This window comes from Streptococcus infantis ATCC 700779 (assembly GCF_000187465.1).
Classification (GTDB): Bacteria; Bacillota; Bacilli; order Lactobacillales; family Streptococcaceae; genus Streptococcus; species Streptococcus infantis.
Window position 1 is genome coordinate 495370 of record NZ_GL732439.1, and the last position, 45086, is coordinate 540455.

General features: G+C 38.8%; 33 protein-coding genes (1 of these 33 running past the window's edge). 22 read left to right on the forward strand and 11 right to left on the reverse strand.

The window, feature by feature from the left end:
- The 3 genes from HMPREF9423_RS04695 to HMPREF9423_RS04710 all read left to right on the forward strand — a co-directional run.
- Positions 1–570, forward strand: the 3' portion of a protein-coding gene (locus tag HMPREF9423_RS04695; protein WP_006148173.1) for an ABC transporter permease. It extends 216 nt beyond the left edge of the window; 570 of the gene's 786 nt are visible here — the last part of the coding sequence; its start codon lies off the left edge, out of view; its stop codon occupies positions 568–570.
- Positions 571–1033: 463 nt separating this feature from the next.
- A complete protein-coding gene (locus HMPREF9423_RS04705) occupies positions 1034–1903 on the forward strand; it encodes a DUF6287 domain-containing protein (RefSeq protein WP_006148174.1) in 870 nt (289 codons plus the stop codon).
- A gap of 210 nt (positions 1904–2113) precedes the next feature.
- Complete coding sequence (locus tag HMPREF9423_RS04710; RefSeq protein ID WP_006148175.1) at positions 2114–2428, forward strand: hypothetical protein; 315 nt, start codon at positions 2114–2116, stop codon at positions 2426–2428.
- 36 nt (positions 2429–2464) lie between these two features.
- On the opposite strand, the gene HMPREF9423_RS04715 is transcribed toward HMPREF9423_RS04710, so the two are convergent.
- Both HMPREF9423_RS04715 and HMPREF9423_RS04720 read right to left on the reverse strand, forming a co-directional pair.
- Positions 2465–4150, reverse strand: a complete 1686-nt coding sequence (locus HMPREF9423_RS04715) for an N-acetylmuramoyl-L-alanine amidase (RefSeq protein WP_006155585.1) — start codon at positions 4148–4150, stop codon at positions 2465–2467.
- A gap of 109 nt (positions 4151–4259) precedes the next feature.
- Positions 4260–4619 (reverse strand): DUF3397 domain-containing protein, encoded by a 360-nt coding sequence (locus tag HMPREF9423_RS04720; protein WP_025170162.1) that lies wholly within the window; start codon positions 4617–4619, stop codon positions 4260–4262.
- Between the two features lie 245 nt (positions 4620–4864).
- On the opposite strand from HMPREF9423_RS04720, the gene HMPREF9423_RS04725 reads away from it, so the two are divergent.
- Both HMPREF9423_RS04725 and HMPREF9423_RS04730 read left to right on the forward strand, forming a co-directional pair.
- A complete protein-coding gene (locus HMPREF9423_RS04725; RefSeq protein ID WP_006148178.1) occupies positions 4865–6115 on the forward strand; it encodes a dicarboxylate/amino acid:cation symporter in 1251 nt (416 codons plus the stop codon).
- Between the two features lie 13 nt (positions 6116–6128).
- Complete coding sequence (locus tag HMPREF9423_RS04730; protein ID WP_006148179.1) at positions 6129–7070, forward strand: ATP-grasp domain-containing protein; 942 nt, start codon at positions 6129–6131, stop codon at positions 7068–7070.
- Positions 7071–7297: 227 nt separating this feature from the next.
- Here the strand turns inward: HMPREF9423_RS04730 and HMPREF9423_RS04735 are convergent, their stop codons facing one another.
- Genes HMPREF9423_RS04735 through mnmL form a run of 5 tightly spaced genes read right to left on the reverse strand, consistent with a single transcriptional unit; the run spans position 7298 to position 12002 of the window.
- A complete protein-coding gene (locus HMPREF9423_RS04735) occupies positions 7298–8161 on the reverse strand; it encodes a YihY/virulence factor BrkB family protein (RefSeq protein ID WP_006148182.1) in 864 nt (287 codons plus the stop codon).
- Positions 8162–8200: 39 nt separating this feature from the next.
- Positions 8201–10255, reverse strand: a complete 2055-nt coding sequence (locus HMPREF9423_RS04740; protein ID WP_006148183.1) for a cation:proton antiporter — start codon at positions 10253–10255, stop codon at positions 8201–8203.
- An 11-nt stretch (positions 10256–10266) separates the two neighbouring features.
- On the reverse strand, positions 10267–10521 hold the full coding sequence (locus HMPREF9423_RS04745) for a hypothetical protein (RefSeq protein ID WP_006148185.1): 255 nt from the start codon (positions 10519–10521) through the stop codon (positions 10267–10269).
- Positions 10514–11071, reverse strand: a complete 558-nt coding sequence (mnmM, locus tag HMPREF9423_RS04750; RefSeq protein WP_006148186.1) for a tRNA 5-(aminomethyl)-2-thiouridylate-methyltransferase MnmM — start codon at positions 11069–11071, stop codon at positions 10514–10516. The genes HMPREF9423_RS04745 and mnmM overlap by 8 nt, the downstream gene beginning before the upstream one ends.
- Entirely contained in the window at positions 11055–12002 is a 948-nt protein-coding gene (mnmL, locus tag HMPREF9423_RS04755; RefSeq protein ID WP_006148187.1) for a tRNA modification radical SAM protein MnmL/YtqA, read from the reverse strand. Before mnmL ends, mnmM begins: the two co-directional genes overlap by 17 nt.
- Positions 12003–12193: 191 nt before the next feature.
- On the opposite strand from mnmL, the gene HMPREF9423_RS04760 reads away from it, so the two are divergent.
- From HMPREF9423_RS04760 to HMPREF9423_RS04785, 6 genes are all read left to right on the forward strand, one after another.
- On the forward strand, positions 12194–14380 hold the full coding sequence (locus tag HMPREF9423_RS04760; protein WP_006148188.1) for a PTS transporter subunit IIBC: 2187 nt from the start codon (positions 12194–12196) through the stop codon (positions 14378–14380).
- 53 nt (positions 14381–14433) lie between these two features.
- Positions 14434–15252 carry an endonuclease/exonuclease/phosphatase family protein gene (locus HMPREF9423_RS04765; protein ID WP_006148189.1) on the forward strand — a complete coding sequence of 273 codons (819 nt, stop codon included), beginning with the start codon at positions 14434–14436 and terminating at the stop codon, positions 15250–15252.
- 148 nt (positions 15253–15400) lie between these two features.
- The gene (locus HMPREF9423_RS04770) at positions 15401–16126 is read left to right on the forward strand and encodes a CppA N-terminal domain-containing protein (RefSeq protein ID WP_006148190.1); all 726 of its coding nucleotides are present in this window, start codon (positions 15401–15403) and stop codon (positions 16124–16126) included.
- Positions 16123–17055: a serine hydrolase domain-containing protein gene (locus HMPREF9423_RS04775; RefSeq protein ID WP_006148191.1), complete on the forward strand. Its 933-nt coding sequence runs from the start codon at positions 16123–16125 to the stop codon at positions 17053–17055. Before HMPREF9423_RS04770 ends, HMPREF9423_RS04775 begins: the two co-directional genes overlap by 4 nt.
- A gap of 9 nt (positions 17056–17064) precedes the next feature.
- A complete protein-coding gene (locus HMPREF9423_RS04780; protein WP_006148192.1) occupies positions 17065–17976 on the forward strand; it encodes a DMT family transporter in 912 nt (303 codons plus the stop codon).
- A gap of 113 nt (positions 17977–18089) precedes the next feature.
- Positions 18090–18848: a CPBP family intramembrane glutamic endopeptidase gene (locus tag HMPREF9423_RS04785; protein WP_006148193.1), complete on the forward strand. Its 759-nt coding sequence runs from the start codon at positions 18090–18092 to the stop codon at positions 18846–18848.
- Positions 18849–18890: 42 nt separating this feature from the next.
- On the opposite strand, the gene HMPREF9423_RS04790 is transcribed toward HMPREF9423_RS04785, so the two are convergent.
- On the reverse strand, positions 18891–20174 hold the full coding sequence (locus HMPREF9423_RS04790) for a uracil-xanthine permease family protein (RefSeq protein WP_004252492.1): 1284 nt from the start codon (positions 20172–20174) through the stop codon (positions 18891–18893).
- 465 nt (positions 20175–20639) lie between these two features.
- Positions 20640–21353 carry a 16S rRNA (guanine(527)-N(7))-methyltransferase RsmG gene (gene rsmG, locus HMPREF9423_RS04795; RefSeq protein WP_006155573.1) on the reverse strand — a complete coding sequence of 238 codons (714 nt, stop codon included), beginning with the start codon at positions 21351–21353 and terminating at the stop codon, positions 20640–20642.
- Positions 21354–21447: 94 nt separating this feature from the next.
- Between rsmG and HMPREF9423_RS04800 the strand changes: the two genes are divergently transcribed.
- Positions 21448–22008 carry a LemA family protein gene (locus HMPREF9423_RS04800; protein WP_025170164.1) on the forward strand — a complete coding sequence of 187 codons (561 nt, stop codon included), beginning with the start codon at positions 21448–21450 and terminating at the stop codon, positions 22006–22008.
- A gap of 1 nt (position 22009) precedes the next feature.
- Positions 22010–22909 carry a zinc metalloprotease HtpX gene (gene htpX, locus HMPREF9423_RS04805; protein WP_006155571.1) on the forward strand — a complete coding sequence of 300 codons (900 nt, stop codon included), beginning with the start codon at positions 22010–22012 and terminating at the stop codon, positions 22907–22909.
- A 41-nt stretch (positions 22910–22950) separates the two neighbouring features.
- Here htpX and HMPREF9423_RS04810 read toward each other — a convergent pair whose 3' ends face one another.
- Both HMPREF9423_RS04810 and HMPREF9423_RS04815 read right to left on the reverse strand, forming a co-directional pair.
- Positions 22951–24510, reverse strand: coding sequence for an ATP-binding cassette domain-containing protein (locus tag HMPREF9423_RS04810; protein ID WP_006148198.1), 1560 nt, complete (start codon positions 24508–24510; stop codon positions 22951–22953).
- A 243-nt stretch (positions 24511–24753) separates the two neighbouring features.
- Complete coding sequence (locus tag HMPREF9423_RS04815) at positions 24754–25083, reverse strand: hypothetical protein (RefSeq protein ID WP_006148199.1); 330 nt, start codon at positions 25081–25083, stop codon at positions 24754–24756.
- A gap of 169 nt (positions 25084–25252) precedes the next feature.
- Here HMPREF9423_RS04815 and HMPREF9423_RS04820 point away from each other — a divergent pair, with 169 nt between their 5' ends.
- The 9 genes from HMPREF9423_RS04820 to HMPREF9423_RS04860 all read left to right on the forward strand — a co-directional run.
- A complete protein-coding gene (locus HMPREF9423_RS04820) occupies positions 25253–25795 on the forward strand; it encodes a YceD family protein (protein WP_006148200.1) in 543 nt (180 codons plus the stop codon).
- Positions 25796–26425: an endonuclease III gene (gene nth, locus HMPREF9423_RS04825; RefSeq protein WP_006148201.1), complete on the forward strand. Its 630-nt coding sequence runs from the start codon at positions 25796–25798 to the stop codon at positions 26423–26425.
- A gap of 209 nt (positions 26426–26634) precedes the next feature.
- Entirely contained in the window at positions 26635–27156 is a 522-nt protein-coding gene (gene pyrR / locus HMPREF9423_RS04830) for a bifunctional pyr operon transcriptional regulator/uracil phosphoribosyltransferase PyrR (protein ID WP_004252509.1), read from the forward strand.
- 17 nt (positions 27157–27173) lie between these two features.
- Complete coding sequence (locus HMPREF9423_RS04835) at positions 27174–28097, forward strand: aspartate carbamoyltransferase catalytic subunit (RefSeq protein WP_006148202.1); 924 nt, start codon at positions 27174–27176, stop codon at positions 28095–28097.
- Positions 28098–28146: 49 nt separating this feature from the next.
- Positions 28147–29226: a carbamoyl phosphate synthase small subunit gene (locus tag HMPREF9423_RS04840; RefSeq protein ID WP_006148203.1), complete on the forward strand. Its 1080-nt coding sequence runs from the start codon at positions 28147–28149 to the stop codon at positions 29224–29226.
- Positions 29227–29673: 447 nt separating this feature from the next.
- Positions 29674–32850 carry a carbamoyl-phosphate synthase large subunit gene (gene carB, locus HMPREF9423_RS04845; RefSeq protein ID WP_006148204.1) on the forward strand — a complete coding sequence of 1059 codons (3177 nt, stop codon included), beginning with the start codon at positions 29674–29676 and terminating at the stop codon, positions 32848–32850.
- Positions 32851–33237: 387 nt separating this feature from the next.
- Positions 33238–41031: an SspB-related isopeptide-forming adhesin gene (locus HMPREF9423_RS04850; RefSeq protein WP_006148205.1), complete on the forward strand. Its 7794-nt coding sequence runs from the start codon at positions 33238–33240 to the stop codon at positions 41029–41031.
- Positions 41032–41242: 211 nt separating this feature from the next.
- The gene (locus tag HMPREF9423_RS04855; RefSeq protein ID WP_006148206.1) at positions 41243–41950 is read left to right on the forward strand and encodes a glucosamine-6-phosphate deaminase; all 708 of its coding nucleotides are present in this window, start codon (positions 41243–41245) and stop codon (positions 41948–41950) included.
- Between the two features lie 307 nt (positions 41951–42257).
- Positions 42258–45086: Spy0128 family protein (locus tag HMPREF9423_RS04860; RefSeq protein WP_006148207.1), on the forward strand; the 2829-nt coding region annotated here is incomplete at its 3' end.

The following is a 45086-nucleotide window of genomic DNA, read 5'->3' on the forward strand; positions in this document are numbered from 1 at the left end:
AAGGGATTAGATCATCTCTTTTTTGACAATCTCTGGGCTTTAGGTCAACGACTAGTTCGAAAAGGGGAGTTTGACAAGTATCTGACTCGTCCTATCAATCCTCTCTTTCACATCCTCGTTGAGACCTTTCAGATTGATGCCTTGGGTGAACTTTTGGTCGGTGGAATCTTACTAGCGACAACGGCGACTAGCATTACTTGGACTCTTCCAAAATTCCTGATTTTCCTAGTTTGTATTCCTTTTGCGACCTTGATTTATACTTCCTTGAAAATTGCGACAGCCAGCATCGCTTTTTGGACCAAGCAGTCAGGTGCCATGATTTACATTTTCTATATGTTTAATGACTTTGCCAAGTACCCGATTTCTATTTACAATTCGCTCCTTCGTTGGTTAATTAGTTTTATTGTGCCTTTCGCCTTTACGGCCTACTATCCTGCCAGCTATTTCTTGCAGGATAAGGATGTCTTCTTTAATATCGGTGGTTTGATTCTGATTTCCCTTGTTTTCTTTGTTATTTCCCTCAAACTTTGGGACAGGGGGTTGGATGCCTATGAAAGTGCTGGTTCTTAAAAATAAATAAAGCCTTGTCTCAGGACAGGCTTCTTTTAATGAAGATGAAAATTTCTTGACATCTATTCTCAGAGTGCCATACTAAAAGGGTAGCCGCCGATTTAGCTCAGTTGGTAGAGTAAGGCACTCGTAACGCGTATGTCATAGGTTCAAGCCCTGAAATCGGCAGAATCAAGAAGTCCAAATGGACTTCTTTTTTGTAAATATAGGAAAGGTGGAACATATGAGATAGGTTCTGTTTAACGTCTGTGATTCCTGTTTATAAGTAAAAACTAAAATTTATATTTTGTGGTATAATGTATTGTAATAAATACTTGTTTTGATACCAATCTAGGAACGGTTGAATCTGCAATTATTTTAGAAATTTTTGCTTAGATTTTTTTAAATAGTCATAAAAGTTCATAGATAGTAACGAATGAAGTATCGCAAGCTTGGCTGAATATAAATCAAAAAGGAGAAAATTATGAATAAGAAAGAACGGAAAAAACAATTTGAAGAGATCAATGGACGTAAGCGGTCTGAATCAAAGTTGACTCCAAATAAAAAAATAAAAATCTATATTGGCATAGCACTCGCTGTTTTAGTTACTCTCATCTTGGTTAGTATTTTCTTGTATCCTCTGATTGGAAAGAAAGAGTCAAATCAAGCATCGTCTTCAATTTCAACTACAGAGACAACAAATCAAGCGTCTACAAGCCAAGGAAAAACGGATGGGACTGATAAGGATAAACAAGAGGAAATTCAAAAACTCAAGAATCAACTGACTGATTTGGATACCAAGATTACTGAAGCAGAAGCACTTGTTAGCAAGCTAAAGAAAGAAACTGCTGTTCCAAAACTAGATATTGAAGCAATCAAGAACAATGATTTGTCTAGTTTAGAAGGTACTTGGCGTAGTCAATCTGGTAATGAATATATCATTAATGATTCTGGAGAAGTACGTGCGACTTGGTTTACAAATGATCAAAAGTACGAATCTGTAGTTGGATTAAAGGTATCAAAAGGACAAGATAGTCGTAACCCTGAGACAGCGTCTATCAGTGCATGGGTAAAAGATTCTGTTGCTGGAGGATTTGTAGTAGTAGCTGTGCCAAGTGGAGTCGTTATGCAACCTGCTGATGACGGAAAGATTACGGATAAAAGCAATCATGCTGAGGAAAGACTACTTTCAGGACAAGATTATGGGTCTATGTTAATGAAACCAGAAGATGTTTATTACCGTGTGAAACCAGATACTAGTAAACTTGAGGAAGAAGAAAAGAATTTAGCTCAACTGCAAGCTGATCGAGAAGCAATCAAATCTTCTCTAGAATATAAGGAAAAGAAAAACTAGATTGTATTTGTTCAAAAATACTGTTACAATCGGCAGTGTGAAAGAAGTCCTCTAGGACTTCTTTTTTCTTTTGATAAGATTTTTGACCACATAGTCTATTATGACTACCACATAGGCAAAACCTATTGTTTGCGATTTTTATTTCTGTTATAGTAGTAATTGTCAAGGGGAGATAAAGCTTCCTAACAAAATAGAAAATGAGGTTATATCATGAAAAAAGTAGTAGGTATCGGTTTTTTAGTCGTTGCAGCAACAGTCTTGTATTTTGGTTTAGTTAGATGGCCAAGTTTGGATGTTAACATCTGGGCACTATTTCCAGTAGGTCTATTTCTATTTTTCACTCTTGAAAATTTGGTGAAAAAAGATTACAAGGCCAGTCTCATGAGCTTGATCATTGCCTTTATCATTGCAAATGCCATTCTTGATATCTTGCCACTTTCAAGTGGTTTGGTTATCGGTGCAGGAGTGCTAGCTTGCGTGGGAATTGGATTTCTCTTTCCTGACGTTAATAAGAAAGAAGCATAATACAAAAAAGCCTCGAGATTTCTCGAGGCTTTTTCTTTATTTACCTGCGTAATATTTTTGAATACCTTTGACAATACCTGCCACCAATCTATTTTGGTAAGCATCGCTACGAATTTGTTGGTTTTCGTTGAAATTGTCAATGTAACCAAGCTCCAATAGAACTGCTGGTTTATCAGTTTCTCGAAGGACAGCAAAGCTACTTTGGAGGAGACCTGCATCCTTAGCACCTGTTTCAGCTAGGAGTGAAGAGTGGATATCAGCAGCAAGGCGATTACTTTCACTGATACGATCAGGATGGTTATGCCAGTAAGGATTTATCTTAGCGCGATAGCCCGAATCTTCTTCGTAAGAATAGGTCTGAATTCCAGAACGGTTAGAAGCAGGGTTGCCACTAGCATTGAAGTGGATACTAATGAAAATATCTGAGTTTGTACTATTCACCATTTTTGAACGTTCAGTGATAAAGTCGACATAGACATCACTATCTCTCGAAGAAAGAACGGTATAACCAAGCCCCTCGAGTTCCTTGCGAAGTTTCTTGTAAACTTGCATAGTGAGGTCTTTTTCATTCGTGTTATAGTAAACAGCACCAGGATCTCTACCACCGTGTCCTGGATCTAAGAAAACAGTCTTCGTGTATTTTCCTTTTTCAAATCCACGACTTACAGGAATTTCGCCAATCCATTTTCCATTACTTTGGAACTGATGTGCTTTTCCATCAATTTTACGAGTTCCTGTGACATAGACACCATTTTCATCTAGATAGTAACGGGCATTGTAGTAGCTGTCGTCAATCCATTCACTCTTAGCCATGTAACCACCTGACTTGAGGTAGTATGAGCCAATCCATTCACGCGCTGCATAAGCACCACCTGATTTTAAATAGAACCAACTATTGTAGTTTTTATCGAAAATCCATTCTTTCTCAGCCATAACTCCGTTAGCTTTTAGGTAGTAGCTACCTTGCCATTGGTTGTTTGCCATGCTGGCATCTTTATTAAAGTAGTACCAGCTACCACCAATTTTATCCCACTTATTTTTACTTAATTGTCCAGAAGCTTGGGCATAGTACCATTTACCATCTTGTTTTATCCAAGTACTCTCAGCCATAGCACCACTATTGGTAAAGATATAACCATCAAAAATGGTGTTGCTGAGCATGATACCGTCTTTGTCAAAGTAGTACCATACACCACCAACTTTTTCCCATTTTTGCTGAGAGATTTTACCAGATGGCTTTGCATAATACCATTTATCTTTGACTTTACCCCAGCCACTATCGACCATAGCACCGCTAGAAGTTAGAATGTATCCATCGAAAATAGTATTATCAAGCATGATTCCATTCTTATCGAAATAGTACCATTTGCCGTGAATTTTTTTCCAGTTTAGAGCAGGTTTGTTTGCTTCATAGAAGCGCCAGATATTTTCTTCAAATACCCAACCATTCTTTTTGACTTCTGGAGCTTTTGTCTCTTCTTTCTTGTCTGAACTTGTAGTTGTAGTTGTAGTAGATGTTGTAGGGAGGCTTGAACTTGTTTCAGTAGAAGGAGCAATTTCCTTGGTTGAAGGGGTGCTCTTTTTTTCTTTTTCTGTAGTTGTAGTTTCTTGTGTCGTTTCTGCTGTAGTAGTTTGTAGGTTATTTTCTTCAGCAAAAGCTGGATTTGTTGCGAATCCTAGAAAAGTAAGCGTGATGGCACTTGCCAAGAGCATTTTTTTCACTTGTTTGATCTCCTATTTTTTCAATAATCTCTTTTTAAAATGTCATTAGAAAAGCACCTCATGTGGAAGAACTAGTCGCCAACTGTTGAGGTGCTGGCATGATTTATTTTTATTTCATCATGAAGATTTGAACAATCATAACGATGTAGATGAGCAATGTGAGTAGAAATCCAGCTCTCCAAAAGAATTTAAGGAATTTTGGATAATAAAAGCTACGTTTTTTGCTCAGGAAGAAAAAAGCTAGAATAATGGCTAGCAAAGATAAGGCTGCCCCCAAAATGGGAAGTTGATTATGGGTAAAAACCTTTGCACTGATTAAATAGTATTCAAAAATCAGAAAAGGAAAAGCCAAATCTGCAAAGTTAATCCCCTTTTTCTTTAACTTAAAAAATCTACTAAAGATAATAGCCAAAGCCAAGGTTAGTACCAAAAGCAAGACGGAAGCGAGTTTCATTAAAATCATAACAATATTGTATCATAAAATTTGAATAAAAGGAAAGCATATTCCTTGATTTAACAGTGTTTTTCTAAAAATTCTTGTTTAGAAATTGATTTTTTATACTATATCAAACATCAATGTGATTTACTTTGTAAAGTTGGAGTAGTTTGAACCTTCATGATAAATCTTTTTTATGGTGACAATAAAAAATATATATTAGTCAGGAGAGAAGAATAGTAGTAGAATGAGTAGCAAATAAAACAAAGGAGTTTCTTATGAAATTAGTTACTTTATGGTCAAAACTCTCACTAGGCATTCAATTATTGGTGGCTTTGGTCTTGGGTGTTATCGCTGCCCTTATCTGGCCACAATTTGCAGGCTTTTATCAATTTTTAGGTCAAGCCTTTATTAAATTGATCAATATGGTTATCATTCCGCTAATCTTCCCAACTATCGTTGTTGCAGTAGCTGGAGTTATCGGAAAAAAATCTTTTGGAAAAATCTTGACCAAGAGTTTGGTTTACTTTTTTACCGTAACAACTGCCATTACTCTTTTGTTTGTATTTGCTAGTTACTATTTAGGATTTGGTCAAGGAGTGAACATCGGTCAAACTGGTGGAAACCTTGATGGGATTGCTAACAATGTCAAGTTCAGCGAATTTTTGCTTGGTTTCATTCCATCAAATATCGTTAAATCTCTTTCAGATGGCGCTCTATTGCCAATTATCGTTTTTGCAATCTTTCTTGGTTACGGAATTGGGAATCTTAAGTCTGATAAATCTCAGAAGATTATCGAAGGTTTCCAAATCTGGATTGAAGCCATTTACAAGATTGTTACAGTAATTATCAAACTATCACCGGTTGGAATTTTTGGATTTATCGCTAAAGATGTTGCAACTACGGGTATCGACAAGTTGATTGGGCTTGGTCAGTTTGTAATTGGAACTTATCTGGCTTATGCTGTATTGGTTCTCCTTATTTTCCCTTTGATCGCCGTCTTCTTTAAAGTGCCGTATTTATCAGCCTTTCGTGAAAATTGGAGTCTCTTGACCCTGGCTTTTGTTACAGGTAGTTCTAGTGTGGTCTTGCCATCCCTTCTTAAAGATTTGAAAAAACAGGGGCATGACGAACATACAATTGATTTAGTTGTTCCTTTAGGATATACTTTTAATTTAGAAGGAGCAGCAGTTTATTTCTCAGTAACGACAATTTTTATCGCCCACGCCTATGGTATTCAATTTTCTTTATCAAGTCTCTTGTTTACTGTTTTATTGTTGACCTTGATTGGAAAAACTGCGGCAACCGTACCATCAGGAGCTATTGTGGTTTTACTTGCTGCAGCACCTCAATTGGGCTTACCAGTTGAAGGAGTAGCCTTGATTTTTGCAGTTGATTTCTTTGTCAATGCTGGTCGTACAATGATCAATGTTTTGGGTCAAATCTTAACAGTCAGCGTTATCGAAAAAACAGAAGGATATATTTTAGAAGAAGAAAAAGAAAGCCAATTATCAGTCAGCTTTTCTTAAGGAGATATAAATAATGAGTGAAGCAAAAGTTTATGTGATTCATGAGAATCTAGAATGGACTCAACATTTAGTAAAATGGTTGGAAGAATTAGAAGTCCCTTATGAACTATGGGATTTGTCTAGTGGGATTTTAGATTTGCAAAGCCCACCGCCGCAAGGTATCTTTTACAATCGTATGTCTGCCTCTTCTCACACAAGAGGACATCGTTATGCGCCAGAATTTACAGAGCAAGTGATTACTTGGTTAGAAGCCCACGGACGCAAAGTTGTGAATGGTACCGGTGCTATCAACCTTGAAATTAGTAAAATCAAACAATATTTGAAGTTAAACGAATCTGGTATAGAGACTCCTGCAACAGTTGCAGTTTTAGGGCAAGAGAACATCATTGAAGCAGCAAGAAAATTGAACATTTATCCTTTAATTACTAAGCACAATCGAGCAGGTAAGGGATTAGGCGTTCAACTCTTCCAAAATGAAGAGGAACTTGAAGCTTATGTCAATAGTCCCCTCTTTGAACCTTCAGTGGACGGGATTACCTTGTTACAAGCCTACATCAAACCAAGTGATGGACGTATCCGTCGTTCAGAGTTTATCAATCAAAAGTTTCTCTATACTGTTTCGATTGATTCTTCAGATGGATTCCAACTGTGTCCAGCAGATGGTTGCCAAATCGGCAAGAGACCGGAGCAACTAGAAACGTCTGAAAAATTCCAGATTACAGAACCTCTACCAGATGACCGGAGAGAAGCTTATGAGAATTTCTTGAAAAATGCTCAGATTGAAGTTGCGGCGATTGAATGGGTTCAATCCGAGAGTGGAGACATTTATGTCTATGATGTAAATACCAACACCAACTACAATCCTACCGCAGAAAAGAATGCCACTATTTTTGCTCACCAACACTTGGCTCAGTATCTAAAAACAGAATTGCAAGCCGTCACTAGTGGACAATAAAGTAGGAAATTCAAAAATCCCCCAGTATCAAATGACTGGGGGATTGATTTGTTTATACTCTTCGAAAATCTCTTCAAACCACGTCAGCTTCCATCTTCAACCTCAAAATAGTATTTTGAGCTGCCTTCGTCAGTTCTATCCACAACCTCAAAACGGTGTTTTGAGCAACCTGCGGCTCGCTTCCTAGTTTGCTCTTTGATTTTCATTGAGTATTAATCGATAAAAAATTATTGATTTGCTTTAAAGTCTGGATCCTTCAAACTTTGAACGCTAGCATTGAGGACAGCGCCGATAATTAATATTTTGGCAATGATAATGAACCAGAACATCATGACAACGACGACGATTGAACTGAAAAATCTGACGTCAACGAGATAGTTGACATAATTGTTGAAATAAGCTGCAAAGATGTTTAATAATGCAATAGTGGTAACTAGTACAAAGAGACTACCAGGTATGACGTAGCGAATCTTACTTACTTTAACATTTGGTAGGAAATAATAGAGCATAATCACGGTAGCAAAAAGAAAGGCATAAATCAGGGGACCTGTAAAATCTTGTAGATAAGAAAACAGAGCACTCTCGGATTTCCAGTAGTTTTTAAGCAAGTCCAATAACATATGGCCGAACATACTGAGGAATAAGGCAAGGGCAAAGAGAATTTGAAGGCCAAAGCTAACCAAGAGACTCATCAGCTGGTGTGAGATAATTCCTCTATTTTTTGCAACTCCATAGGCTTTATTAAAGGCCTTCTGAAGAAAATCCATGGATTTGGAGAAAGTCCAAAGAGCTGATAAGATAGCAAAACTTAGTAAACCTGTTGATGGTTGAGTCAGAACTTCTCTGACAATTTTTGCAACAACTTCATAAATTGTATCTGGTAAAAATTCCTTGATTGTTAAAAGAAAGTTGGAGATGGGAATTTGAAAGTAGGGTAAGATGTTGACCACTATCATGAGTAAGGGGAAGATAGAAATCAACCAATAGTAGGCAACAGCAACGCTAGTTAACTCACTATCGGAGGCTTGATAGTAGTGCAAAAAAGCTTTTAATAAGGGTCTATCAGTCAGCTGTTTCCACAACTTTTTCATGTTACAATCCTCCAGTTTTTCTCTTGTTTTCTATAGACTTTAATTTCTTCGAACTAATTCCATCATATCATAAGGTAAGGTATTAGCAGATTCTTTTAAGGAATAAGTTTCTAAATTATTGACATTTTGTCGTAGCTTTTTGGCATATTGAGCTGAGATGAGTTTTTGAGCTTCGTATTCAAAGATACACTTACGTTCAAGGTAATAACCTCTAAGCATTTCATCAATGTTATTGGGTTTGATACGATTGATAACCCGTTCCACAAAGGCACCACTCGTAATATGACTGGTTTCGCGAAGACGAGATTCCTGCATGAAGCTGATCAGAGAACTCTTATAAATCCCTTTAAGGTTTTCTAAACTCTCGATAATAATTTCCGTATTAGCTAGGTAGAGTTCTGCAATTTGGTCATAATCAATGGCAAGAAGTCGCTGTTTTTCCTTGTCTTTCCACGAACGGAATGTTTTCCCAAATGTGAGCAATTCATGAAGTAGAAAACGAAGAATGCGTATGGAGACAAGGAAGTAGTAGGTTAGTCGAGAAGCAAAGTTTCGCTTAATATTTTTCTCCATGTTTTTCAAGTAGCGTTGGTAGACACGATAAGCACGATCTCCAATCTTTCCTTCTTCATAGGCTTGTTCCAAGCCATCGCTTTCAACACTGAGAATCAAGAGTTTCAGAGCTTCCCAGTCCTCTTGAATTTCTTTGTTTTCTTGACTAAGAATAAGATTTTCAATACGTCCATGATAATTGTCAATAGCCGCATAGAGTGGAACCTTGTTTTTTGTGTTCTCTAAATCCTTCTCTAATTCCATGGCGACATCGTTTAAGATAGCGATGTGCATGAGTTGATCCTTAGATGGTTCTTTCTCTTCAGAAAGGTGCGGGAGTACTAGTAATCCCGTCAGGAAACTTACCAGGGTTACGCCAGCTACGAGGAAGAGAAGAAGAGGGTATTCTTGCTCCAGATTAGACGGTATCAAAAGGATAGTGGCAATGGATACAGTTCCCTTCACACCAGAAAAGGTAAGGAGGAGCATGTCTTTGACATATTTGTCTAAACTTTTATGAAGCTTCTTAATCCGAAATGCGTAAAATCCATAGATCATGACAAAGCGGATAACAAAAAGCAGGAAGGTCAAGAGGAAAACACTGAGTAAGAGAAGCACTTTGTTGTAGAAAGCACTCTTAAGAATTGGTTCCGCGATCATTTCAAGTTCCATCCCAAGAATGACAAAGACTGAACCATTGAGCATAAAGGTTACAGTCTGCCAAACAGTCTCAGTAACTGTATCAACTTGTGCTTCAAGCAGATTTATTTTCTTGAAACGACTGGCTTTCAGAATCCCAGCAACAACAACGGCGATGATGCCTGAAACATGAATTTCTTCGGCTATGAAAAAAGTCAAGAGAGGTAAACTAAGTTCCAATAAGAGCTCACTTGCGATATCTGTTGCTCGGACACTGAGTAGAAAAGTATGGAGGAAGCGATTGATTAGGGCTGTTATCAAGCCGACTGCAAATCCTCCAACGATGGAAATGGCTAATGAAGATCCGGCTTGGGTAAGGGAGAATGTTCCTGTTGTCCAAGCGATGAGAGCCATACGAAAGGCTACTAGTCCAGAAGCATCATTCAGAAGACCTTCCCCTTTTAGGATATTAGAGACCCGCTTTGGGAAGGAAAAGCGTTGAGAAAGGGATGCGAAGGCGACTAGGTCAGTAGGACCTAAAGCAGCACCAACTGCTACACAGGCGGCTAATGGTAGGCTAGCCCAAAGGACATGAGCGAGTCCCCCCATGCTCAGCGCTGATATAAAGATAACTGGAAAAATCAAGTAGAGGACAATCCGCCAGTGTTTTAGGATAGAAGTAATGTCTGCTTCTTGAGCTTCGCGAAAGAGTAGTGGACCAATGACTAAAGCTAAGAATAACTCAGTATCTAAATGATATTGGTTGTTGGGTAAGCAAAGCCCAATTCCAATCCCTAACAAAATTTGAATCAGAGGCATGGGTAAAAAGGGCAGAAGCTTATTGGTCGTACTAGAAACAATAAGAACTAGTAAAAATACCAAGAGATAAAAAAGTAAATTCATTTTCCACCTCCCTATTTTTGTTTACGACAATTTTCAAAAAGTTCCTTTTGTTCTTGGATTTTTTGATCAATCTTTGAGCAGTCCTTATGTTCTATTTTTTTCTGACAACGCTCCATTTCAAGTGAAATCATTTTCTTCTTGATTTTCAGCATTTTTTTACTCATATGTGCTTCATCCAAAATACCAACTGCCCGTTCATGTTGGGTTGACTCGACAAAGTTGTGACGAAGAGCTTCGATTTTATCTTTTAGGTATTGTTTATCCATGTCGATACCTTTCTAATTTTTCAATCATCACTAAAAATGGTGGATTGTTAATTTGGTTGAGAGTTCGATAAATTGTAGCAGTATATTCTTGTTGCGGTAACTGACTGACATAATCCAGGACTGCATCTCGTTCTATATCTCCACCTTCATGCCCGTAGTATATCATGATGGCTATCCGTCCGCCCTTAACGAGCATCAGACAGAGTTTTTCTAGTGCCTCAAGGGTTGTCTGAGGTTGAGTGATAATGCTTTTATCAGCAGAAGGTAGATAACCTAGATTGAAGATGGCGGCCTTGACTTCTGTCACAAATTGATCCACAGTTTCGTGGCCTTGCAGGATTAAGTCTACATTGGTCAAACCTGCTTCTTGGATACGTTTACTTGTTTTTTGAAGAGCTTGTTCTTGTATATCAAAAGCGTAGACTTGTTTAGCCAACTTGGCAAGGAAAAGCGTATCATGTCCATTTCCCATGGTCGCATCTACAACAACATCATCTTTTGTGATGACTTGGGCAAGAAAATCATGCGCCATTTCAAGTGGTTTTTTCATTCATAAACTCCTGTTTTACAGCCTTGCATCCTTGGACACTACCTCGTTGTCTCATTTCAGCTTCTATGCTATTTAGAACTTCCCATTTATTGAGACTCCACATAGGACCAATCAGCATATCTCTAGGCGCATCACCCGTAATCCTATGGATGACTATATGTTTGGGAATAATTTCTAGTTGGTCACAGATAACTTTCACATAGTCGTCTTGACACATAAGCTGCAGTCTACCCTCGTGATAATCACGTTGCATCCGAGTATTTGTCATAAGGTGAAGTAGGTGAAGTTTAATCCCTTGAATATCATTATCAGTCACACAGCGACGAACATTTTCCACCATCATGTCATGAGTTTCACCTGGCAAGCCGTTAATCAAATGGGCAACAATCTCAATCTTTGGATATTTCCTCAAGCGTTTAACTGTCTCCACATAAAGTTCATAGGAGTGGGCACGGTTAATCAACTCAGAAGTTTCTTCATAGGTTGTTTGTAAACCTAACTCTACAGTAACATGCATTCGTTCTGACAGTTCTGCCAAGTATTCGATAGTCTCATCAGGAAGGCAATCTGGTCGTGTCCCGATATTGATTCCAACAACACCAGGTTCATTAATAGCTTGTTCATAGCGTTCGCGAATGACTTCGAGCTTTTCATGAGTATTAGTAAAGTTTTGGAAATAAACCAGATATTTTCTGACATCTGGCCATTTGCGGTGCATAAAGTCAATTTCCTTGTAAAATTGCTCACGAATAGGAGCATCAGGCGCAACAATAGCATCTCCAGATCCAGAAACAGTACAGAAAGTACAACCTCCATGAGCTACCGTACCATCACGATTGGGACAATCGAATCCGGCATCGATAGGAACTTTGAAAGTTTTTTCTCCGAATAAATTTCGATAATAATCATTCAAGGTATTATAGGATTTCATAGCTAATATTATATCAGAAAACCCCAGTAAACTCAAAGTTAGTAAACAATTGAAGAGAAGTAAGAAATTTTTAAAATCAAAAAATCTTATATAAATCCTTTACAAAAAAAATTAAAGTGGTATAATAGAGGTGTTGATGGTGCAAACGTTTTCGTAAATCGTTTGCACTAAAATAAAATAAGGAGATTTGAATGATGAAAGATACATTCAAAAATGTTTTGTCTTTCGAGTTTTGGCAAAAATTCGGTAAGGCTCTAATGGTGGTTATCGCTGTTATGCCAGCGGCTGGATTGATGATTTCAATCGGTAAGTCACTTGCAATGATTAACCCTAACTTTGCGCCACTTGTTGTTACAGGTGGAATCCTTGAGCAAATTGGTTGGGGAGTTATCGGTAACCTACATATCTTGTTTGCTCTTGCTATCGGTGGTAGCTGGGCTAAAGAACGTGCTGGTGGTGCTTTTGCTGCCGGTCTAGCATTTATCTTAATTAACCGTATCACTGGTGCTATCTTTAGTGTTAGTGGTGATATGTTGAAAGATCCTAATGCTATGGTTTCAACAATCTTTGGTAACTCTATCAAAGTTTCTGATTACTTTATCAGCGTGTTTGAATCTCCAGCACTTAACATGGGTGTGTTTGTAGGGATTATTTCTGGTTTTGTAGGGGCAACTGCCTTTAACAAATACTACAATTTCCGTAAACTTCCTGATGCACTTTCATTCTTTAACGGAAAACGTTTTGTACCGTTTGTAGTTATTCTTCGTTCAGCAATTGCTGCAATCCTTCTTGCAATTTTCTGGCCACTTGTTCAAACAGGTATTAACAGCTTTGGTATCTGGATTGCTAACTCTCAAGAAACAGCTCCAGTTCTAGCACCATTCTTGTATGGTACTTTGGAACGCTTACTCTTGCCATTTGGACTTCACCACATGTTGACTATCCCAATGAACTATACAGCTCTTGGTGGTACTTATGATGTCATGACTGGTGCAGCAAAAGGTACTCAAGTATTTGGTCAAGATCCACTTTGGCTTGCATGGGTAACTGACCTTGTAAACCTTAAAGGTACTGACGCGGCTCAATACCAACACTTGTTAGATACAGTACATCCAGCTCGTTTCAAAGTTGGACAAATGATTGGTTCGTTTGGTATCTTGATGGGTGTAATTGTGGCTATCTACCGTAACGTTGATCCAGATAAGAAACACCAATACAAAGGTATGATGATCGCAACTGCTCTTGCAACATTCTTGACAGGGGTAACTGAACCAATTGAGTACATGTTCATGTTCATCGCAACACCTCTTTACCTTGTTTACGCTCTTGTTCAAGGTGCTGCCTTTGCAATGGCTGATGTTGTGAACCTTCGTGTGCACTCATTCGGTTCAATCGAATTCTTGACTCGTACTCCGCTAGCTATCAATGCTGGTATTGGTATGGATATTGTTAACTTTATCTGGGTGACAGTACTCTTTGGATTTATCATGTACTTTATCGCTAACTTCATGATTAAGAAATTCAACTATGCAACTCCAGGACGTAACGGTAACTACGAAAATGCAGATGGTTCTTCTGAATCTTCAGCTGCTGGTGAAACTAAAGTTGCAGAAGCTTCTCAAGCAGTTAACATCATCAACCTTCTTGGTGGACGTGCGAACATCGTTGATGTAGATGCATGTATGACTCGTCTTCGCGTTACTGTAAAAGATGCAGAAAAAGTTGGAACAGAAGAACAATGGAAAGCTGAAGGAGCTATGGGACTTGTCATGAAAGGACAAGGTGTCCAAGCTATCTACGGACCTAAAGCTGACGTTTTGAAATCAGATATCCAAGATATTCTTGATTCTGGAGAAGTGATTCCTGAAACCCTTCCAAGTCAAATGGCAGCAGCTCAAAAAGATACTGTTGTCTACAAAGGTGTAACTGAAGAAGTTTATTCAGTTGCTGACGGTCAAGTCATTGAATTGGAACAAGTTAAGGATCCAGTCTTTTCACAAAAAATGATGGGTGATGGATTTGCAGTAGAACCAGCAAACGGAAACATTGTATCTCCAGTTTCTGGTACTGTATCAAGTGTATTCCCAACTAAACATGCTCTTGGCCTTGTAACTGAAGCAGGTCTTGAAGTTCTTGTTCATATTGGTCTTGATACTGTAAGTCTTGAAGGAAAACCATTTGAAGTGTTAGTTTCAGAAGGTCAAACAGTAGCTGCTGGTGATCTCTTGGTCAAAGCTGACCTCGGAGCAATTCAGGCTGCTGAGCGTGAAACTACAACAGTAGTAGTCTTTACAAATGGAGATGCCATCAAGTCAGTTAAATTAGAACAAACCGGTTCTCTTGCAGCTAAAACAGCAGTTGCAAAAGTAGAATTGTAATACACTAAGGGGTTGGAAGCTGTTTTCCAACCTCTTGTTTATAGGAGAAAAACATGAAGTTTTTAACACTCAATACTCATAGTTGGATGGAAAAAAATCCTGAAGAAAAATTTCAGCTCTTGTTACAAGATATACTTGAAAACAGCTATGATTTGATTTGTTTTCAAGAGATTAACCAAGAAATTACATCAACTCAAGTAGAGTCTGGACCACTTTACAATCCGTTACCTTCAGCAGAACCCATTCACCAAGACCACTATGTTCGTCTTTTGGTAGAGAAGTTGTCTGAAAAAGGACTGGACTATTATTGGACATGGGCTTATAATCATATCGGATATGACCGTTATCATGAGGGAGTTTCAATTCTATCTAAAACACCGATTAAGGCGCGTGAGATTTTGGTTTCAGATGTAGATGATCCAACTGATTATCACACTCGTCGAGTTGCACTAGTAGAAACAGTAGTAGAAGGTAAAGAGCTTGCAGTTGCGAGTGTGCATCTCTCTTGGTGGGATAAAGGATTCCAAGAGGAATGGGCAAGATTTGAAGCAGTTCTAAAAGAGTTGAATAAACCTCTATTACTAGCAGGAGATTTTAATAATCCTGCAGGTCAAGAAGGTTACCAAGCTATTCTATCTAGTCCACTAGACTTACAAGATGCATTTGAAGTTGCAAAAGAAAGAAGTGGAAGCTACACTGTTCCTCCAGAAATTGATGGTTGGAAGGGAAATACAGAACCTCTTCGAATTGATTACGTCTTTATGACAAAAGATCTTCAGGTAGAAAAGTTACAGGTAGTTTTTGATGGCCAAGCAAGTCCGCAGGTCAGTGATCACTTTGGTCTTCAAGCAGAACTTTCTTGGAAGAACTAACAAAGAATTTTACTAAAATAAAACGAGTCCCCCTTCGGATATGCGAAGGGGGTTCCTTATTCAAGGGGTTAATATAGTTAAAGTTTTTAGTTGAATAACTTGTAAAATGAAAAAAAATCCTTTAAAATAAAATGTGTTGGAGGAATTTATGAATGTAAATCAAATTGTGCGTATGATCCCGACGCTAAAGATAAATAATAGAAGATTAAATGAATTGTTTTATATCCAAACCTTGGGTATGAAACCCTTGCTTGAAGAGTCGGCTTTCTTATCGCTAGGAGACCAATCAGGCATTGAAAAATTGGTTTTAGAAGAATCACCAAGTATGAGAAGCCGTAAGGTTGAAGGGATCAAAAAATTAGCTAGATTGATTGTAAAAGTAGCGAATCCATCCGAGGTTGAAGCACTGCTAGCTAGAATGGAACAACTTCCTCAACTCTATAAAGGAAACAAGGGATATGCTTTTGAAATCCTTTCACCAGAAGGGGATCTTGTCCTAATCCATTCAGAAGATGACGTCAAAGATTTGAGAAAGTTTGATGAAACTGTTACTTTCCCAAAAGATGAGAAACTGCAATATTTAACAGCATTTGATATTTCAGCAGAAATTAACTTGCCTGCTGAAACGACGAGCCTGCTTGAAAAAGAGGAAATCGAAACTAGCATAACTTTTAAACAAGCTCAAGGTAGTGATTTGCTTGTTGAAAATAATGTAACTTGGGATTTGTCTATGTTGAAATTCCAAGTAAAAGAACTTGAATTGGCTAGTCTGCGTCAACGTTTTGAAACTGCAGGTTACTTTATTCCTAAGTCTGAGAAGTTTTTCCTAACCAAGGATGCCAACAATATCGAATTGTGGTTTGAAGAAGTATGAAACAAGAAATCATTCAAAAAATAAAGCAACAAATTGAGGCAGGGATTTATCCTGGTGCCTCTTTTGCGTATTATCGGGATGGTGAATGGTCTGATTGCTACCTCGGAGAAGCAAATCCTGAAATTGGAGAGCAGACTTGTCAAGGTTTGGTCTATGATTTGGCAAGTGTGAGCAAGGTCGTCGGAGTTGGGACTGTCTTAACTTTTTTGTGGAAGCAAGGCAAGATTGAGCTCGATCAATCCATAAAGACCTATCTTCCAGAGGCGGATTATCCAGATATCACCATTCGACAATTGCTAACGCATGCGACGGATTTAGATCCTTATATACCCAACAGAGATCAGCTCTCAGAGGACCAGCTAAGAGAAGCTATGTTTCATTTGAATCGACGAGAGAAGAGGGCTTTTCTATACTCGGATGTGCACTTTCTCTTGCTCGGTTTTCTCCTAGAGAATTACTTTGAGAAAGACTTAGACCAGATTTTACAAGAGCAAGTTTTGGATCCATGGAAGATGAAGGAAACTCAGTTTGGACCAGTTAGCAGTGCTGTTCCTACAGTTCGGGGACAGAAAGCAGGAGTGGTGCATGATCCTAAGGCACGTTTACTAGGTAAACATGCTGGAAGTGCAGGCTTGTTTTCAACTGTGAAAGATTTAAAAATCTTCCTTGAGCATTATTTACAGGATGATTTTGCTGACGGATTAAGTCAGAATTTTTCAGATTTGAGTGATAAGGAACGCTCCTTGGCCTGGAATCTTGAAGGTGATTGGCTAGACCATACAGGCTATACCGGAACCTTTATCATGTGGAATCGTAAGAAGCAGGAAGCTGCGATTTTCTTGTCCAATAGAACCTACGAAAAAGACCAGCGCGCGCAGTGGATCATAGACCGTAATCAGGTCATGGACCTAATTCGTGAAGCAGACTAGGGAGGAAGTATGACAAAAACTCTTAAAGGAACTCTTTTTACAGTGATTGCTGGTATTGCTTGGGGATTGTCTGGGACCAGTGGTCAGTACCTAATGGTTCATGGGATATCGGCTCTAGTCCTAACCAATATTCGTTTAATTGTTGCAGGTTTGCTCTTAGTTCTCTTGTCCTATATAAAGTCTAAGGAACAATTTTTGGCTTTTCTAAAAGATAAATCAAGTCTGTTTTCTCTCTTACTATTTTCTTTATTTGGCCTCTTTCTGAATCAATTGGCTTATTTATCGGCTATTCAGGAGACAAATGCAGGTACAGCTACAGTGCTTCAGTATGTCTGTCCTGTTGGAATCTTGGCTTACACATGTATAAAGGATAAGGTAGCACCTACTATAGCCGAAATCCTTTCTATGATTTTAGCAATAGGTGGAACCTTTTTAATTGCGACTCACGGTCAAATGGATCAGCTCTCTATGACACCAGCAGGTCTCTTTTGGGGCTTGTTCTCTGCTTTAACCTATGCTCTTTATATCATTTTACCCATTAAGCTCATTCAAAAATGGGGGAGCATTCTGGTTATTGGTGTCGGTATGACCATTTCAGGTTTTGTAGCAGTGCCATTTACTGGGATTATCGGTGCTAGTCTACTTATGTCTTTTGATATTTTCTTAGCATTTGCTGGAATTATTCTCATAGGGACTGTTTTTGCCTACACGGCCTTTCTTAAGGGGGCAAGTCTGGTTGGGCCAGTCAAATCTAGTCTCTTGGCCTCTATTGAACCAATCTCTGCTGTATTTTTTGCTTTCATAATTATGGGAGATATCTTTTATCCTGTAGATTTTCTTGGTATGGCAATGATTTTATTGGATGTGACTATTATTTCTTTAAAGGATTTAATGCTAGAAAAGAAACACAAGTCCATTTAAGAACAGAACAACCTTATAAAGAGGTTGTCTTTTTATGCTCTAGTATCAATTTAATTAATTTTAAGATTGAAAGTTTATAATAAAGGTACAAAAATAAGCTAAACGGAGGAAATATGAATTTTATACAAAGTATTCATCCTGCTAAACCTTTAAGATACTTAAAATGGTTCGACATCTTAATCATCACTGTTTTAATGTTTGGAGAGTTTATCATCCGTTCTACTCAACAATTTATGGAGAGTCTATCACCTTCAACTCTTGCTAGTGTTGCGGAAACTACAACAAATGTAGCAAGTGATGGGGCAGCTTATTCTAGTAATTTTACTTTTCAATTGATGATGTTAGGGATTACTTTCCTTTATCTCTTGATTCGAAATTATGATTTTAAACAACTTCCTATACGCTTTTCCTGGTCTGTTTTCATCTGGGTTCCCCTTATCTTTGCTATTGTTGGTATTTTTGGTGATATTGTAACAACCCTTAGTGGTGAGTACAATTATTTTAATCCTCAGTTGATTCCTTTTATAGACCCAATGGAAATCATTAGAAAATTCATGTCCTTAACGCCAATGGCTATTGGCTATGCGCTTTTAAATGGTTTTTACGAAGAATTTTTCTTCTTGGGTTTACTGACTTCAGTAAAAGAAAAGCATCAGTGGCTGGTTCTAGTATACTCGGTAATCATACGGATTTCTTTCCATACCTACCAAGGATTACTCTGGGCCTTGGTTATTGGTCTTGTATACGGACTATTCTATTATTTCTTGTACAAGTATGTAGTCAAGAATTTACTGCCATTCTTTCTTATGCATGCTCTTGCAGATATGTTTGGTTCAAGTCTCTTGTACCTCTTGATTACTTGGGGAACTTAAGCAAAAAATCCACTCATTCGAGTGGATTTTTTATGAATGCTTTTAGTCTTTATTTTCGTATGGCAAGATCAAGTTCAAAAGGATACCTGTCATTGCTGATAGGGCAGTACCTGAAAGTGTAACTGGACCAAGTTTAAGGATTGCTCCACCAAGTCCAAGCACGAGCATTGCACTTGCGATGATAAGATTACGCATTTGACCAAAGTCTACACGTTCCTTGATCAAAACCTTCAAACCGTTGCTGGCGATAACCCCATAAAGAAGGATAGACATACCACCAAGTACGGCGCTAGGGATTGTAGAAATCAAAGCAGTGAATTTACCAAGGAAGCTAAGGGCAATTGCGATAAAGGCTGCGTTACGGATGACTGAGACAGAAGCGATACGAGTCATACCGATCACCCCTGTATTTTCACCGTAGGTTGTATTAGCAGGACCACCAAGGAAGGCAGATACAGATGTTGCGATACCGTCACCAAGAAGGGTACGGTGAAGACCTGGTTCTTTCAAGAATTGACGGCCACAAATTTGGCTCAATACTGTATGGTCACCAATGTGTTCTGAGATTGTTACGATCGCGATTGGTAAGATTGCGATTGTCTCTGGGCCGAAGTAAAGGTTGTATTCTTTGAAGGCACCACCTGTGCTAAATGGTAGGTAGAAGCCTGGAATTTCGAACCAGTTAGCTTGAAGAACAGGTGTGAAGTCTACTAAACCAAGAAAGACTGCAAAAATATATCCACCGATAATGGCAAACAAGAAAGGAATGATACGAAGGAATCCTTTTCCTTTTGTATTGATAAAGGCAGCGATGAGGAAGGTAACTACAGCTACAAGAGCATTTTTCCAGTTGCCATCAGCAACAAGACCAGCATTTGTTACAGCTGAACCTGCAAGACCAAGACCGATAACGATAATCATTGGTCCGATAACAATTGGTGGTAAAAGTTTATCAATCCATTTTGTACCAGCAAAGCGGATGCTAGTTGAAACAAGAACGTAGATTAAACCAGTTAAGATAACCCCTGTTTGAGCAGCAGAAACATCGCCACCCATTTCCTTCATAGCAAGAGACATTGCAGTGATGAAGGCAAAAGAAGAACCGAGATAGACCGGAACTTTAAAGCCAGTAGATACCATGTAAATCAGTGTTCCGACACCTGATGCAAACAGGGCAACAGATACAGGCATTCCCAAAATCAGTGGCACCAAGATGGTAGCACCAAACATGGCAAACACGTGCTGGAAGCTGAGTAGAATTCCCTTACCAAAAGAAGGACGTTGGTCAACGTCGAGTAACAAATCAACAGTTGATTCTTGTTTCATAAATACCTCACTTTTTGGGCATCAAAAAAGAGCCCATTATTTTACAGCAATAGGCTCTCAGAGTAAGACATCTTTAAAACATGGTTATCCCAATATTTAAAAATTTTCATATATATCTGCGTCTTCGTCACCTCACGGGATGACATTAAAAACCTTTGCTTGTGATAGTATAGCAGAAAAAAATGATTTTGTAAATCATTTTTTCCCGAGCCAAGAAACAAAAAAGCGAGGTGTGAGTCAATATGGAATATATTTTGTATCAGGATAGAGTTGAATGATAGACGCAGTGGTTGAGTGGCCCATCTTACGCTTTGATTCTAGCTTTGATGGACCTACTCAACTTTGCGGGGGAGGGACGACGAAATCGTCATTACAAATGGTAATCGATTTCTGTCCCTCTCCCTTTTCCCGAGCAAAGAAATAAAGACACGAGGTATAATCTTGTGAGTATCTATTTAAAATATCCTAAAGTGGTCGTTTATTTGGCATACCGGCCTTACGTGGATATTTGTTTGGAGTTTCTTTTTTCTTTTCTACAATGGTGATGTAGCGAGGGTCTCCATTAGGAAGTGTGTAGCTGATGTTATCTTCAACCTTACTAAAGAGAAGGTTGAGAGCATTTTTGGCTTCTGTCAATTCCTCAGGAGCATTACTTGCCTTAAGAGCTAAAAGTTTTCCACCAACTTTAAGGTAGGGAATGGTTAACTCTGAGAGAACTTGCATGCGAGCAACCGCACGAGCTGTCACAATGTCGAATTGGGCACGAAAATTCTTGTCTTGGGCAAAGTCTTCGGCACGTCCATGGTAGAAATGAACCCCTTCTAAATCAAGCTTCTCAGCCAGAAGCTGAAGGAAGTTAATACGCTTGTTCAGAGAATCAATGATAGTCACATCAAGCTGAGGGTAGAGAATCTTCATAGGGAGACTTGGGAATCCTGCACCAGCGCCAATATCCAGTAACTTAATTTCTTGGTTTTCTATCAACCCTTGTAGGATAGGAGCGATAGAATCATAAAAGTGTTTAAGATAAACCTCTTCCTTTTCTGTAATTGCAGTTAGGTTGATTTTTTCGTTCCATTCAACTAAGAGTTCGAAATAGCGCTCAAATTGTGCTTTTTGCTGGTCAGTAAGATTAATATTTTGTTGGTCAAGTAATGAGTAAAAAGTTTCTGGTTTCATAGTTATATCCTTCTTGTATATCATCTTATTTTACCACAAAAACATGGAAATTTGATATACTTGTACTAATCTAAAAGCAGAAAGGAGCTTTATGATGCAATGGATGTTTTTTGGAGTTCTTGCTCTAATTATTTTCTTGGTGATTGACTGCTATAATAAATTGGTGAGAAATCGTATGCAGACCAAGGAAGCTTGGAGTCAGATCGATGTTCAGTTGAAGCGTCGAAATGATCTCTTACCAAACTTAATTGAAACAGTAAAAGGTTACGCTAAATATGAAAGTTCTACTCTTGAAAAGGTGACTGAACTCCGTAGACAAGTAGCTACAGCAACTACACCTGCAGAAGCTATGAAAGCTAGTGATGCATTGACACGTCAGATATCTGGTATCTTTGCGGTTGCAGAGAACTATCCTGACTTGAAGGCTAGTAGCAATTTTGCTCACTTACAAGAAGAACTGACTAACACAGAAAACAAAATATCATATTCTCGCCAACTTTATAACAGTGTCGTTAGCAACTACAATGTTAAATTAGAAACTTTCCCAAGTAATCTGGTTGCGGCTATCTTTGGCTTCAAGGCAGCAGATTTCCTTCAGACTCCAGAAGAAGAAAAGGCTGTTCCTAGAGTTGATTTTAGTGGTTTAGGTGACTAAGATGCTGTACAAACAAATCGCTAGTAATAAACGTAAAACTTGGGTTCTTTTAATTGTCTTCTTTCTTTTGTTAGCTATTGTAGGTTATGCAGTTGGATATCTTTTCATGAACTCAGGATTTGGGGGCGTGACTATAGCCATGATTCTTGGCTTTATCTATGCCTTGACCATGATTTTTCAATCTACAGAGATTGTCATGAGCATGAATGGTGCGCGTGAAGTTGATAGGGATGAAGAACCTGTTCTCTATCATGTTGTTGAGGATATGGCAATGGTGGCGCAAATTCCTATGCCACGAGTTTATGTAATTGATGACCCGGGTTTGAATGCTTTCGCCACAGGTTCGAATCCTCAAAATGCTGCTGTTGCAGCGACATCAGGACTTCTAGAAATCATGAATCGTGAGGAGTTAGAAGCTGTAATCGGGCATGAAGTTAGTCATATTCGCAACTTGGATATTCGAATCTCTACCATTGCTGTTGCTCTTGCCAGTGCCATTACCCTTTTATCGAGTATGGCTGGTCGTATGATGTGGTGGGGTGGAGCATCACGTAGTAGAAGAAATAGTGACCGTGACAGTGGAGGACTTGAAGTGATTCTGTTAGTCATTTCTCTCCTAGCCATAGTTTTGGCACCTCTTGCAGCAACTTTGGTACAGTTAGCCATTTCTCGCCAACGAGAATTTTTAGCAGATGCTTCAAGCGTGGAATTAACACGCAATCCGCAAGGGATGATCAATGCTTTACAAAAATTAGACAATAGTCAACCAATGACTCATCATGTGGATAATGCTAGTAGTGCGCTTTATATCAATGATCCTCAAAAACCAGGTTTCTTGAAAAAACTATTTTATACGCATCCACCTATTTCAGAACGGATTGAGCGTTTGAAACATATGTAAAAACATCCAGAGGTTTTCTCTGGATGTTTTATTTCCAAAAGTTAAAGATCTTGTAAATCAACTACTTCCAAACCATGCTCTGTCAGACTATAGATACTCGTACAGACTTCTTTTAAAAAACGTCGATCATGCGAAACAGTGACAAGACCACCAGAATAATTGGCAAAGAGTTTTCTGATTTCTGGTTGAGAAGTTGGAGAAAAATTTCGTGTGGGTTCATCCAGAAGGAGAAAGTTTGGTTTTCGCAGAACTAAATTCAAAAGAAGGAGTTTCCCTTGTTGACCTCCAGATAAGGAGTGGATTTGGTGGTGCATCTCTGGATAGCTGAAATTAAGACTGGCTAAGTGAGATTGGATTTTCTGTATTTCCTCTTTGTGTCCAGTTTGGCTGAGAAATTCTACTGGGGATAGATTCAATTGTAGTGTTTCTTGGTAATCTTGTGGCATAAATCCAAGCGAAATCTCTCTTTTGCCGCTTAGTAGTTGATGTAACTTTGCTAAAAGAGTGGATTTGCCAACGCCGTTGGGACCTATAATGCCGATTTTTTCTTGACCACGGATAGTTAATTGTAGCCCTTGAGACAGAATTCGTTGGCCAATGGATAAAGTCTCATTTTCTAGTCGAACTAAGACTTTTGAAGCCGCTAATGACTCTATGTCTGAAAAGAAAAGTTGGATGTGTTCCTCTTCAAGTGGTTTTTGGATCATGGACTGAGCTTCCTTTTCAAAGTGTTTTTCTTGAGAAAGAACATTTTTCATCTTTTTAGCTAATAGGCGACCAGCAGTACTGTCTTTGGTAGCTCGAAGTGCAGTTTCTACATTTTGCTTAACTCGGCGATGTTTTTCCATGGTTTTGTCATAGACTCGTTGGTCATTGGCAGCTTGCTGGCTTTGTCTGGCAAAATTAGCCTTTCTCTGGTCACTATAGCTATCGTAGTCTAAATGTTCTACTAGAGTTTCAGCTTCCTTTCGATGTTTGACTAGTCGCAAGTGGATAATGGTGTTTGCTGTTTGAGAGAGAAAGTCTTCATCATGAGAAATGAAAATAACGGTTTGCCTGGTTTTATGAATCTGTTTTTTTAGCCAATCAACCATCTCTATATCCAGGTCATTTGAAGGTTCATCTAAAAATAAAATCTCAAAGGGTTTGGCAAATTCATGGATGAGCTGTATTTTCAAAGCTTCACCACCCGAGAGACTACCAATTTCTTGGTCGCTAGCAAAACGGTCGCTATCAAAGTGCAACTCCTCAGCCAAACGATAGAGAATGCTGAAGTCCAAATCTGTAGACTCTAAAAAGAAGTAGTCCTGTAGAGATTTTTTCTTCAGTTCTCCAGGGAGATGTTGGGGAATATAGGCCAGGGACTGAAGGTCAGATTGGATTTCTCCCCTGATAGAGAAATCAGCTAATTTTTCTCCCATTAAAGTTCGAAGTAAGGTTGATTTTCCATTTCCTTCTTCGCCTATAATAGCGACCTTTTCTCCGTCTTGGATGATAATGTTTAAATCGGAAACAAGGTCTCTTAAATCTTTGTTTTGTGTAATGGTCAGATGATTGATTTTTATCATATTATTGCCCTTTCTAGAATGTTCATATTGCATAACAAAAAGCTCTACTTTATCTAGTAGAGCTAATCGTCTATGTCAAAAAAACTCTTTTAAAAGGGCTGAAAATCCAGCAGAAAAAAGAGCGCACAAAAAGAGACAGAAACAAGATCTACTAAATAAAGGTTCTTTATTTGATAGACTTAGTTGTTCATGTCTCCCTTACCTCCGAGTATTGTTGCAATCATCATACTCTTTTTAAGAAAATTTGTCAAGATTAAGCCAGAAAATCCTCTATTTTTAAAAACCAAAAACAGGTCCATAGAGTGTCAACGTATGTTTAACGTGATCGTAGTGAAACTTATCATAGTTTCTCCAAGCAGTGCGGGCTTGGTCATTTAATTTCAGTGAACCAAGTCCAATCAAAAGACTAGTCCGTTGGTAAAAACTTTCCAGTTCAATTAAGATGGCGTTGTCTAGTTTGTCGGCTTTTTTAAGTGCTCTGAGAACTTCGTCTATATTTTGTTGTAAGCGTAGGTCATCTGGTAATCCCTGTTTACAACTTTGTATTGTTTGGTTTAATTTTGAAACGAGTTGATAGGCTTCTGTTAAAAGAGCTTTGTCTTCCATATGAGCGTCCTCCTTTGCTCATGTATTGATGCCTATAGTATAGCACAAAAAATAAATTTGTCATAATAAATATATCAAAAAACAACAGAAAGATGTTTTAAAAGTTTAGAGGCTTTACTTGACCTCCTTTCATGGTATAATCAAGGAAGTAAATCTTTATGGAGGAAGTATGAAATTAAATATTCAAGAAGTTCGTAAGCAGCCTGAAGGTTTGTATTTTGAGCAAACTCTAGACCTGTCAGCTGACTTACGTAAACGTAATCAAGAAATTATAGATGTAAAAGATATTGTAGCAGTAGGGAAGGTTCAGTATGAAGACCGTATGTATTTCCTAGATTACCAACTGTCTTACACCATTGTTCTTGCTTCTAGTCGTAGTATGGAGCCTGTTGAGTTAGCAGAGTCTTATCCAGTGACAGAAGTCTTCATGGAGGGAGCAACCAATCAACTAGACCAGGAAGTTCTTGATGATGACTTGGTTTTACCTATCGAAAATGGTGAAATCGACCTGGCTGAAAGTGTTTCGGATAATATCTTGCTAAACATTCCAATCAAGGTCTTAACAGCAGAAGAAGAAGCTGGTCAGGGATTTGTTTCTGGAAATGACTGGCAAATCATGACTGAGGAAGAATATCAAGCTCAACAAGCAGTCAAAAAAGAAGAAAATAGTCCTTTTGCAGGTTTACAAGGGCTGTTTGATGGAGACGAATAGATGGTTTTATCCAAGAAACGTGCCCGTCATGTCATTGAGGAAATCATAGCTCTTTTTCCAGATGCAAAACCTAGTCTAGATTTTCGCAATCATTTTGAACTCTTAGTTGCAGTTATGTTGTCTGCTCAGACGACAGATGCGGCAGTAAACAAGGCGACTCCAGCTCTTTTTGAAGCCTTCCCTACACCACAAGCCATGGCAGACGCAAGTGAGAGTGATATTGCTAAGCATATTTCTCGTTTAGGTCTGTATCGAAATAAGGCTAAATTCCTTAAAAAATGTGCCCAACAACTATTAGACGATTTTGATAGTCAAGTTCCTCAGACTCGAGAGGAATTAGAAAGTTTGGCGGGAGTTGGGCGTAAAACAGCTAATGTAGTTATGAGTGTGGGCTTTGGAATTCCAGCTTTTGCGGTAGATACTCATGTGGAGCGCATTTGCAAACACCATGATATTGTTAAAAAATCAGCTACACCATTAGAAGTTGAAAAACGTGTCATGGATGTCTTGCCACCAGAAAAGTGGTTGGCGGCGCATCAGGCCATGATTTACTTTGGTCGTGCTATCTGTCATCCGAAAAATCCAGAATGCGAACACTATCCACAATTATATGATTTTAGTTCATTATAAGGTCAAACATTGAATGTTTTTACTTGCTTTGAACTGGGCTTTGTGATATAGTAAGGACAATAAAATATTCCTTTAAACCTGTCCCGTGAGGCAGGCAAGGAGCTCGATAAAGTAGAAGGGTAAGTCTATGCTGTTTCCAGTAGGGCTCGCTTAATGATACATTCTCAAGTCTCCTTGTCTAAGGAGACTTTTCTTTTTGGAGGTTTGTCATGAAGACAAAAGAAGTTGTAGACGAATTAACCGTCAAGCGAGCAATTACGCGTATCACTTATGAGATTATCGAACGCAACAAAGATTTGAACAAAATCATTTTAGCGGGAATTAAAACACGTGGTGTCTTTATCGCCCACCGCATCCAAGAGCGCTTGGAACAATTGGAAAACATCTCTGTTCCCGTTGTAGAATTAGATACCAAACCTTACCGTGACGATGTCAAAAGTGGTGAAGATACTTCCTTGATTTCTGTTGATGTGACAGACCGCGAAGTTATCTTGGTGGATGATGTTCTTTACACAGGTCGTACAATTCGTGCTGCTATCGATAACATTGTCGGACATGGTCGCCCTGCTCGTGTGAGTCTAGCGGTATTAGTGGACCGTGGACACAGAGAATTGCCAATTCGTCCGGATTACGTTGGGAAAAATATTCCAACTAGTCGTTCTGAAGAAATCATCGTTGAGATGACAGAACTTGATGGCCAAGATAGAGTTTTGATTACTGAAGAAGCTTAAAAGCTAAAGGAGTAGCCATGTCAGAAAATCAACAAGCACTCAAACATGTGGTGTCCATGGAAGATCTCACTGTAGATCAGGTTATAAAATTGATTAAACGAGGGATCGAGTTTAAAAATGGAGCCCAGTTGCCCTACGAAGACCATCCCATTGTTTCCAATCTTTTCTTTGAAAATTCGACAAGAACGCATAAATCCTTCGAAGTTGCTGAGGTTAAACTGGGATTGGAACGACTTGACTTTGATGTGAATACAAGTTCGGTAAACAAGGGTGAGACACTCTATGATACAATCCTGACCTTGTCTGCGCTTGGTGTAGATATCTGTGTTATTCGGCACCCAGAGGTTGATTACTACAGGGAATTGATTGCGAGCCCAACCATTACGACATCGATTATCAATGGTGGAGATGGCTCAGGGCAACATCCTAGTCAGAGTCTGCTTGATTTGATGACAATTTACGAGGAATTTGGCCGTTTTGAGGGGCTCAAGGTTGCCATTGCTGGTGACTTGGACCATTCACGTGTTGCCAAGTCCAATATGCAGATTTTGAAACGTTTAGGTGCTGAACTTTACTTTGCAGGACCTGAGGAATGGAGAAGTCAAGAGTTTGCAGATTATGGTCAGTTTGTAACTATTGACGAGATTGTTGACCAGGTAGATGTTCTGATGTTGCTTCGAGTTCAACATGAACGCCACGAAAGTGGATCAGTCTTCTCAAAAGAAGAGTATCACGCTCAACATGGCTTGAACCAAGAACGCTATAATCGCTTAAAAGAAGAAGCAATTATTATGCATCCGGCTCCTGTGAATCGGGATGTGGAAATTGCCGATCATCTTGTTGAAGCACCAAAATCACGCATTGTCCAACAAATGACCAATGGAGTATTTGTTCGAATGGCAATCTTAGAATCCGTATTGGCAAGTAGAAAAGCCAAATAAGACACAAAACGTTAAAAGACGCCAGTGAGCGTCCACGAGAGGTGAAAATATGACAAAAAGACTTCTAGTTTTAGAAGATGGCACAGTTTTTGAAGGTAAAGCCTTCGGTGCAGATATTGATGTAACAGGGGAAATAGTCTTTAACACAGGGATGACAGGATATCAAGAATCCATTACAGACCAATCTTATAATGGACAAATCTTGACCTTCACATATCCACTAGTAGGGAATTATGGAGTTAACCGTGACGACTACGAGTCTATCAGTCCTACTTGTAAAGGAGTTGTGGTTTTCGAAGAGGCTCGTAGAGCCAGCAACTGGCGTAACCAAATGACGCTGGACGAATTCTTGAAGGCTAAGAAAATTCCTGGAATTTCAGGCATTGACACACGAGCTCTTACAAAAATTATCCGTAAACATGGAACAATGCGTGCAACTTTGACACATGCTGGCGATAGTATGGATCACATTGCAGATCAACTTCAAGCAACTGTCTTACCGACTGATAATATCAGACAAGTTTCTACAAAGACTGCTTATCCAGCTCCAGGAGTTGGCTTAAGCGTTGTTTTAGTAGACTTCGGCCTTAAACACTCTATTTTACGAGAGCTATCTAAACGTGATTGTAACGTGACTGTAGTTCCATACACAACTACGGCTGAGGAAATCTTGCATTTAAACCCTGACGGAGTTATGTTGTCAAATGGTCCTGGGAATCCAGAAGATGTACCAGAAGCTCTTGAGATGATCCGTGGTATTCTAGGGAAAATTCCAATCTTTGGTATCTGTATGGGGCACCAGCTCTTTGCGATGGCAAATGGTGCTAAGACCTATAAAATGAAGTTTGGTCACCGTGGCTTTAACCACGCAGTACGAGAAATTGCAACTGGGCGCGTGGACTTCACAAGTCAAAATCATGGTTATGCAGTTAGCCGTGAAGATTTACCAGAGCACTTAATCATCACCCACGAAGAAATCAATGACAAGTCAGTTGAAGGCGTACGTCACAGATATCTACCAGGTTTCTCTGTGCAATTCCACCCAGACGCAGCTCCTGGGCCACATGATGCAAGTTATCTATTTGTTGAGTTCATCGAGATGATGGAAGCTTTCAAACAAGCAAACTAAAGACGAGTGAGAAATCGTCGGAGAATTTATGGAATTGAACACGGACGGAAAGCTCGGAATTTAGATAAACCAACAAGGATAGAAATCCTTCTATGGTTTCCTAAAATTCAGTCGCTTTCTTATAGTCCTTTGTATCTTATTTAATGTCGCTCTGTGAGGCGACGAATAGAAAGGCAGGTCGTTTCTTTTAGTCGCTATATGGCGAACTAAAAACTCCCTGCACTAGATTTTTTACCGAAAATGATCGTTTCGCTAAAAAATCGTCGGAGAATTTATTTAATGGCAATCAGAGAGTTGCCGAATAGAAAGGAGAAGGGTAGTTCGTATTTGCTGAACTGAATACGGGCTACGGACGGTGCTAAAAAGATAGTTATTCCTAGAACTAACAGTTCTTCGTCATAACTCCTATTTTAGCTTTGTCCGCTTGACGCCCTTAATATCTTATAAATGCCTAAACGTACTGATATTCAAAAAATTATGGTGATTGGTTCTGGTCCGATTATTATTGGTCAGGCTGCTGAGTTTGACTATGCTGGAACCCAGGCCTGCTTGTCTTTGAAAGAAGAGGGGTATGAGGTTGTCTTGGTTAACTCAAATCCTGCAACCATCATGACAGATAAAGAGATTGCAGATAAGGTCTACATCGAACCGATTACACTTGAGTTTGTGACTCGTATTCTCCGTAAGGAACGTCCAGATGCTTTGCTTCCAACTCTTGGAGGGCAAACAGGGCTTAATATGGCCATGGAATTGTCTAAAAATGGTATCTTAGATGAGCTCGGAGTAGAACTTCTCGGGACTAAACTGTCAGCCATCGACCAAGCGGAGGACCGAGATCTCTTTAAACAATTGATGGAAGAACTTGAGCAACCCATCCCTGAATCTGAAATTGTCAATACAGTAGAAGAAGCAGTTGCCTTTGCAGCGACAATTGGCTACCCAGTCATCGTTCGTCCAGCCTTTACCCTAGGTGGTACTGGTGGTGGTATGTGTGCCAACGAGGAAGAATTGCGAGAAATTGCTGAAAATGGTTTGAAGTTGTCACCTGTTACCCAGTGTTTGATTGAACGTTCTATTGCAGGATTCAAGGAAATTGAGTACGAAGTCATGCGTGACTCAGCTGACAATGCCCTTGTTGTTTGTAACATGGAAAACTTTGACCCAGTCGGGATTCACACAGGGGACTCTATCGTATTTGCCCCTGCGCAAACCATGTCCGACTATGAAAACCAAATGCTTCGTGATGCTAGTTTGAGCATTATCCGTGCTCTCAAGATTGAAGGCGGATGTAACGTTCAGCTTGCTCTTGATCCACACAGCTTTAAGTACTATGTCATCGAAGTAAATCCTCGTGTATCTCGTTCGTCAGCTCTTGCCTCTAAGGCAACAGGTTACCCAATCGCCAAATTGGCGGCTAAGATTGCGGTAGGGTTGACCTTGGATGAAGTTATTAACCCAGTTACAGGTTCAACTTATGCCATGTTTGAACCAGCTCTTGACTATGTTGTGGCTAAGATTCCACGTTTCCCATTTGACAAGTTTGAAAAAGGGGAACGTCGTCTTGGTACCCAGATGAAGGCAACTGGAGAAGTTATGGCCATCGGTCGGAACATCGAGGAATCTCTCCTTAAAGCTTGTCGCTCTCTAGAAATTGGTGTCCATCATAATGAAATGCCTGAGCTTGCAGATGTTTCAGATGATGCCTTGATTGAAAAAGTTGTCAAGGCTCAAGATGACCGTCTCTTTTACGTATCAGAAGCTATTCGTCGTGGTTATACACCAGAAGAGATTGCTGACTTGACTAAGATTGATATCTTCTACCTTGATAAACTCTTGCATATCTTTGAGATTGAGCAAGAATTGGGCGCACATCCTCAGGATGTCGATGTCTTGAAAACAGCAAAACTCAATGGTTTCTCAGATCGTAAAATCGCAGAACTTTGGGGAACTACAGCTAATCAAGTTCGCCAACTTCGTTTAGAAAACAAGATTGTCCCAGTTTACAAGATGGTAGATACTTGTGCCGCAGAATTTGAATCAGAAACCCCGTACTTCTACTCAACATATGGATGGGAAAATGAGTCTATCAAGTCTGATAAGGAATCTGTACTTGTCCTAGGTTCTGGTCCAATCCGTATTGGTCAAGGGGTAGAGTTTGACTACGCAACAGTTCACTCTGTTAAGGCAATCCAGGCTGCTGGCTACGAAGCCATCATTATGAACTCAAACCCAGAGACAGTTTCAACAGACTTCTCTGTATCTGATAAACTATACTTTGAACCATTGACTTTTGAAGATGTGATGAATGTCATCGATTTGGAGCAACCAAAAGGTGTTATCGTTCAATTTGGTGGTCAAACAGCTATCAACCTAGCTGAGCCATTAGCAAAAGCTGGTGTGACTATCCTTGGTACTCAAGTTGCTGACTTGGACCGTGCGGAAGACCGTGACCTCTTCGAACAAGCCCTCAAAGACTTGGATATTCCACAACCTCCTGGACAGACAGCAACCAATGAAGAAGAAGCAGTGCTTGCTGCTCGTAAGATCGGTTTCCCAGTTCTAGTTCGCCCTTCATATGTCTTGGGTGGACGTGCCATGGAAATCGTTGAGAATGAAGATGATCTTCGATCTTACATGCGAACTGCTGTTAAGGCAAGTCCAGACCATCCTGTTCTTGTTGACTCTTATATCGTCGGACAAGAGTGTGAAGTCGATGCTATTTCAGACGGACAAAATGTCCTCATCCCTGGTATCATGGAGCATATCGAACGCGCTGGTGTCCACTCAGGTGACTCCATGGCGGTTTATCCTCCTCAAACCTTGTCGCAAAAAGTTCAAGAAACGATCGCAGACTACACCAAACGTCTTGCAATTGGCCTCAACTGTCTTGGGATGATGAATATTCAGTTTGTTATCAAGGATGAGAAAGTCTACGTTATTGAAGTTAACCCTCGTGCCAGTCGGACTGTTCCATTCCTTTCTAAAGTAACAAATATCCCAATGGCTCAGGTAGCGACTAAGTTAATTCTCGGTCAAAGTCTCGAAGAGCTTGGTTACCAAGATGGGCTTTACCCAGAAAGCACACGCGTTCATATCAAGGCACCAGTTTTCTCCTTTACCAAGCTAGCTAAGGTAGACAGCCTGCTTGGCCCTGAAATGAAGTCGACAGGGGAAGTCATGGGTTCTGATACCACTCTTGAAAAAGCTCTCTACAAGGCCTTTGAAGCTTCTTATCTTCACTTACCAACCTTTGGTAATGTTGTCTTTACCATCGCAGATGATGCAAAAGAAGAAGCACTAGATTTGGCTCGTCGTTTCCAAAATATTGGCTACGGAATCCTTGCTACTGAAGGAACTGCAGAGTTTTTTGCAAGTCATGGATTGCAGGCACAAGTCGTTGGAAAGATTGGTGATGATGAACACGATATTCCAAGCTACGTCCGCAAAGGAAAAATTCAAGCAATCATCAATACAGTTGGTACCAAACGGACAGCTGATGAAGATGGTGAGCAAATCAGACGTTCAGCAATTGAACATGGAGTTCCTCTCTTTACAGCTCTAGACACAGCAGATGCGATGCTAAAAGTACTAGAAAGCAGAAGTTTTGTCACAGAGGCAATTTAATGAAAAAGGTTCTCTTTTGAGAACCTTTTTATTACAATAATATAAATTTAGTAATGAAAATCACATTCATAAGTAAAAAAAGAATTACAAATATAATTTAGAAATAAAAAGATAGTATAACTTTATTTCTAGACAATCAATAAATCCAATAAAATAAGTAGTGTATACTTAAAAACACATAAAAAAATAATATCAAAACTAAAGTTGATAGAAAAACAAAAAGTAAACGTTTTCAGGAACACATAATTCTTTGAACTATTTAAATTCTTATGATAAGATGAAGATGCTAAAAAAGTTAGAAGAATTTTGTGTTTAAAAATCAAAAATATTAAAACATAAAATTGTTTCTGACTAATAGTAAAAATATTAAAAAGGAGAACTTATCATATGATAAGAAAAGAACAACAACGTTTTTCTTTGCGGAAATATAAGGTAGGTGTTGCATCGGTATTTTTAGGAACAACTCTTAGCTTTATGTTGGCAAATGGTGGTGCAGTAAAAGCTTCTGAGCTTCCTACGCAACCAAGTTCTGAAGAAAAAACAGAGTTGGTGAAAAAGGATAGTGTCAGCGAGAATTCCTCTAAGAAGGAAGAGAATGTTGTAGAAAATGTTGCAACAACTGAACTTGCTGAGACAAACAAGGTTGAAGAAGGGAAAGCAGCTTCTGAGGCTAAAACAGAAGAAGCTAAATCTGAACCAGTGTCTTCAAAAAAAGCAGAGGAAGTAAAATCTGTTTCAACTGAGGCTGATGTTGCTAGTAAGGAAACTGCTAAGCCGGTTGAAAAAGCTGAAGAAACTAAGCCAGCTGTTTCAGAAGGTGATAAACCTAAAGTTCGTAATCGTCGTGCTACAACGGAAGATGCAGTTTCTGGAGATCACAACTCTAAGCCAGTCAGTGTTAGTACATATCTAAAAGATGGTGAAACGGTTGATCCAACTATACAAAATCCAAATGGAGCTACGGTTGGGTCTCAAACTGTACCAGCTGGATATGCAAGAAAAGAAGGTGATTATTATACATATAGTATCGTAGACCTTACTCGCTTCAACGAACGTTACAATACTAACTATTATTCACGTTCTTACAAGAAGTTTGATGATTCTACAGATACTACTGTTGAATTAATTGATAAAAATACCGGTGCAGTGGTTGAAACAAAAACAATTTCAGCGACAAGTGGTGTTCAAAAATTTGCTACGACTGCAACTGCATCTAATGGCGAGTTAACGTATCAAGTAGATTTTGATAAAGGGACACCTACTAGTAAGGCTGAAACAGCTCAACCATTCTTACAATACGGATTTGAAGTTGGTGCTGCTATCCAAGCTTTGGTAGCTCCAGGACATAATCTTACTACTGAGGAACAAAAACTATTTGATGCTGTTTATGCTGCAAGAACTTCTACAGATATTATAAATGTTGTAGAACCAGCTTATAATGGTCGTACAATTACTGATACAAATAGTAAAATTCCTAGCTTTGTTGAAAAGACAACCTACTATAGAGTAGTAGATAAAAATAATGCTACATTTAACGCTAATAAAACAGATAAAACTGTTCAAGACTACGTGCCAAATGGTAATGAAGTAGATTTAGCTAAGTACACAACTAAAGCTATGGAAGGACAAAACTTCACAGCGTCTGGCGAGCGTCAATTTGATGGCTACAAATTGTATCAAACGGCAGATCCAGATACTACAACTGGCTATGTAACTCGTCCATACAAAGTTGGTACTAAATTTATTGACGCTGAGCGTGCAGGAATCAAACGTATCAAAGAAATCGTAGGGGAAGACGGATCTGTAGTTGTTCGTGTTTATCTTCTTGATCCAAAACAACAAAGCAAACGTTCAGATGGTTCACTAAGTACTGACGGTTACATGTTGCTTGCAGAAACCAAACCGATTAAACCGGGAAAAGCAAATACCGAAGATTTGGTAGTTAAGAAGTCTCCACTTTATACTATTCCTTTCACAGATAATAAAGGTGTAAACTATCCAAACGGTAAAGAAATTCCATTTGACTTCCAAAATGCATCTGGCTATATACCTAAGAAAACGGTATTTGTACCATTCTTAGGGGACAATATTGGACACCTTTCTCCAAATGCACAGTTGGAAAGAGCAAATTATGGTATTGGTACAAACGTTGACTTACTCAACTCATTGACACCATACAAGCAACCAATTTATTACTATGTCAAACAAGAACCAGCAAAAGTTACACCAGAATTCGAAAAAGAGCTTGCTGGACGTGTATTAACAGATGGAGAATTCAGCTTCAAGTTAACAGAAGAAAAGAGTACTCCAGATAAACATGAAGAAACTGTTACAAACAAAAATGGCAAGGCTACATTTAGTGAATTATCATTTAGTAACCCTGGTACATATAAATACAAGATTACAGAGTTAAAAGGTTCTGATACGAACGTTGATTACGATGCAATGACAGTTACAATGACTGTTACGGTAACTGAAAAAAATGCAGTTGGGGATCTTGAGGCTACAGTTGAGTATAGTTCTGAAGGTGGATTCAAATCAAGTGATGATGATAAAATCTTCAACAACTATGTGGTAGCACCAGTAAAAGTTAAATTTGACTTCACGAAGAAATTAGCTGGACGTGAACTTAAAGACGGAGAATTCAACTTTGTTCTTAAAGATTCAAGAGGTCAAGAAGTTGAAACTGTTGCCAACAAAAAAGATGGTACAGTGACATTTACTGAATTGTCATTTGACAATACGAAAATTGGCACACATACCTATACTGTAGAAGAAGTTATTCCAACAACGAAAGAAGTTGGTATGACTTACGATACGATGAAGGCAACTATTACAGTTAAGGTTGCTAAGAACGGTCATACACTTACTACAGTAACAAGCGTAGCATCAACTGGTGGTGTAGATGATAACGGAACATCAACAGATGGAACTGAAGATAAAGTATTCAACAACAAGATTACTCCTCCAGAAACACCTGTATTCCAACCAGAAAAATTTGTACTGAATAAAGAAAAGTATGACATCACTGGTACAAAACTCGTTGACGACGATCATGAGTTGACAAATGAGTACACAGATACAAATGCTGACCCTTACGCTGATAAAACTACGAACAACGAAGCAGAAAATATCAATACTAAGACCGTTGAACGTGGTGAGAAATTAGTTTATCAAGTATGGTTAGATACTAGAAACTTCTCAGATAAGAATAACATCCAATCTGTTGGTATCTCTGATACTTATGACGCTGAAAAAGTAACAGTTAATGCTGCTGATATTAAGGCATATGATAGTGTAACTGGCCAAGATGTAACTGCTAAGTTTGACATTAAAGTTGAAAATGGTGTTATTACAGCAACTTCTAAAGCTTCTATGAACAAGTCTTTAGGTGATGCGGATAATACTCAAGTTATCGACACAACTAAATTTGAGTTTGGTCGCTACTATAAATTTGATATCCCAGCTACTGTTAAATCAGATGTTAAAGGTGGAGTAGATATTGAAAATAAAGCCAACCAAATCGTTCATGTCTACAACCCAGTAAGCAAATCTGTAGAAACACCTGAAAAACCAACTCAAAAACGTGTGAACTCTGTACCAGTTACAGTTGATCTCAAGTTCACTAAGAAGTTGGAAGGCCGTACTCTAGCAGCTGGTGAATTTAGCTTTGTTCTTAAGAAAGACAATGTTGCAGTTGAAACTGTTAAGAATGATAAAGATGGTAAGATTACCTTTAAGACACTTAAGTTTGGTAAAGATGATCTTGGCAAGACCTACACTTATACTGTTTCAGAGGTTGCAGGTACTGATACAACAGTAACTTACGACGATATGGTTGCAACAGTTACAGTGAAGGTAGCCCATGATGGTACTGCTAAGGCAATTGTAGCAACTGTTACTGACGCTCCAGATAAAGAGTTCAACAACGTCGTAACTCCTCCAGAAGAGCCTAAGTTCCAACCAGAGAAATACGTTGTTTCAGAAGAGAAATTCGATATTACAGGCGACAAGCTTCTTGATGATGATTCTGAGTTGACTGATAAGTACGGAGATACTAATAAAGATCCATACGTAGATAAGACTGACAACAACGAAGCAGAAAACATCAATACTAAGACTGTTAAACGTGGCGCTAAATTGGTTTACCAAGTATGGCTTGATACAACTAAATTCGACGCTAACAACAAGGATAATATCCAATCAGTAAGTATTTCTGATGACTTCGATGAAACTAAGGTTGATGTAGACGCTTCAGCTATCAAGGCTTACGATTCAGTAACTGGCGCTGATGTAACTGACAAGTTCGACATCAAGGTTGAAAATGGTGTTATGACCGCAACTCTTAAATCTGGCTTCACGAAGTCACTTGGAGACGCAGACAATACACAAATCATCGACACAACTAAATTCGAGTTTGGTCGCTACTATAAATTCGATATCCCAGCCACTGTTAAAACAGACGTTGAAGGTGGAGTAGACATCGAAAATACAGCAGCGCAAATTGTAAACTACTACAACCCATCTACGAAGAAAGTTGAAAAACCAGAAAAACCAACTGAAAAACGTGTTAACTCAGTTCCAATTGAAGTCGAATTCAACTTCACTAAGAAACTCGAAGGCCGTGAGTTGAAAGCTGGCGAATTCAGCTTCGTATTGAAGGCAGAAGATGGAACACCAATCGAAACTGTCCAGAACGACAAAGACGGAAACGTTAAGTTCAAAGCAATTGAGTACAAGAAAGGCGAAGAAGGCACTTACAAGTACACAATTGAAGAAGTTAAAGGATCTGATGCGACAGTCACATACGACTCTATGAAGGCTGAAGTAACAGTAGTAGTTGAACACAAAGGTACAGCTAAAGCACTTGTGAAGACAGTGACAGACGCTCCAGATAAAGAGTTCAATAACACTGTGACTCCACCAGAAGAGCCCAAGTTCCAACCAGAGAAATACGTTGTTTCAGAAGAGAAATTCGATATCACAGGCGACAAACTTCTCAATGATGATTCTGAGTTGACAGACAAGTACGGAGATACCAATAAAGATCCATACGCAGATAAGACTGACAACAACGAAGCAGAAAACTTGAATACTAAGACTGTTAAACCTGGCGCTAAATTGGTTTACCAAGTATGGCTTGATACAACTAAGTTCGATGCAAACAACAAGGATAACATCCAATCAGTAAGTATTTCTGATGACTTCGATGAAACAAAAGTTGATGTAGACGCTTCAGCTATCAAGGCTTACGATTCAGTAACTGGTGCTGATGTGACTGACAAGTTCGACATTAAGGTTGAAAATGGCGTTATGACCGCAACTCTTAAAGCTGGCTTCACTAAGTCACTTGGAGACGCAGACGATACACAAATCATCGATACAACTAAATTCGAGTTTGGTCGCTACTATAAATTCGATATCCCAGCCACTGTTAAAACAGACGTTAAAGGTGGAGTAGACATCGAAAATACAGCAGCGCAAATTGTAAACTACTACAACCCATCTACGAAGAAAGTTGAAAAACCAGAAAAACCAACTGAAAAACGTGTCAACTCGGTTCCAATTGACATCGAATTTAACTTTACTAAGAAATTGGAAGGCCGTGAGTTGAAAGCTGGCGAGTTCAGCTTCGTATTGAAAGACTCTAAAGGTACTGAAATCGAAACAGTTCAGAACGATAAAGATGGTAAGGTGAAATTCGCTAAACTTGAATTCACTAAAGCTCAAGTTGGAACTCATAAGTACACTGTAGAAGAAGTTAAAGGATCTGACGCTACAGTCACTTACGATACCATGAAGGCTGAAATCACAGTAGAAGTTGAACACGATGGAAAATCTAAAGCACTTGTGAAGACAGTGACAGACGCTCCAGATACAGAGTTTAACAACACTGTGACTCCTCCAGAAGAGCCTAAGTTCCAACCAGAGAAATACGTTGTTTCAGAAGAGAAATTCGATATCACAGGCGACAAGCTTCTTGATGATGATTCTGAGTTGACTGATAAATATGGTGAAACAAATACAAATCCATATGTAGATGGAATTTCAAACAACGAAGCTCAAAACTTGAATACTAAGACTGTGAAACCTGGTGCGAAATTGGTTTACCAAGTATGGCTTGATACAACTAAGTTCGATGCAGATAACAAGGATAACATCCAAACAGTAAGTATCTCTGATGACTTCGATGAAACGAAGGTTGATGTAGACGCTTCAGCTATCAAGGCTTACGATTCAGTAACTGGCGCTGATGTGACTGACAAGTTCGACATTAAGGTTGAAAATGGTGTTATGACCGCAACTCTTAAAGCTGGCTTCACTAAGTCACTTGGAGACGCAGATGATACACAAATCATCGACACAACTAAATTCGAGTTTGGTCGCTACTATAAATTTGATATCCCAGCAACTGTTAAAGCAGACGTTGAAGGTGGAGTAGACATCGAAAATACAGCAGCGCAAATTGTAAACTACTACAACCCAAGCACGAAGAAAGTTGAAAAACCAGAAAAACCAACTGAAAAACGTGTTAACTCAGTTCCAATTGAAGTCGAATTCAACTTCACTAAGAAATTGGAAGGCCGTGAGTTGAAAGCTGGTGAGTTCAGCTTCGTATTGAAAGACTCTAAAGGTACTGAAATCGAAACAGTTCAGAACGATAAAGATGGTAAGGTGAAATTCGCTAAACTTGAATTCACTAAGGCTCAAGTTGGAACTCATAAGTACACTGTAGAAGAAGTTAAAGGATCTGACGCTACAGTCACTTACGATACCATGAAGGCTGAAATCACAGTAGAAGTTGAACACAATGGAAAATCTAAAGCACTTGTGAAGACAGTGACAGACGCTCCAGATACAGAGTTTAACAACACTGTGACTCCTCCGGAAACTCCTGAGTTTAACCCAGAGAAATACATTCTTAACGAAGAGAAATTTGATATTACGGGAACTAAACTTTTGGATGATGATAAAGAGTTGACTGATAAAGTAGCTGATACCAACAAAGATCCATATGCGGACAAAGTTGATAATAATGAAGCGCAAAATATCAATACTCAAACACTCCATAAAGGTGATAAGGTTGTTTACCAAGTATGGTTGGATACAACTAAATTTACAGAAGCTCACAATATTCAATCTGTTGGAATTACAGATAAATATGACAGTGAAAACTTGGATGTTAATGTAGCTGATATTAAAGCTTACGATTCAGTAACTGGTGAAGATGTAACCGCTAAATTTGATATCTCAATTGTGGATGGTGTCATTACTGCTACGTCTAAGGCTGAATTGACTAAGTCACTTGGAGATGCAGAGAATACACAAGTAATCGACACTGCTAAATTAGCATTTGGACGTTACTACAAGTTTGATATTCTTGCACGAATCAAGGATACTGCTAAGGAAGGTGTAGATATTGAAAATACAGCTTCTCAAATCGTTCACCAATACGATCCAACTAAGAAATCAGTTGAAAAACCAGAAAAACCAACTGAAAAACGTGTTGTAAATATTCCAGTTAAAGTTGAATTCAACTTCACTAAGAAATTGGAAGGCCGTGCACTGAAGGCTGGCGAGTTTACTTTTGTACTCAAAGACAAGGATGGAAAAGTGATTGAAACTGTAAGCAATGATGCTGAAGGTAAGATCAAGTTCTCCGCCCTTGAATTCAAACGTGGTGAAGAAGGTACACACCTCTATCATGTAGAAGAAGTAAAAGGTACTGAGACTGGTATGGAATACGATGGTATGGTTGCTACTGTAAATGTTACAGTAACCAAGGATGGAAAAGTGTTGACCCTAACAACACAAATGCCAGAAGATACAGAGTTTAATAACAAGGTAACACCACCGACCCCGCCGGTAACACCACCGACCCCACCGGTAACACCGCCAACACCACCGGTGACACCACCGACCCCGCCGGTAACACCACCGACCCCACCGGTAACACCGCCAACACCACCGGTGACACCACCGACCCCACCGGTAACACCGCCAACACCACCGGTGACACCACCGACCCCACCGGTAACACCACCAACTCCAGAAACACCTAAGGAAGGTGAATTACCGAATACTGGTGAAAAATCAACTACAGTTGTTGCGGCTATTGGTGCAGTTCTTGGACTATTTGGTCTTGCGTTGGTTACCAAGCGTAAAGAAGATGAAGTTTAAACGAATATCTATTAAGATTGGGTAAGTTTTTGATCTTTATCCAAGAAAATAGAGAGGGCATAACTGCTCTCTCTTTTTTGATTTATTCATTCTTTCTATTTCATTATGGATTCAAGTAAATATAATCTTTTCTTAAAAAAATAAACCGTTTACACTTGACAAAAATTGGTCTATACCATATAATGAAATAAAGAAATACGGAGGAACAATTATGAAAGTTATTCAAGTAAAAAATCCTGAAGAAGGTGGAAAAGTAGCTTTTGAAATTTTAAAAGAAAAGTTAGCAAACGGTGCTCAAACCTTAGGACTTGCGACAGGAAGCAGCCCTCTCGAGTTTTATCAACAAATCGTTGAGAGTGACCTTGATTTTTCAAATCTTACTAGTGTTAACTTGGATGAATATGTAGGACTTGATGGAGAGAACCCTCAGTCTTATCGTTACTTTATGCAAGAAAATCTATTCAATAAAAAGCCATTTAAAGAAAGCTTTTTACCTCGTGGTGTCAAAGATAATGCAGAGGATGAAGTAGAACGCTATAATCAAATTCTTGCTGATCATCCAGTTGATTTGCAAATTCTTGGAATTGGTCGAAACGGTCACATTGGCTTTAATGAACCGGGAACTCCATTTGATAGTCAAACGCATCTTGTAGATCTTGATCAATCTACTATTGAAGCAAATGCTCGCTTCTTTGATAAGATTGAAGATGTACCAACACAAGCTATCTCAATGGGAATTAAAAATATTCTTGATGCTAAATCAATTTTGCTTTTTGCTTATGGTGAATCTAAAGCAGAAGCTATCGCTGGAACTGTTGAAGGTCCAGTTACTGAAAGTCTTCCAGCAAGTAGTTTGCAAAACCATCCAGATGTAACTATTATCGCAGATGCAGAAGCATTAAGCTTATTAAATAAATAAAAAACTATTGACTATGTAAATCTAATAGGAAGCTATTCAAAAATTTTTGAATAGCTTTTTAAATTAGCGATATCATAAATTTGATTTATCAAACTTTTTTACGAGTCATAATTTTAAAAAAAATGTACGCTATAAAAGGAAAAAATCTAAAATCTTGAAAAAAACAAAATTTTAGCAAAAATAAATTAAAATACGGGCTTTTTGCCCTTGATTTCATTGACTTTTAAGTTGAAATTTAGTACTATTATCTTGGATTATTTAATAATTCAAGATATTTTAAAAAAATAGGGAAAGAAGGAAATATTTAATGGTGAAAAAGTTAAAGAAAAAGCCGTTTTTAATATTTTTTGTATCAGTTCTGACCTTCCTGAGTGCATTGTTCTTATCGACCAATGTCGCTTATGCGGATGGGAAAGAATTAACGGGTGTAGTAACTGATATAAGTGTCCTCAACATGTCGGATTCCAAATTGGAACCGAATGCAGATGGTACTTACCAGATTATTACCAATCGTTCAAATCAGTTCTTTGTTCAATTTGACCTCAAGCAATATGATGGTAAATTGGCCAATGGCGATTACTTTGATGTAGATATTCCTACACCGGTAACTGTCTACAATGGAACGACTGAATTGTTCGATAAGGAAACAAAAGTTAATATCGGTACAGTAGTTGTTACTGCTAATGGTGATAACCAAGGTGGTAAGGCACGTGTTACTTTGAAGAACCTTGATGAGTTCCAAGCTAAAACAGGCGGGGATATCGTTAAAGGCGTGAAAGGAAATTATGCAATTACTTTCTTGTTCAAGAGTGACCAAACAGCAACGCCGCTTACCTTTGAAAACAAGGGTGTTGGTAAAACAATCACACATACCTTTACATCTAAGACAGTTGACAGCAAGCAAGAAGGTTTCGAAAACTATGCTAAGGTTGGTAACGATGTAGTAAGTAAAGAATGGACTTCAGCAAAGTTAGCAGCTATCGGTTCAGTAGGTAAAGGAGACGTATACTCTCCATGGAGAATCCGTGTCAATACAGGAAGACAAGACTATGGTAAAAACCTAGTGTTGAATGACTTCCTTCCAAACACAGCTGAGTTTGCTCCTATCCAGTATATCCCAGAGTCATTGGTAGTTTATTCTTCTGCTACATTGAACGACGGTACTTCTCAAGTTCCTTCTGATGCTAAGAAGATGGTAGAAGGTACTGACTATACTGTAGCTTGGAATGAGAACTATACTCAGTTTAACCTTATCTTTGCAGATGGATCTAAAGCATACTGGGTTGAGTATCATACAACTACACCTGGTGATGGTAGAAAAGTTCAAAACGTTATCCAGTTGACTAAAGCAGATGGAACTGCACTTACTCAACGTAGTAATCGTACAAACTTAGATTTTAAAGCTGAACGTGTATCTCTTGTAAAAGGACAAATCGAAGCTTCTACAGCCTTCAAGATTAAGATCAACAAGACAAATGCCTTCACATTGGTTCCTGTTGCAGGTGCGGTTTACACAGTGAAGTCAGAAGATGGGACTATCTCTACAGAATTGACTACAAATGAAAAAGGTGTGGCAATCTCTGATGAGTTTGATCAAAAATATGTCGGTAAGACTTTCATCATCAAAGAGAAAACAGCTCCTGCTGGATATACTCTTGATGAAAAAGAATACAAGGTAACTCTTGGAGCTGAAGGTTCTAAGATTAACCTTCAAGACGAACCAATCGCAGCAGATTTCTCAATCACTGCTAAGAAAGTAATTGCTGGAAATCGTCCAGTAGCCTTGAAAGATGGTGAGTTCAAGTTTGATTTGTACAATGCAAATAACTTGACTACTCCAATTGCTTCAACAACAAACAAAGCAGATGGAAGCATCACATTTGAAGGTTTGAAAGCTAAAGGTCCTGGTACCTACAACTATGTCATCAAAGAAAATACTGAAACAAAAGTTCCAGGTATCACATTTGATGAAAACTCATACGAAGTTACAGTCGTTGTTAAAGCTGAAGGTGGAACACTTAAAGCTGAGGTTACAACTCAAACACCTACTTTAACAAACACATATGAGCCATCACCAGCTCGTGCTACATTCAAAGCAACTAAAGAATTGGTTGGTAAAGAACTTGCTAACGAACAATTTGAGTTTGAATTGAGTGAAGGCGGAAACGTCATCGCAACGTCTTCAAACGGTAAGACAGTTAATGGTGTTGAAGCAGCAACAAGTGAAGTAGTCTTCTCAGTTCTCTACACTGAAGCAGGCGAGCACGAATATACAATTACAGAAAAAGCTGGTGAAGCAGAAGGAGTTACATACTCTAAAGAAAGCTATACAGTTCATGTTAAAGTTGTAGATAACGGTGAAGGTAAACTCGTAGCAACTGTTACAGAAGCAGACGAAGCTCGTAAGTTTACAAACACATATAAAGCAACTCCAGCAGAAGCTGTTATCAAAGCAACTAAAGAATTAGTTGGTAAAGAACTTGCTAAAGAACAATTTGAGTTTGAATTGAGCGAAGGTGGAAATGTCATCGCAACATCATCAAACGGTAAAGAAGTTGAGGGTGTTGAAGTTGCAACAAATGAAGTAGCCTTCAAACTTTCATACACTGAAGCAGGCGAGCACGAATATGTGTTGACAGAAAAAGCTGGATCAGTAGCAGGAGTTGAATACTCAACTGAAAGCCACACAATCCATGTCTCAGTAGCAGATAACGGCGAAGGCAAACTAGTTGCTACTGTTAAAGAAGCAGATTCAACTCGTAAGTTTACAAACAAATATAAAGTATCACCAACAGAAGCAGTTATCAAAGCAACTAAAGAATTAGTTGGTAAAGAACTTGCTAAAGAACAATTTGAGTTTGAATTGAGCGAAGGCGGAAAGGTCATCGCAACATCATCAAACGGTAAAGAAGTTGAAGGTGTTGAAGTTGCAACAAATGAAGTAGCTTTCAAACTTTCATACACTGAAGCTGGAAACCATGAATATGTGTTAACAGAAAAAGCTGGTTCAGAAGAAGGTATTGAATACTCTAAAGAAAGCTACACAATCCATGTCTCAGTAGTAGATAATGGCGAAGGTAAACTAGTTGCAACTGTTAAAGAAGCAGATTCAACTCGTAAGTTCACAAACACTTAC

What these genes read in the sequence shown, in the direction of transcription:
- HMPREF9423_RS04705 (WP_006148174.1), top strand. Translation starts at nt 1,034, where the DNA reads ATGAATAAGAAAGAACGGAAAAAACAATTTGAAGAGATCAATGGACGT.
- HMPREF9423_RS04710 (WP_006148175.1), top strand. Translation starts at nt 2,114, where the DNA reads ATGAAAAAAGTAGTAGGTATCGGTTTTTTAGTCGTTGCAGCAACAGTC.
- HMPREF9423_RS04725 (WP_006148178.1), top strand. Translation starts at nt 4,865, where the DNA reads ATGAAATTAGTTACTTTATGGTCAAAACTCTCACTAGGCATTCAATTA.
- HMPREF9423_RS04730 (WP_006148179.1), top strand. Translation starts at nt 6,129, where the DNA reads ATGAGTGAAGCAAAAGTTTATGTGATTCATGAGAATCTAGAATGGACT.
- HMPREF9423_RS04735 (WP_006148182.1), bottom strand. Translation starts at nt 8,161, where the DNA reads ATGAAAAAGTTGTGGAAACAGCTGACTGATAGACCCTTATTAAAAGCT.
- HMPREF9423_RS04740 (WP_006148183.1), bottom strand. Translation starts at nt 10,255, where the DNA reads ATGAATTTACTTTTTTATCTCTTGGTATTTTTACTAGTTCTTATTGTT.
- HMPREF9423_RS04745 (WP_006148185.1), bottom strand. Translation starts at nt 10,521, where the DNA reads ATGGATAAACAATACCTAAAAGATAAAATCGAAGCTCTTCGTCACAAC.
- mnmM (WP_006148186.1), bottom strand. Translation starts at nt 11,071, where the DNA reads ATGAAAAAACCACTTGAAATGGCGCATGATTTTCTTGCCCAAGTCATC.
- mnmL (WP_006148187.1), bottom strand. Translation starts at nt 12,002, where the DNA reads ATGAAATCCTATAATACCTTGAATGATTATTATCGAAATTTATTCGGA.
- HMPREF9423_RS04760 (WP_006148188.1), top strand. Translation starts at nt 12,194, where the DNA reads ATGATGAAAGATACATTCAAAAATGTTTTGTCTTTCGAGTTTTGGCAA.
- HMPREF9423_RS04765 (WP_006148189.1), top strand. Translation starts at nt 14,434, where the DNA reads ATGAAGTTTTTAACACTCAATACTCATAGTTGGATGGAAAAAAATCCT.
- HMPREF9423_RS04770 (WP_006148190.1), top strand. Translation starts at nt 15,401, where the DNA reads ATGAATGTAAATCAAATTGTGCGTATGATCCCGACGCTAAAGATAAAT.
- HMPREF9423_RS04775 (WP_006148191.1), top strand. Translation starts at nt 16,123, where the DNA reads ATGAAACAAGAAATCATTCAAAAAATAAAGCAACAAATTGAGGCAGGG.
- HMPREF9423_RS04780 (WP_006148192.1), top strand. Translation starts at nt 17,065, where the DNA reads ATGACAAAAACTCTTAAAGGAACTCTTTTTACAGTGATTGCTGGTATT.
- HMPREF9423_RS04785 (WP_006148193.1), top strand. Translation starts at nt 18,090, where the DNA reads ATGAATTTTATACAAAGTATTCATCCTGCTAAACCTTTAAGATACTTA.
- HMPREF9423_RS04790 (WP_004252492.1), bottom strand. Translation starts at nt 20,174, where the DNA reads ATGAAACAAGAATCAACTGTTGATTTGTTACTCGACGTTGACCAACGT.
- rsmG (WP_006155573.1), bottom strand. Translation starts at nt 21,353, where the DNA reads ATGAAACCAGAAACTTTTTACTCATTACTTGACCAACAAAATATTAAT.
- HMPREF9423_RS04800 (WP_025170164.1), top strand. Translation starts at nt 21,448, where the DNA reads ATGCAATGGATGTTTTTTGGAGTTCTTGCTCTAATTATTTTCTTGGTG.
- htpX (WP_006155571.1), top strand. Translation starts at nt 22,010, where the DNA reads ATGCTGTACAAACAAATCGCTAGTAATAAACGTAAAACTTGGGTTCTT.
- HMPREF9423_RS04810 (WP_006148198.1), bottom strand. Translation starts at nt 24,510, where the DNA reads ATGCAATATGAACATTCTAGAAAGGGCAATAATATGATAAAAATCAAT.
- HMPREF9423_RS04815 (WP_006148199.1), bottom strand. Translation starts at nt 25,083, where the DNA reads ATGGAAGACAAAGCTCTTTTAACAGAAGCCTATCAACTCGTTTCAAAA.
- HMPREF9423_RS04820 (WP_006148200.1), top strand. Translation starts at nt 25,253, where the DNA reads ATGAAATTAAATATTCAAGAAGTTCGTAAGCAGCCTGAAGGTTTGTAT.
- nth (WP_006148201.1), top strand. Translation starts at nt 25,796, where the DNA reads ATGGTTTTATCCAAGAAACGTGCCCGTCATGTCATTGAGGAAATCATA.
- pyrR (WP_004252509.1), top strand. Translation starts at nt 26,635, where the DNA reads ATGAAGACAAAAGAAGTTGTAGACGAATTAACCGTCAAGCGAGCAATT.
- HMPREF9423_RS04835 (WP_006148202.1), top strand. Translation starts at nt 27,174, where the DNA reads ATGTCAGAAAATCAACAAGCACTCAAACATGTGGTGTCCATGGAAGAT.
- HMPREF9423_RS04840 (WP_006148203.1), top strand. Translation starts at nt 28,147, where the DNA reads ATGACAAAAAGACTTCTAGTTTTAGAAGATGGCACAGTTTTTGAAGGT.
- carB (WP_006148204.1), top strand. Translation starts at nt 29,674, where the DNA reads ATGCCTAAACGTACTGATATTCAAAAAATTATGGTGATTGGTTCTGGT.
- HMPREF9423_RS04850 (WP_006148205.1), top strand. Translation starts at nt 33,238, where the DNA reads ATGATAAGAAAAGAACAACAACGTTTTTCTTTGCGGAAATATAAGGTA.
- HMPREF9423_RS04855 (WP_006148206.1), top strand. Translation starts at nt 41,243, where the DNA reads ATGAAAGTTATTCAAGTAAAAAATCCTGAAGAAGGTGGAAAAGTAGCT.